This is a genomic window from Sphingobacterium sp. Ag1, assembly GCF_000988325.1.
GTDB lineage: Bacteria > Bacteroidota > Bacteroidia > Sphingobacteriales > Sphingobacteriaceae > Sphingobacterium.
This window is the reverse complement of record NZ_LBGU01000034.1, coordinates 115,344-169,279: the sequence shown is the minus strand read 5'-3', so window position 1 is coordinate 169,279 and position 53,936 is coordinate 115,344. Positions and strand designations below refer to the sequence as shown.

General features: G+C 40.7%; 45 protein-coding genes and 1 tRNA gene (1 of these 46 only partly in view). 25 read left to right on the top strand and 21 right to left on the bottom strand.

Features of this window, described 5'->3' with window-relative positions:
- Nucleotides 1-234: 234 nt before the first annotated feature.
- Nucleotides 235-894: a DUF6266 family protein gene (locus AAW12_RS09910; protein ID WP_046673440.1), complete on the top strand. Its 660-nt coding sequence runs from the start codon at nucleotides 235-237 to the stop codon at nucleotides 892-894.
- Nucleotides 895-993: 99 nt separating this feature from the next.
- Here the strand turns inward: AAW12_RS09910 and AAW12_RS26490 are convergent, their stop codons facing one another.
- A complete protein-coding gene (locus AAW12_RS26490; protein WP_175441970.1) occupies nucleotides 994-1,164 on the bottom strand; it encodes a hypothetical protein in 171 nt (56 codons plus the stop codon).
- Nucleotides 1,165-1,256: 92 nt separating this feature from the next.
- Nucleotides 1,257-2,858, bottom strand: coding sequence for a fimbrillin family protein (locus tag AAW12_RS09905; protein ID WP_156167609.1), 1,602 nt, complete (start codon nucleotides 2,856-2,858; stop codon nucleotides 1,257-1,259).
- A 500-nt stretch (nucleotides 2,859-3,358) separates the two neighbouring features.
- Between AAW12_RS09905 and AAW12_RS26820 the strand changes: the two genes are divergently transcribed.
- The 7 genes from AAW12_RS26820 (at nucleotide 3,359) to AAW12_RS09870 (ending at nucleotide 16,659) form a co-directional block, all read left to right on the top strand.
- The gene (locus AAW12_RS26820) at nucleotides 3,359-3,688 is read left to right on the top strand and encodes a DUF6660 family protein (RefSeq protein ID WP_410528175.1); all 330 of its coding nucleotides are present in this window, start codon (nucleotides 3,359-3,361) and stop codon (nucleotides 3,686-3,688) included.
- Nucleotides 3,689-3,840: 152 nt separating this feature from the next.
- Nucleotides 3,841-8,163: a CusA/CzcA family heavy metal efflux RND transporter gene (locus AAW12_RS09895; RefSeq protein WP_046673438.1), complete on the top strand. Its 4,323-nt coding sequence runs from the start codon at nucleotides 3,841-3,843 to the stop codon at nucleotides 8,161-8,163.
- A gap of 7 nt (nucleotides 8,164-8,170) precedes the next feature.
- Complete coding sequence (locus tag AAW12_RS09890; RefSeq protein WP_046673437.1) at nucleotides 8,171-9,481, top strand: efflux RND transporter periplasmic adaptor subunit; 1,311 nt, start codon at nucleotides 8,171-8,173, stop codon at nucleotides 9,479-9,481.
- Nucleotides 9,482-9,515: 34 nt separating this feature from the next.
- Nucleotides 9,516-11,549, top strand: coding sequence for a heavy metal translocating P-type ATPase (locus tag AAW12_RS09885; protein WP_046673436.1), 2,034 nt, complete (start codon nucleotides 9,516-9,518; stop codon nucleotides 11,547-11,549).
- Nucleotides 11,550-11,712: 163 nt separating this feature from the next.
- Nucleotides 11,713-12,897, top strand: coding sequence for a DNA polymerase IV (gene dinB, locus AAW12_RS09880; protein ID WP_046673468.1), 1,185 nt, complete (start codon nucleotides 11,713-11,715; stop codon nucleotides 12,895-12,897).
- Nucleotides 12,878-15,814 (top strand): DNA polymerase III subunit alpha, encoded by a 2,937-nt coding sequence (gene dnaE, locus AAW12_RS09875; RefSeq protein WP_046673435.1) that lies wholly within the window; start codon nucleotides 12,878-12,880, stop codon nucleotides 15,812-15,814. The genes dinB and dnaE overlap by 20 nt, the downstream gene beginning before the upstream one ends.
- 47 nt (nucleotides 15,815-15,861) lie before the next feature.
- On the top strand, nucleotides 15,862-16,659 hold the full coding sequence (locus tag AAW12_RS09870; RefSeq protein WP_046673434.1) for a GIY-YIG nuclease family protein: 798 nt from the start codon (nucleotides 15,862-15,864) through the stop codon (nucleotides 16,657-16,659).
- A 42-nt stretch (nucleotides 16,660-16,701) separates the two neighbouring features.
- On the opposite strand, the gene AAW12_RS09865 is transcribed toward AAW12_RS09870, so the two are convergent.
- Nucleotides 16,702-18,300, bottom strand: a complete 1,599-nt coding sequence (locus tag AAW12_RS09865) for a sulfatase (RefSeq protein WP_046673433.1) — start codon at nucleotides 18,298-18,300, stop codon at nucleotides 16,702-16,704.
- Nucleotides 18,301-18,470: 170 nt separating this feature from the next.
- Between AAW12_RS09865 and AAW12_RS09860 the strand changes: the two genes are divergently transcribed.
- Nucleotides 18,471-19,673 (top strand): MFS transporter, encoded by a 1,203-nt coding sequence (locus AAW12_RS09860; protein ID WP_046673432.1) that lies wholly within the window; start codon nucleotides 18,471-18,473, stop codon nucleotides 19,671-19,673.
- A 60-nt stretch (nucleotides 19,674-19,733) separates the two neighbouring features.
- Here the strand turns inward: AAW12_RS09860 and AAW12_RS09855 are convergent, their stop codons facing one another.
- Together AAW12_RS09855 and AAW12_RS09850 are read right to left on the bottom strand one after the other, a co-directional pair.
- Nucleotides 19,734-20,534 (bottom strand): GNAT family N-acetyltransferase, encoded by an 801-nt coding sequence (locus AAW12_RS09855; protein WP_046673431.1) that lies wholly within the window; start codon nucleotides 20,532-20,534, stop codon nucleotides 19,734-19,736.
- Between the two features lie 7 nt (nucleotides 20,535-20,541).
- The gene (locus AAW12_RS09850) at nucleotides 20,542-21,531 is read right to left on the bottom strand and encodes a GlxA family transcriptional regulator (RefSeq protein ID WP_046673430.1); all 990 of its coding nucleotides are present in this window, start codon (nucleotides 21,529-21,531) and stop codon (nucleotides 20,542-20,544) included.
- A gap of 176 nt (nucleotides 21,532-21,707) precedes the next feature.
- Here AAW12_RS09850 and AAW12_RS09845 point away from each other — a divergent pair, with 176 nt between their 5' ends.
- Together AAW12_RS09845 and AAW12_RS09840 are read left to right on the top strand one after the other, a co-directional pair.
- A complete protein-coding gene (locus tag AAW12_RS09845) occupies nucleotides 21,708-22,013 on the top strand; it encodes an EthD family reductase (protein WP_231585244.1) in 306 nt (101 codons plus the stop codon).
- Between the two features lie 43 nt (nucleotides 22,014-22,056).
- The gene (locus tag AAW12_RS09840; RefSeq protein ID WP_046673428.1) at nucleotides 22,057-22,980 is read left to right on the top strand and encodes an SRPBCC family protein; all 924 of its coding nucleotides are present in this window, start codon (nucleotides 22,057-22,059) and stop codon (nucleotides 22,978-22,980) included.
- Between the two features lie 42 nt (nucleotides 22,981-23,022).
- Here the strand turns inward: AAW12_RS09840 and AAW12_RS09835 are convergent, their stop codons facing one another.
- The gene (locus AAW12_RS09835) at nucleotides 23,023-23,892 is read right to left on the bottom strand and encodes an alpha/beta hydrolase (protein WP_053003607.1); all 870 of its coding nucleotides are present in this window, start codon (nucleotides 23,890-23,892) and stop codon (nucleotides 23,023-23,025) included.
- 242 nt (nucleotides 23,893-24,134) lie between these two features.
- On the opposite strand from AAW12_RS09835, the gene AAW12_RS09830 reads away from it, so the two are divergent.
- Nucleotides 24,135-25,004, top strand: a complete 870-nt coding sequence (locus AAW12_RS09830; protein WP_046671581.1) for a pirin family protein — start codon at nucleotides 24,135-24,137, stop codon at nucleotides 25,002-25,004.
- Between the two features lie 108 nt (nucleotides 25,005-25,112).
- Here AAW12_RS09830 and AAW12_RS09825 read toward each other — a convergent pair whose 3' ends face one another.
- From AAW12_RS09825 to AAW12_RS09810, 4 genes are all read right to left on the bottom strand, one after another.
- On the bottom strand, nucleotides 25,113-26,354 hold the full coding sequence (locus tag AAW12_RS09825) for an MFS transporter (RefSeq protein WP_046671582.1): 1,242 nt from the start codon (nucleotides 26,352-26,354) through the stop codon (nucleotides 25,113-25,115).
- Nucleotides 26,355-26,555: 201 nt separating this feature from the next.
- Nucleotides 26,556-27,791: a TCR/Tet family MFS transporter gene (locus AAW12_RS09820; protein WP_343322255.1), complete on the bottom strand. Its 1,236-nt coding sequence runs from the start codon at nucleotides 27,789-27,791 to the stop codon at nucleotides 26,556-26,558.
- A gap of 135 nt (nucleotides 27,792-27,926) precedes the next feature.
- Nucleotides 27,927-28,397, bottom strand: coding sequence for an OsmC family protein (locus AAW12_RS09815; RefSeq protein WP_046673427.1), 471 nt, complete (start codon nucleotides 28,395-28,397; stop codon nucleotides 27,927-27,929).
- 107 nt (nucleotides 28,398-28,504) lie between these two features.
- Nucleotides 28,505-28,957 (bottom strand): DinB family protein, encoded by a 453-nt coding sequence (locus tag AAW12_RS09810; protein ID WP_046673426.1) that lies wholly within the window; start codon nucleotides 28,955-28,957, stop codon nucleotides 28,505-28,507.
- Nucleotides 28,958-29,286: 329 nt separating this feature from the next.
- Between AAW12_RS09810 and AAW12_RS09805 the strand changes: the two genes are divergently transcribed.
- A complete protein-coding gene (locus tag AAW12_RS09805; protein WP_197084007.1) occupies nucleotides 29,287-30,396 on the top strand; it encodes a sensor histidine kinase in 1,110 nt (369 codons plus the stop codon).
- 28 nt (nucleotides 30,397-30,424) lie between these two features.
- Nucleotides 30,425-31,129 carry a LytR/AlgR family response regulator transcription factor gene (locus AAW12_RS09800; RefSeq protein WP_046673424.1) on the top strand — a complete coding sequence of 235 codons (705 nt, stop codon included), beginning with the start codon at nucleotides 30,425-30,427 and terminating at the stop codon, nucleotides 31,127-31,129.
- Here the strand turns inward: AAW12_RS09800 and AAW12_RS09795 are convergent.
- The 3 genes from AAW12_RS09795 to AAW12_RS26240 form a co-directional block, all read right to left on the bottom strand.
- Entirely contained in the window at nucleotides 31,099-34,209 is a 3,111-nt protein-coding gene (locus tag AAW12_RS09795) for a lantibiotic dehydratase (protein WP_084823126.1), read from the bottom strand. The two genes, AAW12_RS09800 and AAW12_RS09795, sit on opposite strands and share 31 nt — an antisense overlap.
- A gap of 12 nt (nucleotides 34,210-34,221) precedes the next feature.
- A complete protein-coding gene (locus AAW12_RS09790; RefSeq protein WP_046673422.1) occupies nucleotides 34,222-34,590 on the bottom strand; it encodes a hypothetical protein in 369 nt (122 codons plus the stop codon).
- A gap of 88 nt (nucleotides 34,591-34,678) precedes the next feature.
- Nucleotides 34,679-34,822: a hypothetical protein gene (locus AAW12_RS26240; protein ID WP_156167608.1), complete on the bottom strand. Its 144-nt coding sequence runs from the start codon at nucleotides 34,820-34,822 to the stop codon at nucleotides 34,679-34,681.
- A 444-nt stretch (nucleotides 34,823-35,266) separates the two neighbouring features.
- Between AAW12_RS26240 and AAW12_RS09785 the strand changes: the two genes are divergently transcribed.
- From AAW12_RS09785 to AAW12_RS09775, 3 genes are all read left to right on the top strand, one after another.
- A complete protein-coding gene (locus tag AAW12_RS09785) occupies nucleotides 35,267-35,527 on the top strand; it encodes a hypothetical protein (RefSeq protein WP_156167607.1) in 261 nt (86 codons plus the stop codon).
- A gap of 144 nt (nucleotides 35,528-35,671) precedes the next feature.
- Nucleotides 35,672-38,089 carry a heavy metal translocating P-type ATPase gene (locus AAW12_RS09780; protein ID WP_046673420.1) on the top strand — a complete coding sequence of 806 codons (2,418 nt, stop codon included), beginning with the start codon at nucleotides 35,672-35,674 and terminating at the stop codon, nucleotides 38,087-38,089.
- Between the two features lie 140 nt (nucleotides 38,090-38,229).
- Nucleotides 38,230-38,451, top strand: coding sequence for a heavy-metal-associated domain-containing protein (locus tag AAW12_RS09775; protein WP_046673419.1), 222 nt, complete (start codon nucleotides 38,230-38,232; stop codon nucleotides 38,449-38,451).
- 155 nt (nucleotides 38,452-38,606) lie between these two features.
- On the opposite strand, the gene AAW12_RS09770 is transcribed toward AAW12_RS09775, so the two are convergent.
- Nucleotides 38,607-39,785 carry a retropepsin-like aspartic protease gene (locus AAW12_RS09770; RefSeq protein WP_046673418.1) on the bottom strand — a complete coding sequence of 393 codons (1,179 nt, stop codon included), beginning with the start codon at nucleotides 39,783-39,785 and terminating at the stop codon, nucleotides 38,607-38,609.
- Between the two features lie 421 nt (nucleotides 39,786-40,206).
- Here AAW12_RS09770 and AAW12_RS09765 point away from each other — a divergent pair, with 421 nt between their 5' ends.
- Both AAW12_RS09765 and AAW12_RS09760 read left to right on the top strand, forming a co-directional pair.
- On the top strand, nucleotides 40,207-40,767 hold the full coding sequence (locus AAW12_RS09765; RefSeq protein WP_156167606.1) for a TlpA family protein disulfide reductase: 561 nt from the start codon (nucleotides 40,207-40,209) through the stop codon (nucleotides 40,765-40,767).
- 94 nt (nucleotides 40,768-40,861) lie between these two features.
- The gene (locus AAW12_RS09760; RefSeq protein ID WP_046673416.1) at nucleotides 40,862-41,755 is read left to right on the top strand and encodes a cation diffusion facilitator family transporter; all 894 of its coding nucleotides are present in this window, start codon (nucleotides 40,862-40,864) and stop codon (nucleotides 41,753-41,755) included.
- Nucleotides 41,756-41,810: 55 nt separating this feature from the next.
- On the opposite strand, the gene AAW12_RS09755 is transcribed toward AAW12_RS09760, so the two are convergent.
- The 3 genes from AAW12_RS09755 to AAW12_RS09745 form a co-directional block, all read right to left on the bottom strand.
- Nucleotides 41,811-42,839, bottom strand: a complete 1,029-nt coding sequence (locus AAW12_RS09755; RefSeq protein WP_046673415.1) for a Gfo/Idh/MocA family oxidoreductase — start codon at nucleotides 42,837-42,839, stop codon at nucleotides 41,811-41,813.
- Nucleotides 42,840-42,901: 62 nt separating this feature from the next.
- Nucleotides 42,902-43,633, bottom strand: coding sequence for a ribose 5-phosphate isomerase A (gene rpiA, locus AAW12_RS09750; RefSeq protein WP_046673414.1), 732 nt, complete (start codon nucleotides 43,631-43,633; stop codon nucleotides 42,902-42,904).
- An 11-nt stretch (nucleotides 43,634-43,644) separates the two neighbouring features.
- The gene (locus AAW12_RS09745; RefSeq protein WP_053003606.1) at nucleotides 43,645-44,397 is read right to left on the bottom strand and encodes a DeoR/GlpR family DNA-binding transcription regulator; all 753 of its coding nucleotides are present in this window, start codon (nucleotides 44,395-44,397) and stop codon (nucleotides 43,645-43,647) included.
- Nucleotides 44,398-44,698: 301 nt separating this feature from the next.
- Here AAW12_RS09745 and AAW12_RS09740 point away from each other — a divergent pair, with 301 nt between their 5' ends.
- Nucleotides 44,699-45,850, top strand: coding sequence for a glycoside hydrolase family 130 protein (locus AAW12_RS09740; RefSeq protein ID WP_084823124.1), 1,152 nt, complete (start codon nucleotides 44,699-44,701; stop codon nucleotides 45,848-45,850).
- Between the two features lie 144 nt (nucleotides 45,851-45,994).
- Here AAW12_RS09740 and AAW12_RS09735 read toward each other — a convergent pair.
- The 3 genes from AAW12_RS09735 to AAW12_RS09725 all read right to left on the bottom strand — a co-directional run bounded on the left by AAW12_RS09735 (nucleotide 45,995) and on the right by AAW12_RS09725 (nucleotide 48,939).
- Nucleotides 45,995-46,068 (bottom strand) — tRNA-His (locus AAW12_RS09735).
- Nucleotides 46,069-46,316: 248 nt separating this feature from the next.
- Complete coding sequence (gene htpG, locus AAW12_RS09730) at nucleotides 46,317-48,206, bottom strand: molecular chaperone HtpG (RefSeq protein WP_046673413.1); 1,890 nt, start codon at nucleotides 48,204-48,206, stop codon at nucleotides 46,317-46,319.
- Nucleotides 48,207-48,375: 169 nt separating this feature from the next.
- Entirely contained in the window at nucleotides 48,376-48,939 is a 564-nt protein-coding gene (locus tag AAW12_RS09725) for a YqgE/AlgH family protein (RefSeq protein WP_046673412.1), read from the bottom strand.
- Nucleotides 48,940-49,092: 153 nt separating this feature from the next.
- Between AAW12_RS09725 and pdxH the strand changes: the two genes are divergently transcribed.
- From pdxH to ruvB, 5 genes are all read left to right on the top strand, one after another.
- On the top strand, nucleotides 49,093-49,746 hold the full coding sequence (gene pdxH / locus AAW12_RS09720) for a pyridoxamine 5'-phosphate oxidase (RefSeq protein ID WP_046673411.1): 654 nt from the start codon (nucleotides 49,093-49,095) through the stop codon (nucleotides 49,744-49,746).
- Nucleotides 49,747-49,748: 2 nt separating this feature from the next.
- Entirely contained in the window at nucleotides 49,749-50,237 is a 489-nt protein-coding gene (locus tag AAW12_RS09715) for an NADH-quinone oxidoreductase subunit C (RefSeq protein WP_046673410.1), read from the top strand.
- A 5-nt stretch (nucleotides 50,238-50,242) separates the two neighbouring features.
- Nucleotides 50,243-51,439 (top strand): NADH-quinone oxidoreductase subunit D, encoded by a 1,197-nt coding sequence (locus AAW12_RS09710; protein ID WP_046673409.1) that lies wholly within the window; start codon nucleotides 50,243-50,245, stop codon nucleotides 51,437-51,439.
- Nucleotides 51,440-51,803: 364 nt separating this feature from the next.
- Nucleotides 51,804-52,541 carry a polyprenol monophosphomannose synthase gene (locus AAW12_RS09705; RefSeq protein ID WP_046673463.1) on the top strand — a complete coding sequence of 246 codons (738 nt, stop codon included), beginning with the start codon at nucleotides 51,804-51,806 and terminating at the stop codon, nucleotides 52,539-52,541.
- A gap of 12 nt (nucleotides 52,542-52,553) precedes the next feature.
- Nucleotides 52,554-53,576, top strand: a complete 1,023-nt coding sequence (gene ruvB, locus AAW12_RS09700; RefSeq protein WP_046673408.1) for a Holliday junction branch migration DNA helicase RuvB — start codon at nucleotides 52,554-52,556, stop codon at nucleotides 53,574-53,576.
- Nucleotides 53,577-53,596: 20 nt separating this feature from the next.
- Here the strand turns inward: ruvB and AAW12_RS25420 are convergent, their stop codons facing one another.
- On the bottom strand, nucleotides 53,597-53,936 hold the 3' portion of the coding sequence (locus tag AAW12_RS25420; protein ID WP_053003605.1) for a hypothetical protein. Its footprint extends 203 nt past the window's final position; the window shows 340 of its 543 coding nt (coding positions 204-543); its start codon lies off the right edge, out of view; the stop codon is at nucleotides 53,597-53,599.

Genomic DNA, 53,936 nt, shown 5'->3' with positions numbered 1-53,936 from the left:
CGGAAATCAGTCGGTGACTAAATTCGCTATTTGAACAGTGCTCGTCCAGTGCTTGTTCAGTGCTCGTTCAGTGCTTGTTCAGTGCCCGTTCAGTGCTTGCTCAGTGAAGACTGAATAAACAATGACTAATTACTGTCCAAATATTGATTAAAAATTGTTGTTTCATCTAATTTGGCATGAGTATTTTTCCTTAATAATGCTTATCTTTAATATCTATAACATAATCAGGTAATTATGGCAATCGTTAAAAATGGTGTTAATGGAACTGTTTCCGGTAAAGCAGGTTCTGTTGTGTTTGTATCGACTAAAACGGGAAATTATGTACGATCTCTCCCCCGCGTTAGGAAACGGGAGCCCACTCCTGAGCAACTGCTCAGTAGAAAACGCTTCAAAATGATGAGGTCGCATATTAGCCAATTAAAACCGATCATCAATATGGGTTATAAAGCGTACAGCTATCCTAAACGGGCTTACGATGTCGCGATGTCCTATAATTTGAACGAAGCACTAATCCGGGAAGGAGACGGTTTTGTGGTTGATTGGCAGAAATTTATGATTGCCAAAGGAATTCCCAATCCCATCACTTCCTACACGCTGGATTTCGATCAAGAAAACCAAGTGCTTCAGGTTACCTGGGAATATGATGCCTATCTGGAAGCAAAGTTCAACACAGGAACTTACGATTCGTTCCTAGTCCTGTATAATGCAGCGGATAACGGGAACGGATATTCACTTGTGATGAACGATGTAAAAAACAGCTTAATGTCTGGTAAACAACATGTTGAAGTGCCAAAAAATGGGAAGGAACTGAAGTATGAGGTGTATATCTTTTTTATCGAGAGTTACGGTGGAGGTAATACAGACAGTCTGCACTTGGGGACGATAACGATTTGAGTATACATAGTGCTGACACGATCGTGTATTATAAAATAGCGTAAAAAGGGGCAGTCCACATTTGGATAGCCCCTTTTTTTGTGCACTATTGTTACTGGTCTACCAGTCGATATTTCTATTGTCTGTTGAACCTACTTCCCATTGTTCGCTCACTTTACCGCTGTTGGCATCTTCTGGTCTGGCGTATGCCGAACCAGCGGCGATACCTTGTTCAAGTTCGATCGTGGCTACGCTAATTTGAGGGGCGATGTATGCTAATTTCTTTTCCATAATATCTTTTTTATCCTTGCTGAATCTCTATTGTTATGCTCAGCGTGTATTTAACTTTTAAGATTATTGATCTATTTATTGACTATTGGTGACTACTGACAAGGGATTTTCTTCTTTCCAGCGCCTACACCTTTGATAATTGTACGTCCATCAACAAGTTGGGTCACTTTTACGGTGTTGCTTTGTGTTGCGCTCCACGGGAATGTGTTGAAGCTGTTGCCATTAACGAGTTTAAGTTCATATAGAGGACCGCCGGATGTTTTGCTACCAAACATGGTAACCTGGCCAGTTCTGCTGATGACAAGCTTGATCAATGGGGCTGCACTTGTACCTTTCATGTTGTAGACCTGATCGATTCTTTTACCAGTTTCAATATTGTTACCTGCGTATTTGCTTCCATCAACAAACTGGATGTTTTGAGCAGAAGAGGCACCCACTTCAAATTGAATTTCCTGTTTCGCCAATTTGACACCATTTACTTCCATGTTGAATGCATTGTCCAGTTCGGTAATGTCGAAAACAAAGCCATAGTCTGCCGCTGGAGCAGTGAAATTTCTATCGATTGTCGTTCCATTGGCATAGAATTTTCCATCTTTCATAATACCCGTTTTACCTCCCGATGTTGTTGCCGGATAACTCCAGTCCAAGCCATTGCTGGTTACATTTTGTGTGCAGGTTCTGAAGTTAAGTTTCAGATCGTATTTCTGTCCAGGATTGATCTTAACATTTGGAATGGTGATGTTTGTTTTAGTCTCATCATCCAGTGTTAGACTACCGAGCATCAGTGTTCCATTGCTGGTTGCCGGGTGGATCAATAAAGAGGGGTTACTGATCACGCTACGTAGGCCATTTCCTAAAGCCGGGAATTGCGTGGTCACGCCTGCGTTGTTCAAGCCATTGTAGGTTAGTGTTTGGTCTGAGAATTTCAAATTTGCACTACCATGACTAGGTTTTAATACGGCAGTCCCGATTTGAGTAATAGCTCCGGTCATACTTGGATCCATGGTCAATGTTGTGGTGATTTGGCTAAACCGGTGTTTTAATACAACATTTAAGTTATTTACACCACTTTTTAACGTTAATGTGCCAGTGTAATACATCAAATCACCACTTATATTGTCTAGGCTGGCTGTGGACAGTGTGTTTTGATTGTTGACACCCGGTAATGCTGTGGTACTATTGATCGAATAGGCAATGAACGTGTAAGATTTTCCAGCGTCAAGAATGATACCTGCAGCAGTAGCTTCCTCACCATAGCTATAAATCTTTTCCGTTACGTAAGCGCCTTGGTTGTCATAGACAACAACTTTATATTTAACGTTTTTGTCCAATGGCTTCTCCTGTGTCTGAACAGCCGCTAGTTTGGGGTTGGACGAAGCGACGAGGCTTTTTGTAACCGCTGAATTGTTTGTTAGGATCACGTCGACAGATCCACCGTTTTCAAGCGGTACAGTCATTTCCTGTACATCAGGTGCATCGATTGATGTGCGCGAAGCGTTTGCAGATGCTTGCTTTTGAACAGCATTGTCCGCTTCAGTGTAAGCTTCTACACCTGAAAGATTGATTTTAACGATAGTTTCTCCTGTTAATGCGGTGTTTTCTCCACTTTTGTTACAGGAATAGAGACTAAGTGCGAAAGCACTGCACCCGAGCATGAACAGGTTAGTCAGTCGGCGATGGGGGATTAGATTCATGTTAATTGACATTTTGTTTTGTTATTGATTTGTTGATTTCGTTGTTAATTTATTTGTCGTACCATCTTTGCAGGTATATGCCTGTTTCTGTTTAAAATGCGGTATACGATTGCTTTTTTTGTTGCTATTATTTTTTATCGATGCAATTATATAAATAGCATTTTACTTAATATGACCTATTTGTATTATCTTATTTTTCTTGTAGAGAAATATCTACAATGCAGTTGTTTGCCGCTTTAAAGCTGTTTAAACATGTTTCGTGCTGTTTTTCTGTTAATTACAATTCGTTTTATTTGAATAATATTATAATAATAGTTAATGTTTAGATTTACTAAATGTGCTATGTTGGATTGTGCGGTTTTTATGAGGTGAAGGTTGAAAAAAGTGATCCGTTGTGCGTAAAACTGCTTTGCTTTTTAGGAAGCATAGGAGTTCCTGCTGAAGAATAGATTTGTCGGATAAGCGGAGATTTTAATTTATTTTTTTAAATTTGTGTATTCATGAGGTTAATTGTTTTCATATTGATAGCATATATTATGGGACTTTCTTTTGTTCCCTGCAGTGATTCTACCAATCGCTGCGAGCAGACTGTTATGGAAAGACAATTAAACCAAACTCATAACCATAATGATGACGCGTCCGATGCTTGTTCGATTTTCTGCTATTGCAATTGTTGTAGTGGAAATATAACGGCTTATGCGTATCAATTTCCGCAAATAGATGGTGTCCCGGTTTCAATTTATTTTGATAATCGTAATCCTGTCCTCAATACAGCGATTGTTTCCAGTTATTTTGGGAGCATCTGGCAGCCGCCAAAGGTTAATGCTTAATTTTTCGTAAAAATTCTAGAAACAAATCTGATAGAGCATGCTATGCTGTTCTTTATTCAGCTTTGTGCTCGGAATACGCTTGTTGTATGGTATTACGACAAAAGATGAGCTATTCTAACGAGCTATTATTTAAGCATTAATCACGTATAATTGTGTTAGATCATATTATAAAATTTAGCATTAAGAACAAGATCATTATCGGTTTAATGACCTTGTTGCTTATCATTTGGGGGGCATGGAGTGCAACGAAACTGCCAATCGATGCCGTTCCCGATATTACCAATAATCAAGTCCAGATCTTTACCTCTTGTCCAACGCTTGCCGGGCAGGAAGTGGAACAATTGGTTACTTTTCCAATTGAACAAAGTATTGCAACTGTACCCAAAATTGAGGAGATCAGGAGTATTTCGCGCTTTGGACTTTCTGTCATTACCGTTGTTTTTGACGATGATGTAGATATCTATTTTGCCCGTCAGCTGATTGGTGAGCGTTTAAAAGAAGCGGTGGATCAGATTCCACAAGGTATTGGTAAACCTGAGCTGGCTCCAGTGAGTACTGGACTGGGAGAAGTATATCAATATATTATCCATCCCAAAAAGGGAAGCGAAAAGAAATACAACGCAAAAGATTTGCGCACCATGCAAGATTGGATTGTTGCCCGTCAGCTCTATGGCACACCTGGGATTGCCGAGGTCAATAGCTTCGGTGGTGAGCTCAAACAATATGAAGTAGCTGTTGATCCGAATAGACTTAAGGCAATGAATATCACTATTCCAGAGCTATTTACTGCCCTGGAGAAAAACAATCAAAATACAGGTGGTGCCTATATTGATAAAAAACCGAATGCCTACTTTATCCGGGGAATTGGGCTGGCGACCTCCTTGGAAGATGTCAGAAATATTGCCATCCGAAAATCAGGGGCAATACCGATTTATGTAAAAGATGTTGCGGATGTACGTTTTGGTCATGCTGTGCGCTATGGTGCCTTGACATACAATGGTGAGGTCGATGCTGTGGGAGGCGTCGTCATGATGCTGAAGGGTGAAAACAGCAATGAGGTGGTCAACCGCGTGAAAGAAAAACTACCGACTATTCAAAAGTCGCTACCTGATGATGTGGTTATAGAGCCCTATTTGGACCGGACAGACCTCGTTGGGCGTGCGATAAGTACCGTTGAAAAAAATCTGATTGAAGGTGCCCTGATCGTCATTTTTGTCCTGGTCTTATTTCTTGGGAACTTGCGGGCAGGTCTTATCGTTGCTTCGGCAATTCCACTGGCGCTGCTGTTTGCACTTGGACTGATGAACGTCTTCGGCGTAAGCGCCAATTTAATGAGTTTGGGCGCGATAGATTTCGGTTTGATTGTGGACGGAGCCGTCATTGTGGTGGAAGCTACACTACACCATTTAGGCTTACGAAAGTCTACCGAGAAATTGACCCAGGCCGAAATGGACCATGAGGTATTTGAGTCTGCTTCAAAGATTCGTACCAGTGCAGCCTTTGGTGAGATTATTATTCTTATTGTCTATATTCCAATTTTAACATTGGTGGGTGTTGAAGGGAAAATGTTTCGTCCAATGGCGCAAACAGTTGGGTTTGCTATTTTCGGGGCATTGATTCTCTCGTTAACCTATATCCCCATGATGTGTGCTTTGTTCCTGCCGAAAAAACACAGCGACAAGAAAACGTTGAGCGACCGGATGATTGCGGGACTGCAACGTATTTATGAGCCTTTATTACAGAAAGCCATTCGGCTTAAATACCTGATCGTGAGTTTAACCGTTGCCATTTTTGCTTTGTCGGCCCTCTTTTTTAAGAATATGGGAGGCGAATTTATTCCACAATTGCAGGAAGGTGATTATGCATTCCATTGCATACTTCCCCAAGGGAGCTCACTTTCACAAAGTATCGAAACCTCGATGCAGGCATCCCGGATTATCAAAGAGTTCGATGAAGTGAAGATGGTTGTCGGTAAAACAGGAGCTGCTGAGGTACCAACAGACCCTATGCCACCGGAAGCGACAGATATTATGGTGGTATTGAAGCCTCAAAAAGAGTGGAAGTCGGGCCGTTCTTATGAAGAACTGGGGAGCGCTATTCTGGAGAAGCTAGAAGTAATTCCGGGTGTCTTCTTCGAAAAAAACCAACCTATTCAAATGCGTTTTAATGAACTGATGACGGGTATCCGTCAGGATGTTGCTGTAAAGATCTTCGGTGAAAACATCGATTCGCTGGCCGCTTACGCCAATGTGGTTGCCGCGCAGATTCAATCCGTTCAAGGGGCGACTTCGCCACAAGTGGAGCGCGTATCCGGTCTCCCACAAATCAATATCGTTTATGACCGCACCCGTATTGCAAATTATGGCTTGACAATTCAGGACGTCAATGACGTGGTGAGTACTGCTTTTGCCGGTCGAAGCACGGGACAGATCTATGAAAATGAACGTCGCTTTGATTTGGTCGTCCGGTTAGATACAACGCATCGAAACAGCATTGATGATGTGCGTAATTTGATGATTCCTACAGATACGGGTACGCAGATTCCGCTTTCTCAGGTCGCTGCCATTGATTATAAATTGGGGCCGGCCCAGATCAGCCGCGAAGCGGGTAAAAGAAGAATTGTGATTGGATTTAATGTGGCGGGGCGTGATGTTCAAACCGTCGTAAAAGATATCCAACAACAATTGGCTGCAAATGTAAAACTTCCTGCAGGGTATTATTTCACCTATGGGGGGCAGTTTGAGAATTTACAGAAGGCGAGCTCACGCTTGTTGATTGCTGTGCCAGTTTCCTTATTGCTTATTTTTATGCTGTTGTATTTCACGTTTCATTCCTTTAAGCAGGCGACGCTCATTTTTACTGCAATACCAATGAGTGCTATCGGGGGTGTATTTGCGTTGATGTTGCGCGGCATGCCTTTCAGTATTAGTGCCGGTATCGGTTTTATTGCCTTGTTTGGCGTAGCCGTACTCAATGGTATCGTTTTAATTGGGACATTCAATCAGTTGAAAAAAGAGGGTGTCGATGATATTTTTCAACGTGTTAAAGAGGGTACGTTGACCCGTTTACGTCCTGTACTCATGACTGCGACCGTGGCTTCACTGGGCTTTTTACCGATGGCAATAAGTACAAGTGCCGGCGCTGAAGTTCAGAAACCTTTGGCAACGGTTGTTATTGGCGGATTGGTAACGGCAACTTTCCTGACCTTGTTTGTGCTACCCTTATTGTATATAATTTTTAATTCTAAATTGAATATGAAACGAAGTAGAGGTGCTAAGACCTTTGTTACAGTACTTGTCTTCTCATTTATGGCCTTGGGTTCTGAGGTGTTTGGCCAAGAACGTATTGCTGTGACAGAAGCCGTGGAAACTGCATTGAAGAACAACCGTCAGGTTCAGATCAACCAGGCTGAAATCGTGGGCGCTGGTTTCAATGTTAAGACGGCGACTGAAATCCCCAAGACCGGGATTTTTGCAGAAAATGAAGATTACCGTCCTACGGATAAGGCCGGCTTATTGAAAATTGGTATAACGCAAAGTATTGCCTGGCCTGGACTTTACACTGCGCGTAAGGCGTATTTTAAAGAACAACTAAAATATGCGAACCTAAATACAGATGTATTGAAAACTGCGATTACCAAAGACGTGAGGACAGCCTATTTTCAGCTCTGGTATCTTCAGGATCGACAAAAACTGTATATGGAGTTGGATAGTATCTATACCGCCATGTTCAAAGCAACTGAACTTCGCTTTAGAACGGGTGACGTAGCTGCGCTGGATAAGATCGCGGCTGAAGCAAAGCTGAAGGAGCTGCAGGCACAACTTGTTCAAAACAAAAAGGATATCATTATTCAGCAACAGCAATTGATGATGTTGTTAGATCGTAATGAGTGGATGCTCCCTTTGGATCAGCCCTTGGAGAAGATTGTCGTGGACGCCAGTCCATCAGATGAAACGGCACATCCTTTACTGGTTTTACAGCAGCAAAATGTAAATATCGCTTCATCGAACGTCAGTGTTCAGAAAAATACCAATAAGCCTGAGTTCTCGGGTCGATTTTTCTCCCAACGTGTTTGGGGAGCCAAAGATCCATTATCGGGATTCTCGGTTTCCGCATCTTTTCCGGTCTTTAGCTTAGGCGCCTATAAAAGTAAAGTGAAGGCTGCCAACGCTGAAATGGAAGTTCAACAGCGTAAGTTGGAATATGATACGCAGGTATTCCAGACAAATAAAGGGAATGCACTTGCTGAAATTGACAAGAATAGTGCATTGCTGCAATTTTATGAGTCTTCGGGGTTAAAACAAGCTGATGCAATTATTAAAGCAGCTAGTTTGGGTTATAGAACGGGGGAGATCAATTTTGCTGAATTAAGCCAATTTTTAAGTCAGGCCATTGGCATTCGCCAGAATTATTTAGAAGTTCTCAATCAGTATAATCAATCAGCAATTCAATATAATTACTTCAATAACAAATAAGGCAACAATGAAAGTTTTCATAAAGATATTTATCGTATGTGTAGCCGTTACTGTTTTTTACGGTTGCGGTTCTAATGAGTCGGAGCGTAAAGGTCAACCGGAGGGAAAGGAAGTACCCAAAGCCGAAGCGGAGCATGAGGAAGGGCCGGTTACGGTGGCGGCACTGAGTGCTGCACAAATAAAGGCTGTGGGCATCGTTTTTGGAGGGATTGAAGCGAAGGAACTCACAGCTACCATTAAGGCCAATGGACTTTTGAGTGTGCCCAATAACAATAAAGCGAATGCGACGGCGCTTTATGGTGGTGTCGTAAAGACATTGAACGTACAGTTGGGAGACAATGTGCGTAAGGGACAGGTGATCGCCACGATTACCAACCCGCAGTTTGTACAATTGCAGGAGGAATATGTATCCCTGGCAAGTAAGATTACCTTGGCCGAACAAGAAATGGTAAGGCAACAGGAACTCAATGAAGGCAATGCAGGCGCACGGAAAAATCTGCAGGCCGCAACAGCAGACTTCAACAGTTTAAGGGCCCGAAAGGCTTCTTTGCAACAACAGATCCAATTGATGGGTATTAACCCCAATAGCGTGAATCTGTCCAATATGCGAACTTCACTGGCCGTAACAAGCCCTATCAACGGAACAGTTAGTAATGTTTTTGCGAAAATAGGGAGTTATGTGGATGTCTCTTCTCCAGTGATCGAGATTGTTGACAATAGTCTGTTGCATTTGGATCTGCAGGTATTTGAAAAGGATCTACCTTTGGTTAAAGTTGGACAGCTCATCAACTTTCAGCTGACCAACAATCCGGATAAGACGTATACCGCCAAAGTTTTTACAATTGGATCTTCATTTGAAAATGACAGCAAGACCATCGCTGTACACAGTACGGTTGTAGGCAGCAAAGTGGGGTTGATTGATGGGATGAACATTACGGGTATGATCGGTGTCAAAAATGTGCGGACTCCTGCTGTTCCGAATGACGCAATCGTGGAGGCTGACGGCAAGTATTATATTTTTGTGGAGACCAACAAGAAACCGGAAGAGCATGAGGAGGGGCATGACGATCACGGGCATGCGCACGATGAAGGTGAAGCAAAACATGCACATAAAAATGAGCAAGAAGCCGGGCAGCATGGAGAAGAACAGGCTAAAAACATCAATTTTGAAAAAATTGAGATTCAAAAAGGCGTATCTGCTTTGGGATATACGGCGATTACCCCGGTTACAGAAGTGCCTGCTGGAACAAAAATTGTTGTGAAGGGTGCTTTTTTTATCAATGCCAAAATGAGCAATACTGGTGGGCACGAACATTAATTGACCGTATTTGTTAACATAATCAAAGCAAGTGATGGAACATAAACATCGTTATGATGCACAAGGCAGACAGCTTTGTTGTACACAGACAGAAAAAATATATAATCAGGCTGGAGCTGAGGATCTTATTGGGAAAGCTCCGGCTTCCAGCCATGGTCATGACCATAGCCATGATGAGGACGGTCACGATCACTCGACGGCAGGGGCCAGTCAGATGCAGTTATTTCTACCCGCGCTAATTTCTTTTATCTTACTCATTGCTGCTATAGCCATGGATAATTGGATTGCACAATCCTGGTTTAAGGATTGGGTACGTACAGGCTGGTACATATTAGCTTATCTACCGGTTGGGTTTCCTGTTATCAGGGATGCTTTAAAGAGTATAGCCAAAGGGGAAATCTTTTCGGAGTTTTTGTTAATGAGTATTGCTACCATAGGCGCTTTTGGGATCAAAGAATACCCCGAGGCTGTAGCGGTAATGTTGTTTTACGCCGTAGGAGAGGTGTTTCAGACCTTGGCGGTAAGTCGGGCTAAAAGCAATATTAAGGCTCTACTGGATCAGCGTCCGGATGAGGTGACCATTTTGGAGAATGGAAAGAGCAAAGTGATCAAAGCTGCCGATGCAGGTATAGGAGCAATAGTTCAGCTGAAACCCGGTGAAAAGCTTGGGCTTGATGGTGAATTGTTGTCTGAGCAAGGTGCATTTAATACAGCTGCGCTGACTGGCGAGAGCAAGCCAGATACAAAGATGAAGGGTGATGTTGTACTGGCTGGAATGATTAATATGAACACCGTGAGCCTAGTTCAAGTGACAACAGCATATCAGGACAGCAAGTTGAGCAAAATCCTCGAACTCGTACAGAACGCAACGGCTCAAAAAGCACCTACAGAGCTGTTTATTCGCAAATTTGCTAAGATATATACCCCAATTGTCGTGTTTTTGGCGATTGGAATTTGTCTCCTGCCTTACTTGTTTGTGGATCAATATGTATTTAGCGAATGGTTGTATAGGGCTCTCGTGTTTTTAGTGATCTCTTGCCCCTGTGCACTTGTTATTTCAATTCCTTTGGGATATTTTGGTGGAATTGGTGCTGCTAGTAGGAACGGTATACTTTTTAAAGGAAGTAATTTTTTGGATGCAATGGCAGCTATCCGCCATGTCGTGATGGATAAAACCGGAACAATGACTGCCGGCGTTTTTAAAGTGCAGGAAATTAAGCTACAGGCCGGTTACGACGAAGCAAGGATTTTAAAGCTCGTCAATAAAATAGAGAGCCACAGTAGCCATCCAGTTGCAACAGCGATTAGAGAATATGTCGGTCCGATCGATGAGTCTGTCGATCTCAATAACATAGAAGAAATCCCCGGACATGGACTAAAAGCTATTGCTGATGGCAAAGTGTTGCTGGTGGGCAACTTTAAATTGCTGGACAAATTTAATGTAGTCTATGATATCGATCCCAATAGTATCGTATATACGACCATCGCGATCGCTTTGGACGGTAAATTTGTCGGGTTCATAACCATAGCCGACAGTATTAAAGCGGATGCTGCGCTTACGATTCAACTGCTACATAAACTCGGTGTAAAAGCCACAATGCTGAGCGGGGACAAGACGACTGTAGTCGTCTATGTTGCCAAGGAACTTGGAATAGATCAGGCCTATGGCGATCTACTGCCGGAAGATAAAGTGAATAAGGTCAGGGAAATAAAGGGACTAAACGAATCTGTTGCTTTTGTGGGGGATGGCGTTAATGATGCTCCGGTTGTCGCACTGAGTGATGTTGGAATAGCGATGGGGGGACTGGGCAGTGATGCGACGATCGAGACAGCAGATGTCGTGATACAAGATGACAAACCTTCGAAAATTCCAATGGCCATTCGCATTGGAAAAGAGACGAAAAAAGTTGTTTATCAGAATATAGGCCTTGCCTTCATAGTCAAAGGGGGCGTGTTGATTCTTGGCGCTGGAGGTTTGGCAACCATGTGGGAGGCAGTCTTTGCCGATGTTGGCGTATCGTTAATTGCGATATTGAATGCCATAAGAATTCAGAAAATGAAATTTTGACATTTAGCATCAAGTTGCACCCGCCCTTTTCATTGGATGAAATGAAGGGTGGGTGTATGCCTATTTTTATTAGCTATCATTTATTATTACTAAATATATTAGTATATTTGAGCGTGATTATCATTGCTTCGAAGCGATAATAAGACGTCAATACATGAATGATATGGAAAGGAGCATCGTACATTGTGATCTTGATACATTTTTTGTATCTGTTGAGCGGCTGATAAACAGTAAACTTAATGGTGTACCGGTACTTATCGGTGGTAGCAGTGACCGGGGCGTGGTGGCTTCGTGTTCCTATGAAGCCAGAAAATCAGGGGTGCATGCCGCGATGCCGATGCGCTTGGCACTAAGAATGTGTCCGGATGCAGTTGTCGTTAAAGGCGATCATGATCTCTACAGTTATTACTCCAATATGGTGACCGAAATTATTTCTCTTGAGACACCAGTTGTTGAGAAAGCAAGCATCGATGAACATTATCTTGATGTTTCCGGAATGGACCGTTTCTTTGGATGTTGGAAATGGACACAGGAATTGCGGCAGCGCATTATTCGGGAAACGGGGCTTCCGATCAGTTTCGGCCTTTCTGTTAATAAGACGGTGTCGAAAATAGCGACCGGACAGGCGAAACCATGTGGTGAGCTACAAGTAAATGGAGGTACAGAGAAGCAATTTTTGGCACCACTTTCTATTCGGAAAATACCGATGGTAGGTGATAAATCGTATACCCTGTTGCGTAATATGGGGATTTCGAAAATTGGAACGTTGCAACAAATGGAGATTTTCACCTTACAACAGGTCTTAGGGGAAAATGGTGTCAATATCTGGCGAAAGGCCAATGGTTTGGATGATACGCTTGTGGTCCCTTTTCGTGAGCAGAAGTCCATGTCCAAAGAAACAACCTATCAACAGGATACAATTGATATGGATGTATTGCGGCGCACACTCATCGGTATGGTCGATAATCTCGCATTTGAATTGCGTAAAGAACAGCGGCTTACCAGCTGTGTCACCTTAAAGATACGCTATAGTAATTTTGATACCCATACCCAACAATTGCAGATCGGGTATACCAATTCCGATCGGAGATTGATTGAAGTTGTGCTATCGCTATTTAAAAAGTTGTATAGTCGCCGCATGTTAATTCGGCTGGTGGGGATTAAGTTCTCCGGTTTGATCTATGGGGCTTACCAAACTGATCTATTTGCGGATAATGCCGAAGAAGTAAATTTGATGCAGGCTATGGATCGTATTAAAAATCGTTACGGTACAGCGTTTTTGATGAAGGGAATCTGCGTGCCCATGCCTGGGGAGAAAGGAGGGAGGGATGCTTTTAAATCTTCATAGTTTTTATAGTTTGCGTTATGGCACATTGAGTCTGGAAGATCTTATTGAAGGCATGCAGTCCGGTGGTTACGATACCGCCGTACTAACCGATATTAACAATACTTCCGGATCATTGGATTTTATTCGGTTGGGTCGGAAAAAGGGGCTGAATTTACTTGCAGGAATGGAGTTTCGAGACGGTGATAAGCTTTGTTTTGTCGCTATAGCGAAGAGCGAACGTGGTTTTCAAGAGATTAATGCCTATCGTACCAAACTCAGTAGGGAACAACGATCTGTACCGCAACGCGCTCCTGATTTTGAACAGGTATTTGTTGTTTATCCTTTTTCGGGGATCAACCACGATGGCTTGCGCGACTATGAATATATTGGCATAAGGCCTTCAGAACGGACCAAAGTACGGTTGTATGATCGAAAATATTTAGCGCATTGTGTCATTTTAGCAACGGTTAGTTTCAAACGAGATGATTATGTGCTGCATAGGCAATTGCGGGCCATTGATAATAATCTGTTAATATCACAATTGGAGAGGGATCAGGTGGCCCATCCGGATGAAATGCTGTTGTCAAGACTGACCTTAACGGAAATGTTTTCGGATCTGCCGGAGCTTGTGAATAATACAGAGCAGCTGCTTGCCCAGTGCTCTTTCTACTTCGACTTTGAGACCGTTAAAAATAAAACCACATTTACAGACAGTCATTATGGGGATAAGCAATTGCTTTTTAGTGAGGCATTAGCGGGGCTGGAAAGACGTTATGGAAAAAATGATGCCATTGCAATGGAACGAGTCCAACGGGAATTGGAAATTATAGAACAACTTAAGTTTTCAAGTTATTTTCTGATCACGAATGATATCTGTAACTATGCTCGGCATAGCGATTTTCATTACGTGGGGCGTGGCTCCGGAGCAAACTCCGCCGTTGCTTATTGTTTGGGAATTACCGATGTCGATCCCATCGCGCTGCATCTGCCATTTGAGCGTTTTCTAAATCCAAAACGGAAGAGTGCCCCCGATTTTGATATTGACTTTAGCTGGAATGAACGTGACGCTATGTATCGTTATATTTTTAATAAATATAAACGTGGACATGTTGCGTTGATGGGCGCTATGAGTACGTTTCGGTCGCGAAGTATTTTGCGTGAGCTTGGAAAGGTATATGGGCTTCCTAAGGGAGAAATAGATCGGTTAATCAAGGAACCCGAACATATGCTGAACAAAAATGAGGTAACGAATACCATTTTGAATGTATATAACCGGATGGCGGATTTCCCTAATCAACGTTCAATTCACGCAAGTGGGCTACTCATTTCAGAAGCTCCTTTGGTATGTTATGGAGCGATGGACTACCCGCCTAAAGGACTGCCCACGATGCAATTTGACATGTATGTTGCCGAAGATATTGGTTTTGAAAAATTTGATATCCTATCACAACGGGGAATAGGGCATATAAAAGACTGTAAGGCGATCGTACGGGAGAATCTGGGCGAGCTGATTGATACCGACAACCCCAAGCGTTTCTTTGATGATCCGCTAATAGCAGCACAACTGCAGTCGGCCCATACTATTGGGTGTTTTTATATTGAAAGTCCGGCGATGCGGCAACTATTGACCAAACTGTCCTGTAATAACTATAACACATTAGTGGCAGCATCGTCCATTATTCGTCCCGGTGTGGCGAGTTCAGGAATGATGAGCGAGTATATTCGGCGTCACCACGACCCAGCTGTTGCGAATTATCCGCATCCAGTATTCAAAGAACAGCTGGCTGAAACTTATGGTGTGATGGTTTATCAGGAAGACGTAATGAAAATTGCGAATGCCTATGGTGGTCTGGATATGGCAGATGCGGATGTGCTGCGGCGAATGATGTCGGGCAAGTATCGTGATAAGGAGCATCTTGCGGCCATTAAAGGACGTTTTTTTGCCAATTGCAAGACACGGGGGTACGAGCAGCAGGGAAGTTTAGAAATCTGGAGACAGATGGAGAGCTTTGCCGGCTATTCATTTAATAAGGCACATTCAGCTTCCTATGCTGTTGAGAGTTACCAGAGTTTATACTTAAAAACCTATTTTCCATTGGAGTTTATGGTTGCGGTACTCAATAATTACGGTGGTTTTTATAATCGTAAGGTTTACGTAAATGAAGCGCGGGTTGCGGGCGCCACGATTTGTTTACCATGTGTCAACCAGTCTCATTTAAATGCACGTATTTTTGGAAAAGATATCTATCTGGGCTTTGATTGCCTTCAGCGTCTGGAGGAAAAATTGGCTTTACGGATAGTGAATGAACGGGAATTGAATGGATCCTATCTCAGTTTGGAAAATTTTATTGGCCGGACGGAAATTGGCCTGGAGCAATTGATCATTTTAATCCGTGTGGGCGCCTTGCGTTTTACGGCTATAGGAAAAAAGCAATTATTGTGGGAAGGCCATTTGATGATGAGTAAATATAAACCTCGCCGTGGCGGAAATGTTCTCTTTGAAATTGAGACCAAAAAACCGTTGCTTCCTTTGTTTGAAGAAAACCGCTTGGAAGACTATTATGACGAACTGGAGTTGATTGGTTTCTGTGTTACGGGAACATTGTTTGATTTGGCAAAAAGCAGTTACAGAGGCGATCTTTTTGCAGAAGACATGAAGGCGCATGAAGGTAAGACAATTCGGATGGTAGGCGATTTCGTCTGTGAAAAAATAGTCAAGATGCGCAATGGAGGGCAAATGAAATTTGGAACCTTTTTGGATGCAGAAGGACATTTTTTTGATACTGTCCATTTCCCGCAGACACTTATCGAATATCCACTGCGGGGAAACGGTATTTATTTGATCGAAGGAAAAATTGTAGTTGACTATGGCTGCCCCTCACTTGAAGTAATACGATGTGCCAAGATGCCTTTAAAATCTGATCCGCGAAGTGAATAGCCTGTTTTTTAAATTACCTTTGTAAGAACTCACCTGGTGTTAAAGTGATGACGAAAGAGCAAATTACCGGATTGCTTGAAGGAGTACCCTCTGCAATCGGCGTATATTATATTTATGATAAGCATGATGCGCTAATTTATGTCGGCAAGAGTATCGATATTAGAAATAGGTTATTACAGCATTTTAGAAGCACAGATTTTAAGGAACGTAAAATCCAAGAGGCAGCCAGCAGAGTTGGATTTGAACTGACGGGGCATGAACTACTAGCGTTATTGCATGAATCTGACCTGATCAAAAAATACCAACCCTATTACAATCGGGCGCAGCGTCGAACTTACTATGGATTTGGTCTTTATCTGACCATAAATTCGTCAGGTTATCAAGTGCTTCAGGTTGAGGTGCTTGATCCCGAACGTGAAGAGTTAATGACTTTTTCAAGTTACCAGGAGGGGCGGGAGCAATTATTTCATATCGTGGAAGCTTATCAGCTGTGTCAAAAAATAAACAAATTACAGACGTATACGAAACATTGTTTTCAGTATATGTTGAAGACCTGTAAGGGGGCCTGTATTGCGGAGGAGGTTCCAGAAGACTATAATCGAAGAGTACAGGAATTTGTAAGCTCGTCGGAGCTGCCGATGGGCGAAATATTTTTGGAGTTTTTAGGACGTAATCCCAATGAAAAGGGACTTGTTTACTTGTCGGATGGTCGGTATAAAGGATTTGGTTACTGTAATAAGCGTGTATATAGTGAAAAGAAAAAACGGGAAGCCATTATCTCCAAGGCTGACAACAGGGATATCAGACGTATTTTGAGGCGTTATTTCAAACTCAACCCTGTTTAAATTTTTATCAACACTGATTTACTGGTGTATCAAGCCAGTAAATCAGTGTTTTACCTTCGGTAAAAACTTTTTGTCGTTCTCATCGGAATCTTTATAGTAGGCTCGCGCTTCTTCCAGTTTATGATGCATTTCTTCACGTACGTTGCGGTAGGCTTTCACATGGTATACATTCTGCATTTCTTGCGGATCTTTTTCTAGATCGTATAATTCCCACTCATCTTTGTCATAATAGAAGTGGATCAGTTTGTACCTTTCGGTACGAATTCCATAGTGTCGTTTTACCATATGAATGGAAGGATACTCATAATAGGTGTAATATACGGCATCGCGCCATTGTTGTTCTTTTCCATTGAGTAAACCACGAAAAGATTTTCCCTGCATATCTTTTGGGATGGCAAGTCCTGCATAATCTAGGATTGTGGGGGCAAAATCGAGATTCTGGACAAGTGCCTTTGAGGATTGGCCAGCTTTAATCTCTGCTGGATAGCGGATCAATAAGGGGGTCCGAAGCGATTCTTCATACATAAAACGTTTGTCAAACCAGCCATGTTCTCCTAGATAGAACCCTTGGTCCGAAGTATAAATGACAATGGTATTTTCGTCGAGTCCGTTGTCTTTGAGAAATTCCAATAGACGTCCAACGCCATCGTCTACCGCTGCAACGGTACCAAGGTAATCCTGCATATAGCGTTGATATCGCCAGCGCATCAGGTCTTCTTTGGACATGCTGGGATATTTTATCTTAAAATCTGCCATAATTGGGTTGTATATTGAATCCCATGTTGCACGTTGTGCTGCGGTCATTCTTCCTAAGTTTCCATTAAAGGCAGCTTTATCCCAAGATAGATATTCTTTTAGTCCCAATTCATCCATTAGCGTAGGCGGTATCTTATTGTCACCAGCCCAGTTCATGTGTTTAAGGATATTCATTTCCGCGGTTTTTGCGGCGGTTCCTCTTCCTTCGTAGGTGTCGAATAGATTGTCCGGTTCTTTATAGGTTTTTGATGTATATTGTTGAATATGCCGTAAAGCAGGTAGCCATTCTCGGTGTGGCGCTTTTTGATGATAAAGCACACAGAATGGTTTACTAGTATCTCTTTTAGCGATCCAATCTAAGGTCATATCGGTGGTGAGATCCGATACATAGCCTGGTATTTGTTGTTTCACACCATTGATAATGAAGTTAGGATTATAATATTCGCCCTGGTCGATAAGGACCGCGGAGTAGTTGAATCCCTGTGGCAATCCATCCATGTGGATTTTACCAATTAATGCTGTTTGGTACCCATTTTTTTGAAGAATCTTGGCAAAGTTGTCCTGATTCCAATCGAATTTTGCCTCATTATCAATTTTCCCATTCATATAACTGTGCTTTCCCGTTAAAAGTACAGCCCGACTGGGCGCACATAATGAATTTGTCACGGTCGCACGTGTGAAAATGGCACCTTCCTGTGCTAATCTGTCAATATTGGGTGTTTCATTTAATCCGTAACCATAAGCGCTGATCGCTTGATAACCATGGTCATCACTCATGATATATACAATATTTGGATGCTTTTTTGTCTGCTCTTTTTGTGCCAATGCCCAAAAAGGTACACATGCGTACAAGGTGAACGTAAGAATATAATGATGCAATTTCATGGTTAAGGTTTGTATGTGTTGCGACGATCGTGTTTACCACAAGCTAATATAGCTGTTTTCATTGAGACAAAGATGATGCTATTAGTTTAATGATACCTTTTACTATTTAAATGATTTGTTTATTTTATTATTCTGATAGAAATTTGCAGTATTGATAATTTTACTTATATATGAAGAAGAGTTTATTAGCACTTGCACTAGGGGGATTAGGGATAGGTATTACCGAATTTAGTATGATGGGAATGTTACCGGACGTTGCCCAAAGCCTGCAAGTTTCAATTCCGGAAGCTGGTTATCTCATTACCGCTTATGCTTTGGGTGTTGTTATTGGTGCTCCACTATTGGTAGTTGCTATGAATCGGTTCTCGCCCCTTAAAACCCTGATTACCCTCATGGGATTATTTACCCTGTTTAATGGATTATCTGTGATTGCTCCAGACTACGGTCTTTTGCTGGTGTCGCGTTTTATTTCAGGATTGCCGCATGGTGCTTTCTTCGGTGTAGGGTCTGTCATTGCCAGTCGATTGGCCGATCCTGGGAAAGAAGCGCAGGCGGTAGCGACGATGTATTCGGGATTGACCGTTGCCAATTTATTGGGAGTGCCATTGGGAACCTATATTGGACATCATTTTTCATGGCGTTATACTTTCTTATTGATTGTTGTCGTCGGTATTTTGACCATGTTAGCCTTAAAGTTGTGGATGCCTAAAATGAAAGCAGCACCTAAAAATAATCCCTGGAAGGACTTTGGCATTTTTCGCAATGTGAATGTCTGGTTTATGGTTTTATTATTTTCAGTGGCCCCAGGGGCGTTGTTTGCCTGGATAAGTTATATTGCTCCGCTGATGACTGAAGTGTCTGGGATTGCCGATAAATACCTGCCGTATATTATGGTGTTGGCTGGATTGGGTATGTTTGTAGGGAATTTGATCGGCGGGAAGTTGACGGATGCTTTTTCGCCAACAAAGGTGGTCGTAGCCGTATTGGTGGTTCAGATTTTGTGTATGTTGATTATTTATGGCCTGTCCGACAACGTTGGGATATCCTTGGTAATGACTTTTTTAACCGGAGTCACTACTTTTGCGCTTGTACCTTCGTTAACCCTATTATTGCTTAATTCGGTAAAGAGTGATGCTGAAATGTTGGTTGCTTCTCTGGGGCCTGCATGTTTTAATATTGCGAATGCATTGGGTGCTTTTTTAGGTGGTGTGCCTATTAATCAAGGCTATGGTTACACTTCTCCGGCTTTAGTCGGTGCGGTCATGGCCGCTTTAGGAATAGTAATTTCTTTATGTTACATCCAACGAAGCAAAAGGCAGCCGACTATGGATAACAAAGAAGTTCTTGAGGATGCCGTTGGTCAACTTTCATAGTCCTTCATGTCGTCTTGAAATTTGTTGTCGGTCCTAAAAAAATAGCGAATAGAATTGATGTTAACCAATATTTCCACCAATTCTATTGAAGATAGACTTAAATTGAACATCAATATTTTCACCCAGGTACATGCGCTTGGCCCGGCGTTTTATAGGGTTTCCTTGGTTCAATAGGAAGGAAACTGTGGTTGTATTCTCTTGAGGTAGTACAATTTTGGAATTTTGCCTTAAATAGAGTTTTAACAAAGCCATTCCGGCGGATTGTTTATTGGCGACAATAAGACCTTCTCCCAAAGTGGGAAGATAATAGCCGCGGACAGTTTTGTTCTCCACATAGACAAAGCCAGCCGTGAAATGTGGTTCTATTTCGAATCGTCTATTTTCGGCAGCAGTTTTCTGGTCGAGTGCCAAAAGTTGCTCGCTATAATGGGATTGATAGTGCTGTATGCTGTGGTCCGGTTCTTCAAGCTGAGTGATCTGTATATCATCAAAGAAAAGATAGGAAGAAGATTCCTTAAAGCCGAGTTTTGTGTAAACTGGTGCGCCCATATCCGTTGCAATGAGTTGGATGCTCTTGCATTTTTTGCTATTTGCTATACGAATAAGTTCTTGGGTGATGTGTTTCCCATAGCCTTTTCCTCTTTCATCGGCAGAAACGATAATATGTCCCAACCAGGCTACGTTACTATGGATAATGGTCGTACCTATGGCGACAATTTTCTGATCGACCAGGAGTTTTATGGGTAAACAAAAAGGGCTTTCTATATAGTGTTGTATTTTGATCGTGATATTGCCCCATCCTTCCGGACTTAGCGTTGTAATTATGGGAAGATCCGAAAACTGAATAGGATCAAAATTCATGTAGCCTCTATTTTATTGCGGTTTTATTGTACTTGTTTTTATATTCAAGGGGGGATAGTCCCGTAAACCGACGGAATATTTCACGAAAAGCCTTTACGTCAGTATACCCAATAGCGTACATTACCTCATTTACCGTTTTCCGCGAGCTTTCCAATTCCTTTTTTGCCGATTCCACTTTTATCCGTTGAAGATATTCCACAGGTGTATTACCTGTCGCTTTAATAAATCTACGGTCGAAATTCCGGCGTCCGACGGTGAATTTTTCAGATAACTTCTCCATGGAGATTTTTTCTGAGAAGTTATTCTCGAGATAGTCCTGTGCACGCATGACCATTTCATCGCCATGTGACTTTTGACCATTAAAGATCATAAAATCGGATTGCGTTTGTCTGGCAATATCAATTTGAAATATTTTGGAGCAATAAATCGCTGTCTGTCTGTCGTAAAACTTTTCAACCAGGTAAAGGAGGAGGTTGAGGAAGGAATAACCGCCACCATTGGTATAGATTCCCTGCTCATCGGTAATAATTTGTTCAGTTTTTAAGTTGACTTTGGGGAAGAGCTTATGGAAGTTTGCTGCTGATTTCCAATGGATAGAGCAGCTTTTGTTATCTAAAAGTCCCGTGGATGCGAGCAGATATGCACCGGTACACATGCTTGCAACATTTGCTCCTTTGGCATGATGGTGTAATATCCATTCTGAAAGAACGCTATTCCCAGCTTCTAATGCAGTAAAATTGGAAATGACAGCGGGTACAATAATGAGGTCTGTTTTTTGAATTGCAGTGATATCTTTCTGTGGCATGACCGTTAATAATCCATTGACAAAGTTACTCTGTTTAGAAACTCCTGCTAATTCTATAATAAATATAGGCTCCCTGTTCAGTTGATCGTAATAGCGGTTCGCTTCGGTGAATACATGGTATGTTCCAATAATGCACGATAGCGTATTAGGGCCTGTCTGACTGTCTGGAACTAAGATCGTTAGATGTTTCATGTTCAAAGTTCATAAGATCGAATAAACAATAACATGCCTATTTGATACTATTCAAATATACCTAAACGATTTGTCTAAATCAACCGCTGAGAATGTCTATTTTACACCCCTTTTTGTGTTTTAAAGTCCGTTATATTTGATCTATACATTAAAGTTAATACAACAAGATGGTACAAATGATCGCAATATATAAGACTCCTACGGATAGGGAGTTTTTTGACAAACACTATTTGGAGACACATATTCCCTTGGCAAAAACGCTTCCGGGACTTGTTCGTTATGACGTGGCCAAGGGTGGAATCCTGTCAACGACGGGACACGAAGATGTCTATTGTATTGGAACCTTATATTTTGAAAGTTTAGCCGCGATTAAAATGGCATTTGCGTCTGAAGAAGGAAAGGCTTGCGCAGCTGACCGAAGAATCTTGGCACCTCAAACTCAGGATGTCCAGATTTATATATTTGATTCGATCGAAGTCTAGGAACTTAAGAAGTATGCGTTAATGGTATAAAATATGATGAATAATGAAAAAGGACGATTTTAAAATAAGCATTACCGTTGAAGCAGGTGCTCAACGCGTATTTGAAGCAATCAACAATGTCAGGGGATGGTGGTCTCAAAACATTGACGGGCCAACGACTGCTTTGCATGACGAGTTTATATATCATTATCAGGATGTACATCGTTGTCGAATAAATATAGAAGCGATGGAAACGGATCGTAAAGTCGTCTGGCGGGTGCTCGAAAACTATTTTAAATTTACCCAGGATGAACGAGAATGGACGAATAGTTCCATTATATTCGATATTGTTGAAGACGCAGGTACATCTAAATTACATTTTACCCATCATGGCCTTAATTCCGAGATGGAATGTTACAAGGTATGTCATGATGCCTGGACGTATTATATAGCTGACAGCCTAAGACAGTTGATTCTAACGGGGCAGGGACAACCTACTCCGAAAGAAGAAGTAACGGCTGGGGTTACTGAAGAGAATCGGGTAGCACATGATCCTGGGACTAAAAGCATCTACCATAGACTGTTGATAGAAACGCCAGTAGAGACTGTTTACAAGGCGCTTACAACAGCGGAAGGGTTAGCCGGCTGGTGGACGCCAGATACTGTTGCAAAGCCAGAGATTGGCGCTGTATTGCGGTTTGGGTTTGGTCCCAGCTACTTTAAAAATATGGAAGTTATTGCGCTGAAACCTTATTCCAGGGTCGAGTGGCGCTGTATCAAGGCATTTGAGGAATGGATTGGAACGACACTGACCTTTGAACTTGAACCTCAGCAAAAGGGATGTATGCTGCTGTTCCACCACGATGGCTGGGCAAATTATAGTGCGGAATTTGCTTCCTGTAGTTTTGATTGGGCGCTATTTTTCAGGAGTTTAAAATTTTTCTGTGAAAAAGGAAAGGGTTTTCCTTATCCTGAATTTAATGTATAAAATTGCTGCAGGGGCATGATGTATTTTAGGGATAAAATAACACTATCGCAATAGATCGGCAATTGCATGCAGATAGTCTTTATTTTTAGAAAAATCATTATGTCCCTCCTTTGCCAACCGAATCAATTTATCCTGTTTTTTAAAGAATCTACTCAGTTTAATGGAAGAGTCAAAATAGACGGCTTTATCCTGGTCTCCGTGGAAGATGATCGTTCTACATTTTACTTTTTGTAATGCCGAAGCATTGTCGAAATGAAAGGGGAGCCCGCTTGTATCGAGCTCAGGAGCGATATGTTGCGTCCAATCTTCAAAACTATAGTAAGGTGCCTGAAGAATAAGCATTTTTGGGGCGTTATGGGAAGCAATAGTTGAAGCCAGTGCTGTACCCATCGATTGACCAATTATGACAATATGATCTTCCGGATAATGTTGTGTCAGGTTATCATAGGCCATTTGCAGATCACTATAAAGTAGTTCTTCATTGGTTACTTTACCTTCACTTTTTCCGTAACCTCGGTAGTCTAACATAAAAAGATCATAGCCGTTATCAGTATAGATATTCGCAATTTTACCCCAAGTGTCTACCGCTCCATTACTTCCATGCAAATAGAAAATTAGTCCTTTGCTCTTGTCTGCCTTAAACAAGATCCCATGGAGTTTAACATGATCTGCTGTTGTGATAAATTGTTCTTCAAATTTGCCCTGAAAGTGGAACGTGGAATCCTGGAGCTTTTTACCTGGAAACAGTTGTTCTTCAAGGATCTCATTCCAGTTTGGTTTCACTTTAGATTTACTGTTGGATTGAGCATATACCACGGGGTATAAAAAAATGAATAGCAAGAGTAATAGTATCGGACGTAACCAAAGGAGACGGTAGAATTTTGTTAATGTGACGGTATTGTTTGCGTGCATAAAGATACTTGGTCTATGATTTTTATTAAGTTACACATTTCTATGGCATCCAGAAAATGTGGGAATTCCTAGTTTTAGCGGTATCTTTCTTATAAACTTAATCTAGGTTAAGTTTATGCCTTAATCTAGGTTGTTGGAAGCAGGCTTCTTCTTGTCGTACCTTTGAGATAGCAATTTAAAATGAAGTGATCATTTAGGCTTCAACTTAATTCATCAAGAACGATAAAAAAGGAGATCATAACATGAAAAAATCAATTGAAAGAATTTTCCAACGTCCAGCTCAACCTGGCATGGTAGGAGATGGATTTCGTGTATTTAATATGATACCAGGGAATGGGATTTCCCAAAAGAGGATGAGTCCATTTCTTTTACTGGATTTCAATGCAGCATTTGATTTTGGACCTTCGGATCATATTAGAGGCGTGGATGTACATCCGCATAAAGGATTTGAAACCGTGACTATCGCCTACAAAGGTAGTGTAGCCCATCATGACAGTTCGGGGAATAGCGGTGTTATTCGTCCGGGTGATGTACAATGGATGACTGCCGGCGCTGGCATATTGCATAAAGAGTACCATGAAGAGGAATTTTCAAAGAAAGGCGGATTATTTGAAATGGTTCAGCTCTGGGTTAATTTACCAGCGAAAGATAAATCAACAGCGGCGCACTATCAGGCAATTACTGCCGATCAGATGGGGAAAGTCGTGTTGCCCGATGCGGCAGGGGTAGTCAATGTCATCGCGGGGAAATTTCAGGATATGGTTGGACCAGCGAGCACCTATACACCCGTCAATCTATTTGACATCAAATTGGAAGAGCAACATGAAACGAACTTTTTGGTTTCACAAAATCATAATACGGCGATGTTGGTTGTGAATGGCGAGGTCGTAGTCAACGGTGAACTTGCGAAGGAGCATAGCTTTGTCTTATTTGGTCATGATGGTGAAGAGATTTCGATAAGGGCAAATAAGAATGCAGTTTTACTTGTGTTAAGTGGTGAACCCATTGATGAACCTATCGTGAGTTATGGCCCATTTGTAATGAATACACAGGCGGAGATTTACCAAGCCTTTGAAGATTTTCAAGCTGGCAAGTTTGGCGTACTTGAATAAATGAAATAAATTTCCATACATGGCTTATATCCTTAATATGTAGGCCATGTATGGAAATCAAAATAGAAAAGATTGTCCGTTAACTTGCATTTCTTGGGATTGTCGTGCTCAACGACTAAGAAAAGTTTTTTGGTCGTCTATCATGCCGACATGCACGATGAGGACCAGTAGTGTACAACAAAAGCCGGTCAATACCACGCCATTCCATTGAAAGTATTTCCAAGCCAGGGAAGCCAAGTAACTACCCAATGATCCACCGGCAAAGTAACTAAACATATAGACTGTATTTAGTCGGTTGGTTGCCCCTAGATTTAAGGCAAAAAAAGCAGATTGATTGCTGATATGCATGGATTGTAAACCCAGGTCGATTAAGATTACACCGCTTATTAATCCGATATAGTTATTCCCTCCGATGTAGAATAAAATCCAGCTCAATAGCAGAATAAATATGGAACCAAGAATAATGGTATACGTAGAAACACGCGTTGCAATCCGGCCGACCACTGATGCTGCCAGCGCGCCAACAGCCCCTATTAATCCGAAGGATCCCGCTACGGCAGAGCCTGCGTAGAAAGGGGCTTCCTGTAAATGAAATACTAATGTAATCCAAAAAGCACTGAATCCAGCAAAGCCTAAAGCCCCTCTGAGTGCAGATAGCCGTAATACCCGTTGAGTTTTTGTCAGATGGACCAATGAGTGCATTAATTGTAGATAAGTACCTTGAAATGTCGGTTTTACATCAGGTAGTGCGAAAGCTAATAATAACATGAATAAAACCATTAATGCTATAGCTATATAATAGATTGCTTGCCATCCCCAGATATCGCCAATAAATCCAGCTGCGACACGGGAAAGCAGAATACCCAATAGTAAGCCACTCATGACCATTCCGATTGATGAATTGCGTTTTTCCGGAGCAGCAAGTTCGGCTGTCAGGGGGACCAGCATCTGAGGAACAACAGAGCTGAATCCAACCATAAAGCTTGCGATATAGAGCAACTCGAGGGTGGGAGCTAAGACCATAGCCAATAAGGAGACTAAGATGAGCAGAAATATGGTTAATATTAATTTCTTTCTTTTTATCATATCTCCCAAAGGGACGATAAACAGTAGCCCAGTTGCAAAACCGATCTGTGTGAGCATAGCAATCATACTAATTGCAGCTTCACTAACGTGAAAGTCTTTTGCCATCAATCCCAAAAGCGGCTGATTATAATAGTTGTTGCCGACGACAATTCCCGTTGTCAAGGTAATAAGCCATAAAAGGGGCTTCGTCAATACAGGTAGATCCGGTTTTGAGTTTACCTGAGGTTCTTTGCTTTGATCTGCTATGTTTGCTGTATGTATCATCTCGAATTGTATTTCCTTGGCCGCAAATTTAAAGAGAGAATTGTTGGCAGAAATGAAGAATTCGATCCATGAATTGAAGAATTGAAGTTTGATTAACATCAATAGTGTAAAACTCAACAGGCCTATGCAGTTCTTAGATGCATAGGCCTGTTGAGTTTTAAATGAAGATAGGCGAAAATATTGTGCACTGATCAATCAGGTTTAAAGATTTATTTGCTGATTTCTCTTTTTGCGAGAAGCATTATAGACAATGATCACACTAATCGTCATCAGGATAAATGCTAAGAAAAACGGCGCACCCGAAAATTTAAATGGTGCTTGGTCATGGGTGAAATAATAAAATAGGTTTGTCATCATCGGTGGACCAATAATCGATGTTGCACTCATCAAGCTTGTTAATGCACCTTGAAGTTCACCCTGTTCGTTTGAAGGAACATTTTTTGTAATAACCGATTGAAGAGCCGGTCCACAAATACCGCCTAAGCAATAGGGGATAAGGAATACGAACATCATCCATCCTTCGCTTGCAAATGAGAATAACAGTAGTCCAATGGCATACAAGGTCAATCCATAGAAAATGCTTTTTTGTTCACCAAGTTTGGGTGTTGTCCAGCGAATTAAAACACCCTGAACCAATCCAATCAATAATCCAATAACACCCAATGAGATACCCACCATTCTTTCGGTCCAGTCGAATTTATACATGGTGAAGAAGTTCCAGTTACTTTGAACCGCATGACCTGCGATATATATTAAAATTAAGGCAACGATTAATCCGGATATTTCCGGGTGTTTTCCAAGAAACTTAAAGGATCCAATTGGATTTGCGCGTTTCCATTCAAAAGCTCTACGTTTTTCTTTATCTAAGCTCTCAGGTAAGATAAAATAGCCATACAGGAAGTTTAGCATACACAGTCCTGCGGCCGCATAAAAGGGAATCCTGGCGCCATAGTGACCGAGTAGACCACCGATAACCGGGCCGATAATAAAGCCTAGACCAAATGCAGCGCCTATCAAACCAAAGTTCTTTGCCCGATCTTCATCGGTGGATATATCAGCGATATAAGCACTTGCCGTTGTGAAACTAGCGCCTGTCAATCCAGCGATAACGCGTCCTAAGAATAACCAACCTATAGTTGGCGCGAGGGCAAGAAAGATGTAGTCTACCGCAAAGCCAAAAAGTGAGATCAATATAATTGGCCTTCTGCCATATTTATCGCTGAGATTGCCGACGACGGGAGAACAGATGAATTGCGTGAAAGCGTAGGCAAAGCCGAGCCAGCCGCCATATTTTGCCGCTTCACTGACATCGCTATGAATCAATTCCTCAATAAGTTTAGGGACGACAGGAATAATGATTCCCCAACCCGTAATATCGATTAATAGTGTAATAAATATGAATCCGATTGCTGCTTTTTTCTTGGAATTTTCCATCATGATTCAAAAGTAATGAAATCCTTAAAAACTTGTCTGTTATTTAATTACTAATTTGTGGTAAGTGTTATATTTTCGGTAGTGTTAACAAACCGAAAACAAGAGGTTTTTTTCTTTCGATAGAACGCCCAGGCCCGATTAGATCGCTCGACATTTGGGATGGTGCAGCACCGGGAAATTACATGAATTCGCAATAAAACACAATTTATTTGCTTGGGCATGTAAGGATAAAGCAAGTGCTATCTGGAACTCATCTGTGATGACAACCTCGGGATGTAATATAACTTCTGTAAAACGACCACTTCCATCTGCATTCGTTTCGAGTGTAGCGATAGCATTGTCCGTATAAGATAATACCTCAATGCTATTTTTCGAGCAGACGTATAAATAGGACATCATGTGGCAAGAAATCAGGCTGCTAAGCAGCAAATCTTCCGGATTGTACAATGCGGGGTCCCCCTTGAATGCTTTTGCTGCGGAAACGTGCACGTCAGCTTTCCCTTCGATCGCGATGTGATGGCTTTTTGTATAAATTTTTGAACCTACAGCACTAGGCTGTTCAGGATGGTTCCAAGTTAAGGACGCTTTAAAGATATGTTTGTAACTCATTTTTGTTTCAAATTTAAGGTATTATCCGATGTTATAGAACGTCTAGTCCGCCAATTGCAACTACTTCGTTTGTCATCAGACCACGGCGGCGTCTGATGACAGTACTGTTATGTGCGAACAAAAGTGATATAATCTGTGTTGACAGGTTCAATGCCATTTTTTCGCATTTCGCTTGCTATTTGCGCCCTGTGATAGGTGCCATGATTAAAGACGTGTAACAGAATGTCGTTGGCCTTGTTATGAAAAGCCTGATGCTGTGTGTTTGTATAATTGACAATTTCATCCTCCGTATCATTTATGCGCCGAATTTGCTGCCCAAATCCTTCAGAAGCTAAATCGTGATACCTTTGGCAATCGATGATACTGTGCTCATCCCAAACACCTACAGGTGGTTTTTCACCAGTTAATCGACTTAACCAAATAATCTGAGCATTGACAATATGGCTAAAGAGCCGTATGCAAGAATGAGGTACATTTTCGCCTTCACTTTTCAGTTTATCCAGGAGTGCTGTATTGGCCCAGTTATTATATAACCAAAGCTGCATAAAAGTAGTTGACATCTAATTGTTGTTTATGTGGGTTCTGTAAAATTAAATATACGGAAGATCGCAATAAATTTTTTGCAAACCCCATCAATCGTTCATTTTATGGACAATTTATGGTTGAAAATTTAAAGCGATATATTTGTTACAATTTAATTATTTTGTGCGTAATTCTATTTTTTGGACTCGCTCAGGTCTTAATTGGAATATATTCAAATTGTTAGGGTAATAGTTTGTTGTTTTTTGTCGCAGAAATGTCTTTTTGCGCTATCACTTGACAGGCCAGACTACCACAGACTAAATGATATCATTATATTAGGCTGATATTATTGAAAAGTATGCTATCTATGAACAGGTTTTTCCAAAATTACAATACGGGGAAACGTATTATTCTTCATTTGTGTTTTTGGTTTGTGATTTTGGGAATGCAATTCGTTACCTATCAGCGGATAGACATGGATAATTCCTGGATTTTATTTTTAAAAGACGTATTTTCTTTGCTGACAATTTTTTATGTTACGGGATATGTCATCATTCCGCGTTGGTTTATTCCAGGGAAGTTTGTATTGTGTATAGTATGGTTGTTGTTTATTTATGCCTGGTGGTCGTTTTTAAGTTACTTTGCTGCCCTATTAACGCTGAACTATTTAACACCAGATGTTCGCCTGTCAAGTTATCTTGAAATAATACTAAGTCAAGGAATCTTTGGTGCTTTTCGTCCTTCTTCCATTAGCGATTATTTATTGGATTTTATTTTTTTGGTGGCGCTGCCTTTGACCGTAAAAATTGTACAGGCATTTATGTCTGTCAGAAATTCAAAAATGAAACTCGAATTGAAAAATTCAGCACTGGAATTGAACAATGTACAGTTGGAACTTGCTTTCCTAAAATACCAGATTAATCCACATTTTTTACTTAACACACTTTATAGCATCTATGTACTCGTATCCGATCATGATGAAAGGGGAGGCGAAAGTATGATGCGTTTAAGCAGCATGATGGTGTATTTACTGCATGAAAGTAATCAGCCCAGGATAGATATAAGTCGTGAATTTCAATTGCTAAAGGATTATGTTGAATTGGAGAAACTGCGCTATAGTGAGACGGTTCAGATCAATCTAAATTTGGAAACAGAAGACGAAAACTGCATGGTGGTTCCTTTGATCTTTTTTCCGTTTGTAGAAAATGCATTCAAACACGGACCCCGGCTAAGTTCTTCGGCAGGATGGATATCCATAGACATTAAGGTTAAGGATGAGAAGGTCTATATGCACGTGGCTAATGCATATAGGGAACTTTCAAAACCAGAAAATTATATTGGTGGATTGGGGATAGAAAATGTAAAAAAACGACTGGAGCTTCATTATCCTCATCATCACGATTTGGAAATAAAGTCGCAAGAGGGTGTATTTAGTGTTAATCTTGTTGTAACTTTACATTCGGAAACAGAACCCTAGCACCAAAGCAGCGGGTTACGAAGTACTTATGAACAGAATTAAAACTATCCTTATTGAAGATGAGCCTATTGCGAGAGGTCGCCTGGAGAAATTAGTGTCCAAGTTAGGCCTGATTGAAATATTGGGTGTATTCGAAAACCCATTGCAAGCAATTAACGTTTTAAGGCAGCAGGAGGTAGATCTCATTTTGTCGGATATAGACATGCCTGAAATGGATGGCATTACCTTTCTCAAAGGACTTGCTCATCCACCATTTGTTGTTTTCATAACAGGGCATTATGAGTATGCGGTCGATGGATTTGAGCTGGATGTAATCGACTATATTTTAAAGCCACTCCTGACAGAAGAGCGGCTGATTAAGGCAATTGAAAAGGTTCAGAAGGCAATTTTGTTTTCTAGAAGTGGGCCACAGGGTGAAAGAAAAGCAATTAAGATAAAGGATCGGAACAAAACTATTTTTATCGATCCTACAGATATTTTCTATCTAAAAGCCTGGGGGGATTACATTCAAATTTATACGTTAGAAGGTATGCAGACTTTGCTGTCCACCATGAAAGATATGGAAGCAGAATTGCCTTGGGACATGTTTGCGCGTATGCATCGGTCTTATATTGTCAATATCAAACAGATAAAGGGTGTTGAGGCAAGTAAAGTCATTCTGAAAAACGGGACAGAACTCGGTATTGGTTTACAATATCGCAATCAGCTTTTCGCGAAGATGGGACTGCTATAATTTACCGGATTCCTATGTTCTTTCTGTTTCCCAATTTGCATCTTATAATAGCCAGCCATAAAGTGATAAATAGCAAGTTCATGTAAGCGTTGATCGGAAATGAACAATCGATTAATAAACATATGAATGTAGCTTGACAGGAGCGATGCTCGGACCGACTGGAATCTATGTTGGTCGGTATGTCTCCGTAAGGTGGAAAATATCCTATATTGAAGTGCATTGAGTCTTTTTCTGGAGCCTCCCAGGTTGTCAAAAGGTTTGTTGAACCAGTCTTTTTTTTCTTTGAACTTATTGTTGAGATGAATCCAAAGCTTTTTATTATTATCAAATTCTTGCTGATAGATGGTATTCATCTGTAGGCAAAAATCTCTTTTTTCGATTAATGTAAATTCTGCAGTTTCAAATAGCGACTCCATATTTTCGAAAGCTAAGCGCCATCGATCGTTGGTTGAAGTACTTTGTTGAATAACCTCCAGTATCGTTTCGCTTTGTCGAAAGAATAACTCCTCACTAAGCTCCATACAAAAAGGTGTATACCGTTCAATTTCCCGCGTATAAGTATCGAAGGATATCGTTGAAATCTGACCAGCTTGAATGAACTGTTCCAATAGGGCATTCAATGTAGATATAATGGAAGAATACCGACTTGGATCTGTGAGCTCAACTCTAAATCTAATGTGGGGAGCCGGATCGTTGTAGCGTATAAAAAACCATTTTTTTAGGACATCTTGTTGATTAATGGCCGCTATAATTATCGGGAAAATTTCCTTTAACAAGGTGTCTGCAACATGTAAGCCGCAGTAGATTTTAGCGTAAAGCCATTCACTGCCCAAAGGGAAGCATCTTTTTAGGTTACTTTCTTGAGGGGCCGACTCATGAATGCAAGTCTCCTGTCGTGCTTCTATTGGAATAATGATTTCGTTGGCAAAAATACGTCCGTCTTTATCTCTGCTTACTGATGAATAGTCATTCAGGATATATTCGGTTAATATGGTGTCTCTTTTGCATATATGATCCAATAATATGTTTATGCAAAAAGGATTGTCTAAATTTATCAATAATTCATTGTCCCCATTGCTGATGATAACCATCGCGGGGATATCTAACTCCGTTCGTATGTTTTTTATGAAAGCTTGAGGTTCACCGGGATATTTCGCTATTTTTTGAATTCGCCACTGGGCTCTAGACAAGATAATATTTTTGTAGCTTATTCTTGGGAGCCTTGGCTGCTCTTTCATAATCCCCCAATTCCAGGAAAGATCCAGCCTATTATTTTGGAACTGAAAATCTGCAAGAAACTTGTATATATTCATCCCCTGTTCAAAATTGTGGGCTGTGGTTAGACGAGGTATAACCATTTTATTGAATTTCTTGGACCACAAGATTAGACGCTGGTCTTTGAGGAACAGGTATAAGTCATTCACATCAATTTGCTCTTGTTCTTCGTCGATTGTTGGGCTTATACTAATTGATGCCCTTCTTAGTGCAGGTCTATAAATTATATTTCCAGCATTGTTATCTGGATAATGACAAATCTCGGCGAGTATTGCGTTAGGAAACTGCTGTTGTTCTCTGTCGGCAGATTCTTTCAACTTGTTATGTAATTTTTCATCCAAATGTCCGAATCTGGAAATTAAGTTACCTGATGACGAACCTCCGATTGTACCCATATTGAAGCATAAATTTTCCTGACATGAACTTCTAAGGAGATTGCCGATGGCATAGAATGAAGAAGGGATAGTATTGACAGTTTGTTTACGTTGTTTAGCGATATGATCTAGATCGTTGTTGGTCAGCCGAATTTCGGTGAATTGATTTTTTACACTTTCTACAAATTTTTCAATGGCCAGATCTTGATAATGGTGGTCACCATATTTTTTTTCGCCTGTTGGAGTGATGTTTTTAACTTCCCCGAGTATTTCATCCGTTATATTGTAGACACCTTCTTGGCGGCCATAACCAATCCCTATATCTGGGTCTAAGGCTGTCGTTAGTGGGATCATTCTATCTTCATATTTAACAGAGAACGCCGCTCTAAACCGGTCGAAATCTGTTAACTTAAATGGGCTACAAAGCGGTAGTAAATCCTGAAATTGGTCTCTTATATGATTTAATGCGGTATCTGATAAATTATTTTCTTCCATACCCATGAGCAGGTCTCCTTGCAACAAACTGGTCATATCGAGGTCGGGAGCCAGAGGCTGCAATAATCTAACGATGGCGTCTCGGATTGTAATGACAGATTGAGAACTATGAAGCCATGCTTTTATTTTTAATAAAGGATTTAAATAATTCCCGTCCTTATCTATTCTTTCTAAGGTCGCTATTAGGCTATCCATATAACCCCGACCAATTACATTGGGCTGTAATTCAGAAGAGGTGATTCCTAGGCTGGTAAGATTATTTACGAATAGGCTAGCATGCGTTGTTGATGTTCCAAGATCTTGTAGCAGATCGATTAATGATTGATAGTGAGCGATTTTTTTATTGCTTTCGAAGTATTGGATGACCCGATCCAAAACAGGGGTCAGCCTTATGCGTTTCAGGACATGCTGTCCTTTCTTTCCATTTGTTACTTTTTGATAATATTTGTAATATTTACCATCTAAGTATAAGGTGGGATTGAGACGATAATAGAGTTGACTGTAAATTCTTTTGTCTTTTGATATCTGTTCAATAATTTTTGTCAAAATGGTGGTATCCAGTTTTAAAACAGCTTGATTTGCATTTGACCTGATTATCGATACCTTTTTATCGGATGCGCTAATGTTGCCAAATGATACCCCAGCGAATAAACCGAAGGGCGTACTTCTTGTGCTCATCCTAATCGCATATTTGAGTAGTGAAGCGATCATTTTTGAGTTGCTCTCTTTTTTGTATTCAAGCCATTTTTGAACTTCCACCGAGAAGGCAGGGCTTGCCAGAAATAAGGCTTCTTTTAATTGCTCGTCTTGAAACAGACGACGAAGTTTCTCTTCTATTTCATGCCTCTCTTTCATCGCTAAAAGATCAACGGCAAATGCAGCTGGAAGTAGCGGCGTGCGCAGAAGAAAATAATCGGATAAGTGGAATAATGACATGAATTAGTTGGACTAGTATTGCATGACTTGTTTTATACAGGACTGAAACATTTGGGGTGAAATTGGTTTTTGTAGTGCAAAATGCTTCCTGTTTTTGATAAATTCCGGATATTGCCAGCGTGACACAGCGGAGGTAATGATCAGGATAGGAATATCGGCGATCAATTCGGCAAGTATATTAATATTGCCGCCGCTAACAATCAGATCGAGGAATAAGATGTCTGCAGATTTTAAATCATGACTAAATAATGCTGGATTTTCAATGTCTTCAACCATTCTTATCAATTGAAGATCTGGGAACATATGAATGTATTCAACTATTTTTTTTGTCGCCAGGGGTTCATCCTCAATGAGAATACATTTAAGCTTAGGTGAAGTCATATACTAGGTTCTTTTATTAGGGGGAGCGGTTTTAAAGACGATTGCTGTAAAGGCGCCTACCAGAACGCCTTCACAGCTTTATCCTCTTTTATATTATTTGTGAAGACGAAACTGTCTTCGTTGTTATAAATTCCACATCATCAAAATCAAAGAATGAGATCGGTTCGACCACGCAGACCGTTTGTACATCCAGTGCAAAATCTTCCGCTAAAAAATTTTCAGTGTTTTCCATAGTTGATACGTTTAAATCGTAGACAAATGTGCTTTCTACGGAAAAGAACAACGAAAAATATCGACAGAATTGAAAATGAATCAGACGAACTAAGGAATCTATTCGACGAAAAAATGCCGCTTGTTCCTATTTCTGTTTGTCGTGCTTTGTCCAATAGGCTGCAGATCATCATGGACATTGAAACAAGTGCTATCGTGGGCTGTTCTAAAATTCGACGAAACAGTCTTTGAGTACGATGAAATAGCGGCTGCTTTGTTGTAGGATTCTATCCGCATCATTATTTTAGACCTATCTATTTTAGCATTGAAAAACCATTTCTTTAGCCATTAAAGTTATGCTGCTAAATAGGTAAAGAATGAGATGGCTTGAGGTAAGTCTCTAAGCCAAAAAAGCATCTGCCGAATCAATAAGTGAGTTGTGTGTGCGCGTAAAACAAATGAGATTATGAATTTATCTAAGGAAATGTACGGTTTTTTGAAAAGAGAAGGTTTACGGTTATTTCGAAAAAAAATAAGCTGGCAGACCGCTGCGAAATATCAGATCTATGCGGATGAGAAAACAAAGATTGGTGTCGCATTTGACAGAATTCAAAATTTTATCGCTGGAGAGACCAGTGCATCCAGCTGGAATGGAATAAAAACCATTAAACTCGAAGAACGTGGTGATTATATTATCTACGGTTTTGTCGAAGAAATTGAACGCTAAAGAAACGTTCTCCATATACTTTTTCCGTTGCGCTTGACCTTTCGTATTTTTATCGAATAAATATTACAAATCAATTCCTTAATTGTGTAATGATTTCGATCTTATTTGTGGCCAAATTTGTTGTGTAAAATAAAACAATCAGTTATGGCGACAGATATTTATAACGATACAGTTTATCTACCTTTAGAGGATGTTGACAGCGAACATTGTGCATCGATTGTCGAAAAAGGACTAGCGCATGTCAAGGGCTTGGCGAGCTATCGGGTGGAACTGAATAATCATAGAGCTGCTATCGTACCGAAGGATAGTGAGGCCGTCGTTAGTAGTGTAAAGACGATCAAAGATCTTGGTTATGGTGTTTCCACATTGACCAAAACATTCCCCGTTCTTGGGATGACTTGTGCCTCCTGTGCCAGTAGCGCCGAAAGTATGGCGAAATATGAACAAGGGGTTGTCAATGCGTCTGTAAATTTTGCAACAGGAAACCTTACGGTTGAGTATTTGCCTAATATTACGGATCATTTAAAAATCCAGAAAGCGGTTCAGGCTGGTGGCTATGATTTATTAATCGAAGATGAATCTACTCAGCAGGAAACGTTGGAGGCTATTCACGTCGAGAAATTCCGTAAGCTTAAAATCAAAACACGATGGGCAGTAATACTATCGCTTCCGGTAGTCGTGATAGGTATGTTCTTTATGGATATGCCGTACGCAAATCCTATTATGTGGCTGTTTTCCACGCCAGTAGTTCTTTGGCTGGGTAAGGACTTTTTTGTCAACGCGTGGAAACAGGCCAAACATCGTTCGGCCAATATGGATACGCTTGTTGCGTTAAGCACGGGAATAGCCTACATCTTTAGTGTGTTTAATATGCTTTTTGCTGAATTTTGGCATCAGCGCGGCTTGCATGCACATGTGTATTTTGAGGCCGCCTCAGTCGTCATTGCTTTTATTTTATTGGGTAAACTACTGGAAGAGAAGGCCAAAGGTAACACCTCATCCGCCATTAAAAAGCTAATGGGGCTGCAGCCTAAGACGGTGATGGTCATTCAATTGGATGGAACAGGGCGTCAGGTCGCTATAGAAGCCGTTAATACCGGCGATATTATTCTGGTGAAACCAGGGGAGAAGATCGCCGTTGATGGGGTCGTTATCAGCGGAAATTCCTATGTTGACGAAAGTATGTTAAGCGGAGAGCCGGTCCCGGTTTTAAAAATGGGAAATGAGCAGGTATTTGCAGGGACGATCAACCAGAAGGGCAGTTTTCAGTTCAAAGCTACAAAAGTTGGACGCGAAACAATGCTTGCACAGATCATTAAAATGGTACAGGATGCACAGGGTAGTAAGGCTCCTGTACAAAAACTGGTCGATCGAATTGCTGCTGTATTTGTTCCCGTTGTCATTGGGATTGCTATTTTAACTTTTCTGCTGTGGTTTATTTTAGGCGGAGATAACCATCTGGTACAGGGTTTATTGGCAGCGGTAACGGTTTTAGTTATTGCTTGTCCTTGCGCACTAGGTTTAGCAACTCCCACAGCAATCATGGTTGGAGTGGGTAAGGGAGCTGAGCAGGGTATTTTAATTAAAGATGCAGAAAGTCTGGAGCTGGCCAAAAGGGTAAATGCAGTTGTTTTGGATAAAACCGGAACCATTACAGAAGGTAAACCTGTTGTCACAGACGTGTATTGGAAAAGAAATGAGGATAATTTGAAAGGTATCTTGTTGAGCCTGGAGAAACAGTCAGAGCATCCATTGGCAGAAGCTGTAGTCGGGTATTTTAAAGATGTAAAAGCTACTCCAATATCCTTTATCGAAAGTATTACGGGGAAAGGTGTTAAAGGCAGTGATGGAATCGAAACGTACTCTGTAGGTAATCGCAGGTTGTTGGATGAGAATGGGATTACAATTCCGACGGATTTGATGGAACATGCCACTCAATGGGAACATCAATCCAAAACAGTGATCTGGTTTGCCAACAGTCATACTGCGTTAGCGGTAATAGCCATTGCGGACCGAATTAAGGAAACTTCTGTACGTGCCATCAAGGAAATGCAAGCACTAGGAATTGAGCTATATATGCTGACAGGCGACAACGAGGCTACAGCCAGGGCCATTGCCGCGGAAACAGGTCTTCAGCATTACAAGGCTGAGGTGTTGCCAGAACACAAAGCTGATTTTGTTAAAGAATTACAGCAAAGGGGGCATGTGGTCGCTATGGTTGGGGACGGTATTAATGACAGTACAGCCTTAGCAACGGCCGATGTCAGTATTGCAATGGGTAAAGGAAGTGATATTGCCATGGATGTGGCGAAAATGACAATTATTTCTTCTGATTTGACGAAGATACCGCAGGCTATTCGACTTTCCAAACAAACGGTCGCGACAATTAAACAAAATTTGTTCTGGGCGTTTATTTATAATTTAATTGGGATTCCCCTCGCCGCAGGTATTCTGTATCCATTCAATGGTTTCCTTTTAAACCCGATGATAGCTGGAGCTGCAATGGCATTGAGCAGTGTAAGTGTTGTCAGTAATAGCTTGCGACTTCGCTGGAAAAAATAGTGAACTATTTGAGCTATAGACAGCATTTTAAACGGTAAATATTGTAAAAAAAAATAGAAAAAATGTAAGTACAACCCGTTGAATTAAAGGGATATTTGTATAGATAATTAAATAGATTAATAATATTAAAATGAAATAAGATGGAAAGCAAAGAACTTCAATTTAAAACAAACCTTACTTGTGGAGGATGTGTATCCAAGGTAAGTGCTGATCTGGATAGCGTGGACGGTATCTGTGAATGGAATGTTGACACCACAAATGCAGACAAAATTTTGACTGTAAAATCTGAAGGTGTTTCGGAGGAAGAAATCATTGAAATTATCAAAAAAAAGGGCTTTAATGCCACGGCCTACTCCGCATAATTGTTCCATAAATTTATAGAAGCATCACACCCTAAATGTTGGATAAAACTTTTAGGGTGTTTTTATGATGTATATTGATGAGACGAAACTGAGCTCAGTGTTATTCGTTTTAAATTTGAGGTTTCCTTTTTATCCATTTTAGTTTTAGCTTTCTGTTAATTAAAATAGATAAACATATCTTGAAAATTAAGTGTCATTTTAGAAAATTGGCGGATAATATCTTGTCCTATATTTCCAAATACGGTTTCATTCTTGATCTTCGATTTTAATAGGTTTATCTTTTTAAGCGCGATCGGTTTATCGCTAATATGGAAGGTATGGTGAATGATAAAGCCATCATATTCAACGTTACCACCTGCGCCCCCCATGGCGACTTTGGTCGGTATACCCTGTTTTTCTATATGTTGTTTGTAGGTTTCGTAAAACGGCGCATAAAGGATTGTTTTTTCAGCTCCTGTATCAAAGGTATAGTGCTTTCCATCAATAGCAATAAGCGGTGATAACCCATCTATTGCAAGATTTGAAGCTTTCCATGCAACCGTAGGTTTTTTGGGTACAATAAAAAAATCATCCTGTGTAAGCTGTACTTCTTGCAGTGCTTCAATAACGGGGAAGCCTATTATGCCATTGATCTGATAGGCGATTTGTGGGATATAAAGTGCACTATCTGGGAAAACCAGGAATACAGCATTCGATATGTTGATGCTACCAAGTTTTAATTGTTTACAGACTGCTAAATTGGCTTTGATAGAAATACCTGTAATGGCGTCTACATCAATATCTGCACGGATAATATCCATATGAAGTCGTTTGGCCACAGACTCCGAAACTGTCGATAGATTTGCTCCGGTGTCAAATATGAAACTTGCTGTATCGCCGTTGACCTTTACTTTAAGATTCTTCAACCCGGCTTTATCTTTCGTCATTTTAAGACGGGTATCGTCGTTGATTTCTACAAGCTGTGGCTTTACATGATCAAGTGCAGACCAGATTTTTAGATTATTTCGGAGGTCCGCTCTTGTATCTGGTGATAGCAAGGGATCAAATTCGAGTAGTATTTTTTGCGTTGTCTGTTTTGCCCCAACGTAATCTTTCAGTTTAACGAAATTATCTTCCTGAACGCGTCGTATCTTTAGTCGCAGTGTGTCGGGTAATTCTTCTGTTGCTGCGCTCAATAGTGCTATTTTTTTGTTTGAAGCGATGGGTTTATTAAAGGCGTTATCGAGTATTGCCAAAATAAAAACTTGCTCGTTGGCGTTTAAGAAAGTTTTATTTGCCTTAAACAGGTCGCGGGCGGTGAAGAAATCTTTTGATGCTATTAGCTGATATAGCATGTTGAATTTAGTTGAGGTGGCTTGTCCGAAATTAAGCTGGATGGTGATGAATAACAGGAAACATATTGATAAGCATTTTTTGAAATGATTTGCTGGGAGATTCATGATGTATTCAATTAATTGTCTTTTGATCAACGATATGTTCACGCTCTTAAATGTCGGAAAAGTTCTTATTATTTTTTTAATTTTATTGTTACTTATTTTACTATTGATCAAAGGTTTATGTTGTGGAGTTGTGTGCAATACTTGTGGTCTTGAATAATTAAGGTTAAATTAGCTAATGTTTTGAGAAATTTCTCCTAGGAGGATTGGATTGACGAGATCTCCGAATTCGGATTTAATCTTTTACCCCTTACTTTAAGAGAACGATTAGTGAACAGGGATTTATTTTTAATAGAATAATTTAATGAAACAAAAGACGATGAATATTAGGTTTAATGGAGGGGTTATTTTTTTTGGTCTTGCGGCTTTATCGACCAGTTTATTTTTTAGCTGTGGAAACGCTGGAAATAAAAGTGAGACCAAGGTCGAAAAGGTAGAGGAAGCTACTGAAGTTACTGCACCCACAACGCAGGAGTTATCTTTTAAGGATAAAGAGGGCAAAGTTCTTCAATTAAGTGCTTTAAAAGGTAAGGTCGTATTTATTAATTTCTGGGCGACCTGGTGTCCTCCCTGTATTCATGAACTACCTTCTATTGACCAGCTTAGGCAATCGCTTAAAGACAATAAGGATATCGTTTTCCTCATGGTGGACGTTGATGGTGACATGGAGAAGTCTTCAGCATTCATGGCGGAAAATAAGTATGATCTGCCCCTTTATATTGCAGCGGGTGAAATTCCTGCAGAATTCTTAGGGCAGTCCATCCCGACGACGGTCATCTTGGATAAGGCTGGAAAGATCGTAGAGCGTCTGGAAGGAAGCCGTGACTATGGAACTCCTGAGATAAAAAAAGCATTGCAGGATATCGCGAGCGGCAGTTAACGATCGATTATTGTAATCGCTATTTTCTATAGCTGGAGAATAGAATTTGAAGAGAAAAAACAGTATTTTCGCGGTGTCAAGTTAATTTATAGCTATGTCCGAACTTCAAGAGCAGACTGCAGTCAGAACGACTTATTTTAGTATTGTAGGTAATGCATTACTGGCATTATTAAAATGGTTAGCCGGTTTCTTTGGAAACTCCTATGCCCTGATTGCGGATGCAATTGAGTCAACAGCGGACATTTTCTCTTCATTTCTAGTGCTTCTGGGTTTGAAATATGCGCAACGACCTGCCGACGACAATCATCCTTATGGTCATGGTCGGGTAGAACCCCTCATTACATTTATTGTCGTTGGTTTTCTCATTGTTTCTGCAACCATAATCGCTTATGAAAGTATTGAGAATATAGGAACGCCACATGACCTGCCAAAACCTTGGACCTTATTTGTTCTGGGCGGGATCATTGTATGGAAAGAAATTTCTTATAGGATCGTTATGAAGAAAAGTAAAGAAACAAATAGTTCTTCACTTCGTGCAGACGCTTGGCATCATCGAAGCGATGCGATAACATCAGTTGCAGCCTTCATTGGGATATCTATTGCATTGTTGCTCGGAAAGGGATATGAAAATGCGGATGACTACGCGGCATTATTTGCTGCTGGATTTATTCTGTATAACTGTTATCATATTTTCAGACCGGCGCTTGGCGAGATCATGGATGAAAATGTATACGATGAGGTCATTGATAATATCCGGGAAGAAGCATTAAAAGTAGATGGGATAAAAGCCACAGAAAAATGTTTTGTTCGCAAATCGGGGGCTAAATATCACGTCGATCTGCACGCTATTGTTGATAGTGAAATTACGGTGAGGGAAGGACATGAGCTGGCGCATAAACTCAAAGACCATTTGGTTACGCATATTCCTGATCTCGGTCATGTGATGATCCATATTGAACCGAACGAATGTCTTTGGGAAGCAAATTGAAATGGCGACACATGTTAGTTTTCTTAAACCGTGCCACCATTGATTGTTTAGAAGCTTAGGTGTTTTCAGCTTCAAGCAATTCGATCTGCCATTTAATCTGATCCGCTTTAATAGGGTAATCGATATTATTTCTTAAGCTTTCATAAATGGCTTCAAACAGCTGATTGTAATCTCCTTTATGTGGTGTTACTAAAGACTCATGTTTTTGATTTGAAGCGTCTATCGTAACAAGTTTCCCCTCGAGGCCGGCTGGCTCAAGGCCATAAGATGGATTGTCAGGTAGCATACCATCTAGCAATTGCTGTTCTTGCACATCCGTCATATTCTTGATAAAACTCCCTTTTGTACCATGTAAGACAAAGGCGGGCTGCGGAGAGGCAACAAGTAGACTACCCGTTAAATATACGTTCAGTCCAGCTGGATAATAGAGATGGTAGTGAAAATAATCTGCGACTTTAGAATCCGGCCTGTTAATGGATGTTGTCTTGGTAAATTTAACCGGTTTTCCAAAAAGTGAGATTGCTTGATCGATAAGGTGCGGGCCTAGGTCATAAGTAATACCATTGGAAATATACTGCGTATCTTCCTTAAAGTATTTTTGTCCCAATTCCATTTTATAGCGATCAAATCTGAAATGTACTTCAATCAGCTTTCCTAATTCTCCACTGTCGATCACTTTTTTAATGTCTAAAAAGTGACCGTCATACCGTCTGTTTTGATAGAAAAATAAGTGTTTTCCTTGTTTTTTGCTGATGGCAAGAAGCGTATCGAATTGTGTAGAGTCATCTACGGCAGGTTTTTCTATCAATACATGTTTTCCTGCTTCTAGGGCCTCTTTCGCATATTGGAAATGGGTATAGTTTGGTGTATTCACAATGACCAATTCGATGCCTTCGTCCACTAGTAGTTCAGCAATGCTATTATAGCTTTTTATTGCCGGATAAAATTCATGTGCTGCTTTTTTCGACCGTTCTACAACAGCACTGAGATTGAAATGTGGATTGGTATGTATAAATGGTGCGTGAAAAACACGTCCTGACATGCCAAAACTCAGTATTCCTGTGTTAATTTGAGTGTGTTTCATGTTGATTTAAATTACTTTAGCGTTGTCTTGTTAGTTGTTAGCCTTCAATATAAACTTTAATGCTATTGCGTGACGTTCTTATCCGGGTTTGACTCTCCAAGGTGGTTTGCAGATAAATGCGTTATGCCGTCTTCTGTTGCTAGAAGACACTGCGAACACAGTCGATAAAAAAGTGAATGTTCTACGACACCTGTAATGAGTTTGATTTGTTTATTTAAATCAAAAATATCGGGTAGTGTATAAAAATAAATATCTGCCAGGAAATTACCTCTCTCAGACAGGAGAGGACCTGATTTTTGTTCGGATTTTCGTAATACTACGTCGGCTATTGCTGTAGAATAGCTTGACTTTAGTTCTTTCAGTACCGATAACCAGGCTTCGGGTATAATTTCAACACATAGTGGATGTTTTGTGGTCAGTTTATCGACCATCTTTGCGCCATCGACCAATAGAATAAACTGCTGTGCCATATTCGCCATAATCTTTTCACCTGTGTGCACGCCGCCGCCACTTTTAAATGCATTTAAATGCATGTCCACTTGATCGCAGCTGTCAAAATAATAGTCCAACGTTGCTAGAGTACTGTTATCCATACAAGTAAGATCATTCTCTTGGAGTAGTATTTTGGTTTCAAAAGAAGGCGAAGTAAATTTTAAGCTGGATTTAAAGCTGATACTGCCGGCGATTAATTCGATGAAATAAGCTATTGTTGATCCAACACCTAGTCCAATGAGCTGATCGGGTTTTAAAAGTTGAAGAGCAGCTTTGGCAGCTTCCTGTTTGAGATTATTCATAAATGGTAAACTTATAAAATGGTAATACCTTGTGTGGCATAAGGCTGTAAAATGCGATCAAGAGGATCTTTTTCTGTAATTAAATAACTGATATCAGACGCGGGACATGTTAGGAAAGGTGCGAGGGTATCGAGCTTATTGCTTGTTGTTGCAGCAACAATGTTCATTGAATTTTTACAAAGTACCCTTTTGATAGCTGTTTCCTCGAGCGTCCTTGCCGTAAGTCCGCGGTAGAGATCCAGGCCGCATACCCCTATAAAGCTGATATCTGCGTATATTTCTCCATAGGCGGAAATAGTTTGCTGTCCCTGCATCGTAAGAGATGATTTGCAGAAAGCACCACCCGCGAAAATCAAGCTGATGTTTGGGAGGTTTGCAAGTATATTGGCTATCGGGAGACTATGTGTGACAACAGTAAGGTTTAGGCTATCTGGAATATTTCCAGCAATTGCCTGTGTTGTTGTGCCTCCATCGAAAAAGATGACCTGATGATCTTTCAATAGTGTGATTGATTTTTCTGCTATGAATTGTTTCTCCATAACATCAAGGTTATTTCGGTCGTATATATCGAATGGAATGTTTGACCGTAGTGTAGCACCGCCACGAATAGCCCGAAGTAAGCCGGCATCAGCTAACTCTTTAAGATCACGTCGCACGGTATGTTCGGAAACACCAAGCTCGGTGGCCAAGTCCGCCATCGCTAATTTTCTTTCCTTTTGGATTTTAATTAATATAAAATCGTGACGTTCTTCTTTTGAGATCATGCTATAAATATATGTATTTATGCTAAATGTTGCAATGATAGGAGCTTTATTTGGTAAAAATCTGCAATGTATTGCGGTTTAGTCTGCTATTTACTGTAAAATTAATTTTTTGGTGCTGGAAGATCGAATTCAATCCCATTTTTAATGAACTTGTTTTGCCGCACTTATTTTTTATTAGCATTATATTTGTGAATGATCGGTGATAGTTTCGTTCGTTCTCCAGTTGTAACCAATTTATAATTTTCACTTTTACAGGCTGTTGGTTAATGTTGCGTTTAAAACCATAGAAATCAATTAAAATATGAATATTATCGTAAAAATTGCAGGTTCTATGCTGTTCGTCTTTTTGAGTGGTTGTAAGATACAGCATGGCGTACAGCTTAAGAAAGGACAATGGGTATTGGGGGGCTTTGAGCGCCCCAAAGGAGTAAATCCAATTATTGAGCCTGATACAAGTTCGCTATTTTATGATCCAATGCTAAAGAAGGAGATCCGATGGGAGGACAACGACACTTTTAATCCTGCGGCAGTGGTGAAGGGAGATAGTGTCTTTGTCATATATCGTGCGGAAGACCGGACGGGGAAGGCTATTGGCCACCGGACCTCCCGTCTGGGGTTAGCGGCTAGTGCGGATGGTATTCATTTTGAACGGCTCAAAACACCGGTATTCTATCCGGGGCCTGATGAACAGCAGGATAACGAGTGGCCTGGCGGGACAGAAGATCCTCGGATAGCACAGACTGAGGATGGGCGTTTCGTGCTATTTTATACCCAATGGAACCGAAAGGTGCCGCGGCTTGGTGTAGCAATATCCACTGATCTGAGACACTGGGTTAAGTATGGTCCCATTTTTAAAAAATCGAAAAACAGGCCCACTCTCATTGATGAACCGCATAAATCAGCTTCAATTGTGACAGTAATGAACGGTAACAAGCAGGTGATAGCTAAAATCAATGGTAAATATTGGTTGTACTGGGGAGAACATGGTGTTTATGGTGCCACATCCGATAATTTGATTGACTGGGAACCCGTAACAGCTGGTAAAGGTATACTGAAAGCCTTTATTTCCCCAAGGGACGGTTATTTTGATAGCTCCTTGACCGAGTGTGGTCCCCCAGCAGTTTTGACTGATAATGGAATTGTATTGCTATACAATGGTAAGAATCATGCTGAGAAAGGAGATAAGCGTTTTAATAAAAATACCTATTCGGCGGGGCAGGTGTTATTTGATCCACAAGATCCAACAAGGGTACTGGCTCGAATGGATACTCCGTTTTTGCGTCCCATGGAAGCCTTCGAGAAAAGTGGGCAATACATTGATGGAACGGTTTTTATTGAAGGGTTGGTCTTTTTTAAACAAAAATGGTTTTTATATTATGGTTGTGCGGACTCTAAGGTTGCTGTGGCCATTTATGATCCCGAAAATCCTTCCGTCATGGACCCCTTGCCCTAATCGGTGTGAAGTTGTTTTCATAGCGTAAAGGCTATAGTGAGTCTGAATGCGCTATTGTTAAGGGGTTATGGAGCGGTTGATCGGAGGTTGTATTAATTGAATTCACAAAATTAAAAAAGGCAGATCATTTGATCTGCCTTTTTGGGTAAGTAATCGGGCTCGAACCGACGACCCCTAGAACCACAATCTAGTGCTCTAACCAACTGAGCTATACCTACCGTGATTTTGATGATACAAAAGTACGATTAAACCCTATTCCCTCCAAATATTTGACTGAAAAAAAACAGCGTTTAAAGTCAACTAGGTGAAGATTAGTTTATTAAATTTTAATAAAAAACATCGAAACGCGTCCATATCGGTGCCGATATGCATTTCGCTACTCCCAAAGCTACTATTTTCTTCCAATTTCTACTAAAAAAGGCGGTTCCTATCAAAGAAACCGCCTTTTTTAGTAGAGGAAATGTTGTTAGATCATTTCTACACTTCTCTTCACAAAAGATGTTAGATCGGCTCCAGACAATAAACCTCTGGATAGGAGCGCTAAATCAAAAGCCTGTTTTGCTAGTTTTGAACCCTCTTCGTCCGATGCTGATAAAATTCTTTTGATCAGCGGATGGTTTCCATTGACAGTTACCTTATAATTGTCGGGCAATGAACCATAGAAATTCATACCTCCACCTGTCTTGGCCATATCTTTCATTCGGCGCATAAATTCATCAATTGTTACCGATACAGGCAGGTCACCTTCATTTAACGCGTCAACTTCAACTTTCATATCTTGCCGTGAAATTGCTTTTTCGAAAACCTCAAGCGCTTTTTTGGATTCTTCTTCCGAAAGGGCAAGTTCGACCTTTTCGTCTTTTTGGATCAATTTATCGATAACGTCAGCATCCACACGTTTCAATTGAACCTTTTCACCGCCCTTTTGCTCCAAATAAGCAGCAAAGTGCGTATCCAGTGGCCCATCAAGCATCAAAACATCATAACCTTTGTTTAATGCTGTTTGGATAAACCCATCTTGTTGAGCGGCATCATGTGTATATAAGTAGACAATGTTACCATCTTTATCTACCTGGATATCTTTGACCTTTTCGTAATACTCTTTAATGGTGAAGCTTTGGTTCCCTGTGTTTTTTACTAAACAGAAGTCATTTGCTTTTTCAGCAAATTTCTCATCGCTTAGCATACCGTATTTGATGAATAAACCGATATCCGTCCATTTCTCTTCAAACCCCTTACGGTCGGTCTTAAATATTTCGTTCAATTTGTCGGCCACCTTTTTGGTGATATAACTGTTGATTTTTTTAACGTTACTGTCTGCCTGTAAAAATGAACGGGATACGTTTAATGGAATATCCGGTGAATCGATGACCCCATGAAGTAACATCAAGAATTCAGGAACAATATCTTTTACCTCGTCGGTGATGAACACTTGTCTAGAATAGAGTTTGATTTTATTGCGTTGGATCTCCAGTTCATTTTTAACTTTAGGGAAGTAAAGGATACCTGTTAGGTTGAATGGGTAATCTACATTGAGATGAATCCAAAACAACGGCTCATCCATTGAGTAGGGATAGAGTTCGCGGTAGAAGGCTAGATAATCTTCGTCTTTTAATTCAGACGGTGATTTTGTCCAAGCCGGATTGGTATTGTTGATGATATTATCTACCGCTACAGATTTGTATTTTGGTTTTCCTTCTTCGTCTTCGCCATCCGGTTCAGAATTCGTTTTGGTACCAAAACGAATTGAAACAGGAAGAAATTTAGCATACTTATCTAAAATGTCCTGTAAGCGTGCCTGGCTTAAAAATTCAGTTGATTCTTCGTTAATATGTAAGATGACATCTGTTCCACGGGTGGTTCTTGTACCTGTAGAAATTTCGTAAGATGTACTACCATCGCAAGTCCAATGAGCGGGTTCTGCTCCATCCTGATAAGATAAGGATTGGATTTCTACTGTATCGGCCACCATAAATGCGGAATAGAAGCCTAAACCAAAGCGGCCAATGATTTCATTTGCATCATTTGCCTCTTTGAATTTTTCCATAAACTCTGTTGCGCCTGAGAAAGCGATCTGGTTGATGTATTTTTTTATTTCATCTGCTGTCATACCAATACCATTGTCGGAAATAGTGATGGTCTTGGCAGCTTCATCAAATTTTACGTCTACAATCAATTCTCCTGTTTCCCCTTGGTATTGACCCAAAGAAGCCAGACGTTTGATTTTTTGAGAAGCATCAACGGCATTAGATACCAGTTCACGCAAGAAAATTTCATTATCAGAGTATAAGAACTTTTTGATTACGGGAAATATATTCTCCGTGTGAATTGAAATACTACCTTTTTCTGGATTCATAATTTGTATGTCGCTATTTTTAATTTTAAGATTTGTTTAAAACATACAATCTGTGTTCCAAATCGTCCCTACAGGACATGATGGCAGGAAACGGTCTATTTTGTCATGGAGGCGTTTGCTGGATTTATAGAATCCCAACGTACTCTGTCAGCGCGAGGTGATCTTTATACTAGTTTAGACCTGGGCTATGCGGAAAATTGGCGACATGTGCATATTTGGGGCCAAGTCCAATAATCGCATCCTTCCATAGCAATTCACCGTTACCTTCAAAAATGAGCTGATGGTGGTATTTGTTTTGTACAGCCCAGCTATTTTCTTTTATTTCGCCGTCTAACTGACCGGCGGACCATCCAGAATATCCGATAAAGAATTTTAATTCATCTTGTTTTATGCTGTCCGTTTGTATGGCTTCAATAAGTCTATCTTCATCGCCGCCAAAATAGATTCCAGGGGCTACTTCTTCGCCACTCAGCAGCAAATCAAAACGGCTATGTACAAAAAAAAGGCTTTCCTGAGCCACGGGACCACCGACGTAGATGGGGAAATTGCAATGCGGTATAGCTTCCAATAATTGGCCTATACGAACATTGGTTTGATTATTTAAGACAAATCCGAGGGAACCTTCTGTATTGTATTCGCATAACAATATCACGGATCTGAGGAATCTAGGGTCTAGCATAAATGGTTCGGAAATCAACAGACTTCCTTTTTGTGGGTCTAGTTCGGTAAACATATAGCGCGAGTTTTAATTATTTATTGAATTTAATCTTTTTTATTTAATCTATGCGAGATTTGTGCCAAAATTAGGATTTTGTCAATTTCTACTAACTTTATAGAGAAAAAGCAATGATTTTAGTAAGTTTGTAGGATATAAAAACAGGTTTCTATGTCCATTCAACATAAAGATATTGCAGCAATCAGACAGGATTACGTATTAGGTAGCCTATCTGAATCGGACGTGGATCGTGATCCGGTCCAGCAGTTTAAAAAATGGTTTGACGAGGCGATTCGTAGCGAGGTAATTGAGCCAAATGCCATGGTGCTTTCAACGGTGTCCTCGCAGCAATTGCCGTCCTCGAGAGTCGTTTTATTGAAGGACATTGTAGCCGACGGACTGGTCTTTTTTACAAACTATGAAAGCCGTAAAGGTGAGGATATGAAAGCTAATCCGCATGTGGCCTTGTTGTTTTTTTGGCCCGAATTACAAAGGCAGGTCCGAATTGAAGGTGTTATTGATTTTGTGAGTGAGGCCGATTCGGATGAATATTTCCAATCGCGGCCAAAAGCAAGCCGTATTGGTGCACTAGCATCCCCGCAGAGCCACGAAATCCCCAACCGCAGTTTTCTGGAAGGCAGGGTGAAAGAACTCGAGCATCAGTATGATGGGAACGATTCTGTACCTAGACCATCGCATTGGGGTGGTTATCTATTGAAACCGGTTTATTTCGAGTTCTGGCAAGGACGTGCAAGCCGGTTACATGATCGCATAGTCTATAAAAAAGTGTCAGATTCCTGGAAGATTACGCGTATAGCTCCATAAATATGACATTTGACGAAATTAAATCGATGCTTGTTTCCAAATTTGGAATTCAACTTATTCTTAAAGAAGATCGCAATGGACTGCAGCCTGCACTATTTATAGATAAAGCAGATATTGTAGCCGTTTGTTTATTCCTCCGGGATACAGAAGGCTTATATTTTGATTTTTTAAGCAACCTTACTGCAGTGGATTATCAAACGCATTTTACCATTGTCTACCATTTAAATTCCTTACCGTATCAACACAGTTTGGTCTTAAAAGTTGAGTTGTCTGGTCATCGTTCGCTGGATGAACTACCGGAGATTCCTTCGCTTACTTCGGTGTGGCGCACGGCAGACTGGCATGAGCGCGAAGCATTTGACCTGATGGGGATTTATTTTGAGGGACATCCGGACCTTAGAAGGATTTTGCTGCCTGACGATTGGGAGGGCTATCCTTTACGGAAGGATTATGAGGAAGCGGAGAAATATCATGGCATTCATATTAATTGATAGAAATGGCGAATCCAAAATATAAAGAGGCATTACTGCGCTATGAAAAACACCTTACAGAGATCTCAAGTCAGGAAATGGTGTTGAATATGGGACCTCAGCACCCTTCGACACATGGTGTGCTTCGGTTACAACTGATTACAGACGGAGAGATCGTGAAAGAGGTTGTTCCACATTTGGGTTATCTGCATCGTTGTTTCGATAAGCATGCTGAATCGTTGAATTATGCAAAAACAATTCCTTTTACTGATCGCTTGGACTATTTGGCTTCGATGAACAATAGCCATGCTTTCGTTATGGGGGTTGAACGTATGCTTGGCCTTGACAGCAAAATACCTAAAAGAATAGAGTACATTCGGGTTTTGGTCTGTGAACTCAACCGAATAGCATCCCACCTGATTGCTATTGGAACATATGGTATTGATATCGGTGCCACAACGCCATTTTTGTGGTGTTTTCGGGATCGTGAACATATCATGAATATGTTGGAATGGGTCTCAGGTTCCAGGATGCTGTACAACTATATCTGGGTAGGCGGCTTATTTTATGATTTGCCCGTTGGCTTTGAAGAGCGCTGTACAGAATTTATCACGTATTTCAAACCTAAATTGGTCGAATTGGATGAGATATTGACACAGAACCAAATATTTATTTCCCGTACAGCTACAATAGGTGTCCTTCCTGCTGATGTTGCCATAAATTATGGCGTATCGGGACCTATGCTGCGTGCATCGGGAATAAAATGGGATTTGAGGCGCGTAGATGGTTATTCTGTTTACCCGGAAATTGATTTTGAGATACCTGTGGGAAAAGGTGAAATGGGGAAAATCGGTGATTGCTGGGATCGTTATAAAGTTAGGGTAGACGAGGTCAAGGAATCGGTTCGCATTGTTGAGCAATGTCTTGAACGATTAAAGAAAGACTTTAAACGTACGGCCGAATTTGATCCGCGCGCTTTGGTTCCGAAGAAAGTGAATCTGAAAGCTCAGGACTACTATGTCCGTGCTGAAAATCCGAAAGGAGAATTAGGGTTTTATTTTGTCACAAAAGATAAATCAGATATCCCGTTGCGGGTCAAGTCAAGAGGCCCAAGCTTTAATAACCTTTCGGTGATTTCAGAACTTGGAAAAGGGGTGCTGATTGCTGATCTAATTGCGATCCTTGGATCGATTGATATCGTTTTGGGGGAGGTGGACCGTTAGATTGCGGTAGTATGCGTGTTTTATAAACGATTTAGCAAAATAAAATAGGGATTGTATTGAAAATGTTGCATGAAAACGCAAATAAATTTGTAAATGAAAGCAATTTTCAGCATATTTGCAGTCTCATAATTTAAGTTTATAATTGGTTAATGAAAGCTCGTTACTCCCAAAGTAACGGGCTTCTCTTTTTTATGGCATGCATTCTATTGATGCTGTGTATTTATGATGCCGGTGCGTTGGTTTGAGCTTGAAGGGTTTACTGTCTTTTCGCGCGAGTATTGTTGATTATCTTGTAGATTTCATCGAATTCCTGTACTAGAATTTAACGTAAATGATTACCTTTACTGGTCTTAAATATATAAAAGTGACGGATAGTTTAGTTATCATTCCAACATACAATGAAAAGGAAAATATTGAAAAAATCATTCGCAAAGTTTTTTCCTTATCACACGCATTTGATATTTTAATTGTCGACGACGGTTCGCCCGATGGGACGGCTACAATCATCAAGAATTTACAGGTTAATGAATTTACTGGCCGTTTGTTTATCGAAGAGCGAACCGGAAAGCTGGGTTTGGGAACAGCGTATATCCATGGATTTAAATGGGCGCTATCGCGCGAACATTACCAGTATATTTTCGAAATGGATGCGGATTTCAGCCACAATCCAGAGGATCTGCTCCGCTTACGGCAGGCTTGTTTGGATGGTGCTGATATGAGCATAGGTTCGCGTTATATCAAAGGTGTGAATGTTGTCAATTGGCCGATGAGCCGTGTGTTGATGTCCTATTTTGCTTCGGTATATGTTCGTTTTATAACCGGAATAAATATCCAGGATGCTACCGCGGGATTTGTCTGTTTCACTAGGGAAGTCCTCCGGACGATCCCTCTCGAAAAGATTAAGTTTGTAGGCTATGCTTTTCAGATTGAAATGAAATTCACAGCCGTAAAATATGGCTTTAATGTGGTTGAAGTACCCATTATATTCACAGACCGAACCGAAGGCACATCAAAGATGAGCACAAGTATCTTTAAGGAAGCATTTTTTGGCGTTATCCAATTGAAATTAGGAAGTATCGGAAAGCGCTACAAGAGAAATTAAAAATAGCCCACAATGAACGAGAATTTAGATCCAAATCCAGAACGTCTGAGCAACACAGATCGTGATATTGAACGGGCTTTGCGACCTCAGGCTTTTGAAGATTTCACAGGTCAGGCTAAAATATTAGAAAACCTCAATATTTTTGTGAAGGCAGCCAGGCTGAGAGGCGAGGCGCTGGATCACGTTTTGCTACATGGCCCCCCAGGCTTAGGAAAGACTACCTTATCCCATATCATTGCTAATGAGATGGGGGTTGGCATTAAAATTACTTCGGGACCTGTATTGGATAAACCGGGTGATCTTGCAGGATTATTGACAAATCTCGAAGAAGGGGATGTCTTGTTTATCGATGAGATCCACCGTCTAAGCCCTTTAGTAGAAGAATATCTCTATTCGGCAATGGAAGATTTTAAAATCGACATTATGCTGGAAACAGGGCCGAATGCACGGTCTGTGCAGATCTCCCTGAATCCGTTTACCTTGATAGGGGCAACAACACGCTCGGGGCTTTTGACTGCTCCTTTGCGTGCGCGCTTTGGAATTAATTCACGCCTACAATATTATGATGCAAAACTCCTGACAACTATCGTGTTACGCTCGGCACATATCTTAAACACACCGATTTCTGATGAAGGTGCCTATGAGATTGCACGAAGGAGCAGAGGTACACCCCGGATAGCCAATGCTTTACTGCGCCGTACACGGGATTTTGCACAGATAAAGGGTAACGGAAGCATCGATAAAGAAATAGCGAAATATGCTTTGCACGCGCTTAATGTGGATGAAAATGGTTTAGACGAGATGGACAACAAAATCTTAACGACCATTATAGACAAATTTAAAGGTGGACCTGTCGGTTTAAAAACTGTAGCCACAGCAGTTGGGGAGGATGAAGGTACGATTGAGGAAGTCTACGAACCCTTTCTGATTCAAGAAGGATACATTATGCGGACCTCGCGGGGTCGCGAATGTACCGAGGCTGCGTATAAGCATTTGGGCCGTGTCAATCACTCGAAAGGAAATACATTGTTTTAATCGCGAATGGAAACGATACTTTAACTTTTCTGCTGAATAATTTTATTGGTCCGGCTCATTAAGGCTGGACTCGGTTTTGTTCGTTGAAAATAGCTTATCTGAGCCTGTAACTCCTCATGTATCCAAGGGTACTTTTTTCGTAGGTTATTTAAGATGTCCAGGCAGTTGACCAATACGGCGACGGGACATGACGGTTCGATCATCCATTGGAAGGAGTGCTCGATAATTTCTTCTTCTATCTCATTTTGAAGTGTATATTCTTTATTTTTTTTAGACGTTAAAAATAATAGAATTTTGGTATAGCTTCTAAGACAACTCCAGTTTTTTTGTTTTTTTAAATTGTTCAAGAATTGCGGGAGA

Bases quoted from the DNA above. Each gene is read 5' to 3' on its own strand.
- AAW12_RS09775 (WP_046673419.1), top strand. From the start codon at position 38,230: ATGGAAAGCAAAGAACTTCAATTTAAAACAAACCTTACTTGTGGAGGA.
- AAW12_RS09885 (WP_046673436.1), top strand. From the start codon at position 9,516: ATGGAACATAAACATCGTTATGATGCACAAGGCAGACAGCTTTGTTGT.
- AAW12_RS09865 (WP_046673433.1), bottom strand. From the start codon at position 18,300: ATGAAATTGCATCATTATATTCTTACGTTCACCTTGTACGCATGTGTA.
- AAW12_RS09790 (WP_046673422.1), bottom strand. From the start codon at position 34,590: ATGACTTCACCTAAGCTTAAATGTATTCTCATTGAGGATGAACCCCTG.
- AAW12_RS09910 (WP_046673440.1), top strand. From the start codon at position 235: ATGGCAATCGTTAAAAATGGTGTTAATGGAACTGTTTCCGGTAAAGCA.
- AAW12_RS09740 (WP_084823124.1), top strand. From the start codon at position 44,699: ATGAATATTATCGTAAAAATTGCAGGTTCTATGCTGTTCGTCTTTTTG.
- AAW12_RS09765 (WP_156167606.1), top strand. From the start codon at position 40,207: ATGAATATTAGGTTTAATGGAGGGGTTATTTTTTTTGGTCTTGCGGCT.
- AAW12_RS09810 (WP_046673426.1), bottom strand. From the start codon at position 28,957: ATGTCAACTACTTTTATGCAGCTTTGGTTATATAATAACTGGGCCAAT.
- AAW12_RS09850 (WP_046673430.1), bottom strand. From the start codon at position 21,531: ATGAAACATCTAACGATCTTAGTTCCAGACAGTCAGACAGGCCCTAAT.
- AAW12_RS09840 (WP_046673428.1), top strand. From the start codon at position 22,057: ATGAAAAAGGACGATTTTAAAATAAGCATTACCGTTGAAGCAGGTGCT.
- pdxH (WP_046673411.1), top strand. From the start codon at position 49,093: ATGTCCATTCAACATAAAGATATTGCAGCAATCAGACAGGATTACGTA.
- AAW12_RS09755 (WP_046673415.1), bottom strand. From the start codon at position 42,839: ATGAAACACACTCAAATTAACACAGGAATACTGAGTTTTGGCATGTCA.
- rpiA (WP_046673414.1), bottom strand. From the start codon at position 43,633: ATGAATAATCTCAAACAGGAAGCTGCCAAAGCTGCTCTTCAACTTTTA.
- AAW12_RS09725 (WP_046673412.1), bottom strand. From the start codon at position 48,939: ATGTTTACCGAACTAGACCCACAAAAAGGAAGTCTGTTGATTTCCGAA.
- AAW12_RS09745 (WP_053003606.1), bottom strand. From the start codon at position 44,397: ATGATCTCAAAAGAAGAACGTCACGATTTTATATTAATTAAAATCCAA.
- htpG (WP_046673413.1), bottom strand. From the start codon at position 48,206: ATGAATCCAGAAAAAGGTAGTATTTCAATTCACACGGAGAATATATTT.
- AAW12_RS09905 (WP_156167609.1), bottom strand. From the start codon at position 2,858: ATGAATCTAATCCCCCATCGCCGACTGACTAACCTGTTCATGCTCGGG.
- AAW12_RS09870 (WP_046673434.1), top strand. From the start codon at position 15,862: ATGACGAAAGAGCAAATTACCGGATTGCTTGAAGGAGTACCCTCTGCA.
- dinB (WP_046673468.1), top strand. From the start codon at position 11,713: ATGGAAAGGAGCATCGTACATTGTGATCTTGATACATTTTTTGTATCT.
- AAW12_RS09860 (WP_046673432.1), top strand. From the start codon at position 18,471: ATGAAGAAGAGTTTATTAGCACTTGCACTAGGGGGATTAGGGATAGGT.
- dnaE (WP_046673435.1), top strand. From the start codon at position 12,878: ATGCTTTTAAATCTTCATAGTTTTTATAGTTTGCGTTATGGCACATTG.
- AAW12_RS26490 (WP_175441970.1), bottom strand. From the start codon at position 1,164: ATGGAAAAGAAATTAGCATACATCGCCCCTCAAATTAGCGTAGCCACG.
- AAW12_RS09785 (WP_156167607.1), top strand. From the start codon at position 35,267: ATGAATTTATCTAAGGAAATGTACGGTTTTTTGAAAAGAGAAGGTTTA.
- AAW12_RS09805 (WP_197084007.1), top strand. From the start codon at position 29,287: ATGAACAGGTTTTTCCAAAATTACAATACGGGGAAACGTATTATTCTT.
- AAW12_RS09795 (WP_084823126.1), bottom strand. From the start codon at position 34,209: ATGTCATTATTCCACTTATCCGATTATTTTCTTCTGCGCACGCCGCTA.
- ruvB (WP_046673408.1), top strand. From the start codon at position 52,554: ATGAACGAGAATTTAGATCCAAATCCAGAACGTCTGAGCAACACAGAT.
- AAW12_RS26240 (WP_156167608.1), bottom strand. From the start codon at position 34,822: ATGGAAAACACTGAAAATTTTTTAGCGGAAGATTTTGCACTGGATGTA.
- AAW12_RS09820 (WP_343322255.1), bottom strand. From the start codon at position 27,791: ATGATGGAAAATTCCAAGAAAAAAGCAGCAATCGGATTCATATTTATT.
- AAW12_RS09835 (WP_053003607.1), bottom strand. From the start codon at position 23,892: ATGCACGCAAACAATACCGTCACATTAACAAAATTCTACCGTCTCCTT.
- AAW12_RS09800 (WP_046673424.1), top strand. From the start codon at position 30,425: ATGAACAGAATTAAAACTATCCTTATTGAAGATGAGCCTATTGCGAGA.
- AAW12_RS09890 (WP_046673437.1), top strand. From the start codon at position 8,171: ATGAAAGTTTTCATAAAGATATTTATCGTATGTGTAGCCGTTACTGTT.
- AAW12_RS09830 (WP_046671581.1), top strand. From the start codon at position 24,135: ATGAAAAAATCAATTGAAAGAATTTTCCAACGTCCAGCTCAACCTGGC.
- AAW12_RS26820 (WP_410528175.1), top strand. From the start codon at position 3,359: ATGAGGTTAATTGTTTTCATATTGATAGCATATATTATGGGACTTTCT.
- AAW12_RS09845 (WP_231585244.1), top strand. From the start codon at position 21,708: ATGATCGCAATATATAAGACTCCTACGGATAGGGAGTTTTTTGACAAA.
- AAW12_RS09715 (WP_046673410.1), top strand. From the start codon at position 49,749: ATGACATTTGACGAAATTAAATCGATGCTTGTTTCCAAATTTGGAATT.
- AAW12_RS09855 (WP_046673431.1), bottom strand. From the start codon at position 20,534: ATGAATTTTGATCCTATTCAGTTTTCGGATCTTCCCATAATTACAACG.
- AAW12_RS09780 (WP_046673420.1), top strand. From the start codon at position 35,672: ATGGCGACAGATATTTATAACGATACAGTTTATCTACCTTTAGAGGAT.
- AAW12_RS09815 (WP_046673427.1), bottom strand. From the start codon at position 28,397: ATGAGTTACAAACATATCTTTAAAGCGTCCTTAACTTGGAACCATCCT.
- AAW12_RS09760 (WP_046673416.1), top strand. From the start codon at position 40,862: ATGTCCGAACTTCAAGAGCAGACTGCAGTCAGAACGACTTATTTTAGT.
- AAW12_RS09710 (WP_046673409.1), top strand. From the start codon at position 50,243: ATGGCGAATCCAAAATATAAAGAGGCATTACTGCGCTATGAAAAACAC.
- AAW12_RS09825 (WP_046671582.1), bottom strand. From the start codon at position 26,354: ATGATACATACAGCAAACATAGCAGATCAAAGCAAAGAACCTCAGGTA.
- AAW12_RS09770 (WP_046673418.1), bottom strand. From the start codon at position 39,785: ATGCTATATCAGCTAATAGCATCAAAAGATTTCTTCACCGCCCGCGAC.